This is a genomic window from Microbacterium sp. NPDC077644 (assembly GCF_040702785.1).
GTDB lineage: Bacteria > Actinomycetota > Actinomycetes > Actinomycetales > Microbacteriaceae > Microbacterium.
In genome coordinates this window covers 332,320-375,183 of sequence record NZ_JBFBME010000003.1, presented here as the reverse complement: position 1 = coordinate 375,183, position 42,864 = coordinate 332,320, and the positions used below count along the sequence as shown (strand labels likewise).

General features: G+C 69.4%; 38 protein-coding genes, 1 tRNA gene, 2 rRNA genes and 1 other RNA gene (1 of these 42 only partly in view). 33 read left to right on the top strand and 9 right to left on the bottom strand.

Annotated features, from left to right (window positions below; all coding sequences use genetic code 11):
- The 5 genes from AB0269_RS13965 to AB0269_RS13945 all read left to right on the top strand — a co-directional run.
- Positions 1-203: ribosomal RNA gene (locus AB0269_RS13965) — 23S ribosomal RNA — on the top strand; the annotation flags it as partial.
- A 127-nt stretch (positions 204-330) separates the two neighbouring features.
- Positions 331-447, top strand: a 5S ribosomal RNA gene (gene rrf / locus AB0269_RS13960).
- Between the two features lie 89 nt (positions 448-536).
- Positions 537-1,337, top strand: a complete 801-nt coding sequence (locus AB0269_RS13955; protein WP_366211853.1) for an amino acid ABC transporter substrate-binding protein — start codon at positions 537-539, stop codon at positions 1,335-1,337.
- Between the two features lie 2 nt (positions 1,338-1,339).
- Complete coding sequence (locus tag AB0269_RS13950) at positions 1,340-2,002, top strand: amino acid ABC transporter permease (RefSeq protein WP_366211852.1); 663 nt, start codon at positions 1,340-1,342, stop codon at positions 2,000-2,002.
- The gene (locus AB0269_RS13945) at positions 1,989-2,804 is read left to right on the top strand and encodes an amino acid ABC transporter ATP-binding protein (protein WP_366211851.1); all 816 of its coding nucleotides are present in this window, start codon (positions 1,989-1,991) and stop codon (positions 2,802-2,804) included. Before AB0269_RS13950 ends, AB0269_RS13945 begins: the two co-directional genes overlap by 14 nt.
- On the opposite strand, the gene AB0269_RS13940 is transcribed toward AB0269_RS13945, so the two are convergent.
- Positions 2,794-3,420, bottom strand: a complete 627-nt coding sequence (locus AB0269_RS13940; protein ID WP_366211850.1) for a LysE/ArgO family amino acid transporter — start codon at positions 3,418-3,420, stop codon at positions 2,794-2,796. The genes AB0269_RS13945 and AB0269_RS13940 overlap by 11 nt on opposite strands.
- 69 nt (positions 3,421-3,489) lie before the next feature.
- On the opposite strand from AB0269_RS13940, the gene AB0269_RS13935 reads away from it, so the two are divergent.
- A complete protein-coding gene (locus AB0269_RS13935; protein WP_366211849.1) occupies positions 3,490-4,389 on the top strand; it encodes a LysR family transcriptional regulator ArgP in 900 nt (299 codons plus the stop codon).
- A 25-nt stretch (positions 4,390-4,414) separates the two neighbouring features.
- Here the strand turns inward: AB0269_RS13935 and AB0269_RS13930 are convergent, their stop codons facing one another.
- Both AB0269_RS13930 and AB0269_RS13925 read right to left on the bottom strand, forming a co-directional pair.
- Positions 4,415-5,092, bottom strand: coding sequence for a YqaJ viral recombinase family protein (locus AB0269_RS13930; RefSeq protein WP_366211848.1), 678 nt, complete (start codon positions 5,090-5,092; stop codon positions 4,415-4,417).
- Between the two features lie 100 nt (positions 5,093-5,192).
- A complete protein-coding gene (locus AB0269_RS13925) occupies positions 5,193-6,557 on the bottom strand; it encodes a glucose-6-phosphate dehydrogenase (protein ID WP_366211847.1) in 1,365 nt (454 codons plus the stop codon).
- Positions 6,558-6,614: 57 nt separating this feature from the next.
- Between AB0269_RS13925 and AB0269_RS13920 the strand changes: the two genes are divergently transcribed.
- The 3 genes from AB0269_RS13920 to rplL all read left to right on the top strand — a co-directional run bounded on the left by AB0269_RS13920 (position 6,615) and on the right by rplL (position 9,599).
- Positions 6,615-8,423 (top strand): glycoside hydrolase family 15 protein, encoded by a 1,809-nt coding sequence (locus AB0269_RS13920; protein WP_366211846.1) that lies wholly within the window; start codon positions 6,615-6,617, stop codon positions 8,421-8,423.
- Between the two features lie 254 nt (positions 8,424-8,677).
- Positions 8,678-9,166 (top strand): 50S ribosomal protein L10, encoded by a 489-nt coding sequence (rplJ, locus tag AB0269_RS13915; RefSeq protein WP_175985310.1) that lies wholly within the window; start codon positions 8,678-8,680, stop codon positions 9,164-9,166.
- 49 nt (positions 9,167-9,215) lie between these two features.
- A complete protein-coding gene (gene rplL / locus AB0269_RS13910) occupies positions 9,216-9,599 on the top strand; it encodes a 50S ribosomal protein L7/L12 (RefSeq protein ID WP_175985313.1) in 384 nt (127 codons plus the stop codon).
- 63 nt (positions 9,600-9,662) lie between these two features.
- On the opposite strand, the gene AB0269_RS13905 is transcribed toward rplL, so the two are convergent.
- The gene (locus tag AB0269_RS13905) at positions 9,663-10,664 is read right to left on the bottom strand and encodes a LacI family DNA-binding transcriptional regulator (protein WP_366211845.1); all 1,002 of its coding nucleotides are present in this window, start codon (positions 10,662-10,664) and stop codon (positions 9,663-9,665) included.
- A gap of 267 nt (positions 10,665-10,931) precedes the next feature.
- On the opposite strand from AB0269_RS13905, the gene AB0269_RS13900 reads away from it, so the two are divergent.
- From AB0269_RS13900 to AB0269_RS13870, 7 genes are all read left to right on the top strand, one after another.
- Positions 10,932-12,257, top strand: a complete 1,326-nt coding sequence (locus AB0269_RS13900) for an ABC transporter substrate-binding protein (RefSeq protein ID WP_366211844.1) — start codon at positions 10,932-10,934, stop codon at positions 12,255-12,257.
- 96 nt (positions 12,258-12,353) lie between these two features.
- Positions 12,354-13,493, top strand: coding sequence for a sugar ABC transporter permease (locus AB0269_RS13895; RefSeq protein WP_366211843.1), 1,140 nt, complete (start codon positions 12,354-12,356; stop codon positions 13,491-13,493).
- Positions 13,490-14,446 carry a carbohydrate ABC transporter permease gene (locus AB0269_RS13890; RefSeq protein ID WP_366211842.1) on the top strand — a complete coding sequence of 319 codons (957 nt, stop codon included), beginning with the start codon at positions 13,490-13,492 and terminating at the stop codon, positions 14,444-14,446. Before AB0269_RS13895 ends, AB0269_RS13890 begins: the two co-directional genes overlap by 4 nt.
- 57 nt (positions 14,447-14,503) lie before the next feature.
- On the top strand, positions 14,504-15,895 hold the full coding sequence (locus tag AB0269_RS13885) for a cystathionine beta-synthase (protein ID WP_366211841.1): 1,392 nt from the start codon (positions 14,504-14,506) through the stop codon (positions 15,893-15,895).
- A gap of 52 nt (positions 15,896-15,947) precedes the next feature.
- Complete coding sequence (locus AB0269_RS13880; protein WP_366211840.1) at positions 15,948-17,102, top strand: cystathionine gamma-synthase; 1,155 nt, start codon at positions 15,948-15,950, stop codon at positions 17,100-17,102.
- A 43-nt stretch (positions 17,103-17,145) separates the two neighbouring features.
- Positions 17,146-17,787, top strand: coding sequence for a phosphatase PAP2 family protein (locus AB0269_RS13875; protein WP_366211839.1), 642 nt, complete (start codon positions 17,146-17,148; stop codon positions 17,785-17,787).
- A complete protein-coding gene (locus tag AB0269_RS13870; protein WP_366211838.1) occupies positions 17,784-18,416 on the top strand; it encodes a GNAT family N-acetyltransferase in 633 nt (210 codons plus the stop codon). The genes AB0269_RS13875 and AB0269_RS13870 overlap by 4 nt, the downstream gene beginning before the upstream one ends.
- 41 nt (positions 18,417-18,457) lie before the next feature.
- Here AB0269_RS13870 and AB0269_RS13865 read toward each other — a convergent pair.
- Positions 18,458-18,545: transfer RNA gene (locus AB0269_RS13865), tRNA-Ser, on the bottom strand.
- Between the two features lie 87 nt (positions 18,546-18,632).
- On the opposite strand from AB0269_RS13865, the gene AB0269_RS13860 reads away from it, so the two are divergent.
- Positions 18,633-19,859, top strand: coding sequence for an LCP family protein (locus AB0269_RS13860; protein WP_366211837.1), 1,227 nt, complete (start codon positions 18,633-18,635; stop codon positions 19,857-19,859).
- A 41-nt stretch (positions 19,860-19,900) separates the two neighbouring features.
- Positions 19,901-20,800: a rhodanese-related sulfurtransferase gene (locus AB0269_RS13855; protein ID WP_366211836.1), complete on the top strand. Its 900-nt coding sequence runs from the start codon at positions 19,901-19,903 to the stop codon at positions 20,798-20,800.
- 70 nt (positions 20,801-20,870) lie between these two features.
- On the opposite strand, the gene AB0269_RS13850 is transcribed toward AB0269_RS13855, so the two are convergent.
- From AB0269_RS13850 to AB0269_RS13840, 3 genes are read right to left on the bottom strand one after another with little or no spacing between them, the layout of a single operon-like run.
- Entirely contained in the window at positions 20,871-23,075 is a 2,205-nt protein-coding gene (locus AB0269_RS13850) for a DUF3488 and transglutaminase-like domain-containing protein (protein WP_366211835.1), read from the bottom strand.
- On the bottom strand, positions 23,062-24,258 hold the full coding sequence (locus AB0269_RS13845) for a DUF58 domain-containing protein (protein WP_366211834.1): 1,197 nt from the start codon (positions 24,256-24,258) through the stop codon (positions 23,062-23,064). Before AB0269_RS13845 ends, AB0269_RS13850 begins: the two co-directional genes overlap by 14 nt.
- A gap of 4 nt (positions 24,259-24,262) precedes the next feature.
- The gene (locus AB0269_RS13840; protein WP_366211833.1) at positions 24,263-25,258 is read right to left on the bottom strand and encodes a MoxR family ATPase; all 996 of its coding nucleotides are present in this window, start codon (positions 25,256-25,258) and stop codon (positions 24,263-24,265) included.
- Positions 25,259-25,362: 104 nt separating this feature from the next.
- Here AB0269_RS13840 and ffs point away from each other — a divergent pair.
- The 10 genes from ffs to AB0269_RS13790 all read left to right on the top strand — a co-directional run bounded on the left by ffs (position 25,363) and on the right by AB0269_RS13790 (position 37,219).
- Positions 25,363-25,459: signal recognition particle sRNA small type (gene ffs, locus AB0269_RS13835), an RNA gene on the top strand.
- A gap of 62 nt (positions 25,460-25,521) precedes the next feature.
- Entirely contained in the window at positions 25,522-26,121 is a 600-nt protein-coding gene (locus AB0269_RS13830; protein ID WP_366211832.1) for a rhomboid family intramembrane serine protease, read from the top strand.
- The gene (locus AB0269_RS13825; RefSeq protein ID WP_366211831.1) at positions 26,118-26,711 is read left to right on the top strand and encodes a hypothetical protein; all 594 of its coding nucleotides are present in this window, start codon (positions 26,118-26,120) and stop codon (positions 26,709-26,711) included. The genes AB0269_RS13830 and AB0269_RS13825 overlap by 4 nt, the downstream gene beginning before the upstream one ends.
- 53 nt (positions 26,712-26,764) lie before the next feature.
- Entirely contained in the window at positions 26,765-28,867 is a 2,103-nt protein-coding gene (pta, locus tag AB0269_RS13820; protein WP_366211830.1) for a phosphate acetyltransferase, read from the top strand.
- On the top strand, positions 28,864-30,087 hold the full coding sequence (locus AB0269_RS13815) for an acetate kinase (RefSeq protein WP_366211829.1): 1,224 nt from the start codon (positions 28,864-28,866) through the stop codon (positions 30,085-30,087). Before pta ends, AB0269_RS13815 begins: the two co-directional genes overlap by 4 nt.
- A gap of 39 nt (positions 30,088-30,126) precedes the next feature.
- Positions 30,127-30,882: an HAD-IA family hydrolase gene (locus tag AB0269_RS13810; protein ID WP_366211828.1), complete on the top strand. Its 756-nt coding sequence runs from the start codon at positions 30,127-30,129 to the stop codon at positions 30,880-30,882.
- Positions 30,879-33,362, top strand: a complete 2,484-nt coding sequence (locus AB0269_RS13805; RefSeq protein ID WP_366211827.1) for a glycosyl hydrolase family 65 protein — start codon at positions 30,879-30,881, stop codon at positions 33,360-33,362. Before AB0269_RS13810 ends, AB0269_RS13805 begins: the two co-directional genes overlap by 4 nt.
- Before the next feature lie 77 nt (positions 33,363-33,439).
- Positions 33,440-35,668 carry a DNA polymerase III subunit gamma and tau gene (locus tag AB0269_RS13800; RefSeq protein ID WP_366211826.1) on the top strand — a complete coding sequence of 743 codons (2,229 nt, stop codon included), beginning with the start codon at positions 33,440-33,442 and terminating at the stop codon, positions 35,666-35,668.
- Positions 35,668-36,261: a recombination mediator RecR gene (gene recR / locus AB0269_RS13795; protein WP_366211825.1), complete on the top strand. Its 594-nt coding sequence runs from the start codon at positions 35,668-35,670 to the stop codon at positions 36,259-36,261. Before AB0269_RS13800 ends, recR begins: the two co-directional genes overlap by 1 nt.
- Before the next feature lie 34 nt (positions 36,262-36,295).
- Positions 36,296-37,219 (top strand): EamA family transporter, encoded by a 924-nt coding sequence (locus tag AB0269_RS13790; RefSeq protein WP_366211824.1) that lies wholly within the window; start codon positions 36,296-36,298, stop codon positions 37,217-37,219.
- An 18-nt stretch (positions 37,220-37,237) separates the two neighbouring features.
- Here AB0269_RS13790 and AB0269_RS13785 read toward each other — a convergent pair whose 3' ends face one another.
- On the bottom strand, positions 37,238-37,699 hold the full coding sequence (locus AB0269_RS13785) for a DUF2871 domain-containing protein (RefSeq protein WP_366211823.1): 462 nt from the start codon (positions 37,697-37,699) through the stop codon (positions 37,238-37,240).
- A gap of 95 nt (positions 37,700-37,794) precedes the next feature.
- On the opposite strand from AB0269_RS13785, the gene AB0269_RS13780 reads away from it, so the two are divergent.
- The 5 genes from AB0269_RS13780 to AB0269_RS13760 all read left to right on the top strand — a co-directional run.
- Complete coding sequence (locus AB0269_RS13780) at positions 37,795-39,021, top strand: sensor histidine kinase (protein ID WP_366211822.1); 1,227 nt, start codon at positions 37,795-37,797, stop codon at positions 39,019-39,021.
- Positions 39,018-39,635, top strand: a complete 618-nt coding sequence (locus AB0269_RS13775; protein WP_366211821.1) for a response regulator transcription factor — start codon at positions 39,018-39,020, stop codon at positions 39,633-39,635. The genes AB0269_RS13780 and AB0269_RS13775 overlap by 4 nt, the downstream gene beginning before the upstream one ends.
- Positions 39,636-39,716: 81 nt before the next feature.
- Positions 39,717-41,003, top strand: a complete 1,287-nt coding sequence (locus AB0269_RS13770) for an aspartate kinase (RefSeq protein WP_366211820.1) — start codon at positions 39,717-39,719, stop codon at positions 41,001-41,003.
- A gap of 150 nt (positions 41,004-41,153) precedes the next feature.
- Positions 41,154-42,218 (top strand): aspartate-semialdehyde dehydrogenase, encoded by a 1,065-nt coding sequence (locus AB0269_RS13765; RefSeq protein WP_366211819.1) that lies wholly within the window; start codon positions 41,154-41,156, stop codon positions 42,216-42,218.
- A 30-nt stretch (positions 42,219-42,248) separates the two neighbouring features.
- On the top strand, positions 42,249-42,864 hold the start of the coding sequence (locus AB0269_RS13760; RefSeq protein WP_366211818.1) for a malate:quinone oxidoreductase. Its footprint extends 857 nt past the window's final position; the window shows 616 of its 1,473 coding nt (coding positions 1-616); it begins with the start codon at positions 42,249-42,251; the stop codon falls past the right edge of the window.

Genomic DNA, 42,864 nt, shown 5'->3' with positions numbered 1-42,864 from the left:
GTTCCGCCAGGAGCACCGCTGATTAGCTACGTTCGGGATGGATAACCGCTGAAAGCATCTAAGCGGGAAGCCGGCCTCAAGATGAGACTTCCATGGACTTCGGTCCGAGAGGCTCCCAGTAGACGACTGGGTTGATAGGCCAGATGTGGAAGCACGGCAACGTGTGGAGCTGACTGGTACTAATAAGCCGATGACTTGATAACACCTTATTTTCATCAGTTCGAATTCTTTCTGATGCCGCGTCCACTGAGTGGTTCTCGATGTACGGTCGAGAACCGCAAACGAAAACATACTTTTTTCGTTATGCAACGATTGAAACATCAATAGTGTTTCGGTGGCCATAGCGTGAGGGAAACGCCCGGTCACATTCCGAACCCGGAAGCTAAGCCTCACAGCGCCGATGGTACTGCAGGGGGGACCCTGTGGGAGAGTAGGACACCGCCGGACTCCTTTTAGTCAAAATGGCCACCCAACGCAGGGTGGCCATTTTGCGTTAACAGCCGCAAGGCGAAGAAGGCCAGAAAGGTCCCTCACACATGTCGCGTCGCGTCACCGCAGCATCCGTTCTCGCCATCGCAGCTCTGGCCCTCGCCGGCTGCACGAGCACGGGTGAGACGGCGCCGGAAGGCGGCGACGAGTACGGTCTCGTCACCCCCGGTACGCTGACGGTCGCGACCGAGGGCACTTACCGTCCGTTCAGCTTCCACGAGGGTGACGGCACCGGCGCTCTCGTCGGCTACGACGTCGAGATCATCGAGGCGGTCGCCGAGAAGCTCGACCTCGAGGTCCGTTTCGAAGAGACGCAGTGGGACGCGATCTTCGCCGGCCTCGATGCCGGGCGCTTCGACCTCATCGCCAACCAGGTGACCATCAACGACGAGCGCGAGGCGAACTACCTCTTCAGCGAGCCGTACACGGTCTCGCCGGGCGTCATCGTCGTGAACGCCGACGACGACTCCATCTCGTCCTTCGACGACCTCGACGGCAAGACGACGGCCCAGTCGCTCACGAGCAACTGGAACGAGCTCGCGGTCTCCAGCGGTGCCAAGGTCGAGAACGTCGACGGTTGGGCCCAGGCGATCTCCCTGCTCAAGCAGGGTCGCGTGGATGCCACGATCAACGACAAGCTGACCTTCCTCGACTACGAGCAGACCGAGGGCGACACCTCGGTCAAGATCGCCGCCGAGACGGATGAAGCCGGGCTGTCGGCGTTCGCGTTCACCCAGGACAAGCAGGCTCTCGTCGACGCGATCGGCGGAGCGCTCGACGAACTGCGCGCCGACGGCACGCTCGCCGAGATCAGCGACAAGTACTTCGGCGCCGACGTCACCGAGTAATCATGGACCTGTGGGATGTGTTCCTCAGCTCGTTGGGGCCCATCGCCCTCGCCGGGCTCGTGAGCACGATCCCGCTTGCACTGATCTCGTTCGCGATCGGTCTCGCCCTCGCGCTCTGTGCCGCACTCATGCGGATCTCCGAGCACCGCATCCTCTCGATGATCGCGCGGGTCTACATCTCGATCATCCGCGGCACGCCTCTGCTGGTGCAGTTGTTCGTCATCTTCTACGGGCTCCCGTCCATCGGCGTGGTCGTCGATCCCTGGCCGAGCGCCGTCATCGCCCTGTCGCTGAACGTCGGCGGCTATGCCGCTGAGGTGATCCGCGCGGCGATCCTCTCCGTCCCGAAGGGGCAGTGGGAGGCCGCGTACACGGTCGGGATGGGGCGGAGCCGCGCGCTGACGCGCGTCATCCTGCCGCAGGCGGCTCGGGTGTCCGTGCCTCCGTTGTCGAACACCTTCATCTCGCTCGTGAAGGACACCTCGCTCACCTCGCTCATCCTCGTGACCGAGCTCTTCCGCGTCGCCCAGCAGATCGCCGCGTTCAACTACAAGTTCATGGTCGTGTACCTGACCGCAGCGCTCGTGTACTGGGTGTTCTGCCTGGTCCTCTCGGCCGGGCAGAACCTGCTCGAGAGGAGGCTCGACCGCCATGTCGCCGTCTGAGAGCGCAGCTCTTCCGAGCCGCGCAGGCAGCCCGCTGCTCACAGCCCGTGGCCTGCACAAGAGCTTCGGCTCGAACGAGGTCCTGAAGGGTCTCGACCTGACCGTCCACCGCGGCGAGGTCGTCGTGCTCATCGGCCCGAGCGGATCCGGCAAGACCACGGTGCTCCGCTCGCTCAACGGGCTGGAGACTCCGGATGCCGGCATCCTCACCGTCGACGGGGGACCGGAGATCGACTTCGCCACCCGGCCCGGCAAAGCCACGCGCTTCGCGCTGCGAGACCGCTCGGCGATGGTGTTCCAGCACCACAATCTCTTCCCGCACTTCACCGTCCTGCAGAACGTCATCGAGGGTCCGTGGCGCGTTCAGGGGCGCCCGAAGGACGAGGCGATCGCGGACGCGCGGATGCTCCTGGCCCGTGTCGGCCTCGCCGACAAGGAGACCGCCTACCCGCACGAGCTCTCCGGCGGTCAGCAGCAGCGCGTCGGCATCGTCCGCGCCCTGGCGCTGCGCCCCGACCTGCTGCTGTTCGACGAGCCCACCAGCGCCCTCGATCCCGAGCTCGTCGGTGAGGTGCTCCTCGTCATCAAGGAGCTCGCCGACGAGGGCTGGACCATGGTGGTCGTCACCCATGAGCTCGCGTTCGCCCGTGAGGCCGCGGATCACGTGCTGTTCCTGGACGGCGGCATCGTGCTCGAGGAGGGGCCGCCGGAGCAGCTGTTCACGGCTCCGCGGCACGAGCGCACCCGACGCTTCCTCGCGCGGATCCTGCGCCCGCTCGACGGCGACGACCTCAGCCGCTGACCGCCTGCACGACGAGGCTCACGGCGATCGCTATCATGATCACGGCGATCGCACCGTCGAGGATGCGCCACGCGCGCGGGGTGTCGAGCCACCGGCCGAGATGGCGGGCTCCGTACCCGAGGGCTGTGAACCAGAGGATGCTCGCGCACACGGCTCCCGCGGCGAAGACCCACCGCGCGTCGCCGTGCGTCGCCGCGATCGAACCGAGCATCAGGACGGTGTCCAGATACACGTGCGGATTGAGCCAGGTCAGGGCGAGCACCGTGAGCGCGACCGGTGCGAGGCGGATGCCCGGCTGCGGCCGGGAACCAGGATCCGTGTGCAGCCCCGCATCGGATCCGCGCAGTGCGCGCCGGGCGGCGAGCAGTCCGTAGGCGAGCAGGAAGGCGGCGCCCAGCCACTGCGCGACCACGACGAGCCACGGCATCCGTTCGATGACGAATCCGAGGCCCGCGACGCCCGCGACGATCAGCACCGCGTCGGAGAGTGCGCAGATGATCACGACCGCCAGGACGTGCTCCCGCCGGATGCCCTGGCGAAGCACATAGGCGTTCTGCGCCCCAATGGCGACGATGAGGGAGAGGCCGAGACCGAGACCGGAGAAGAACGCGAGCACCCTTCGACGCTAGAAGACGCTGCGCATAAGCACCAGCGAACGATTCTTATCTTCCATTAGCATGACTTCATGGCGTCGATCGCTCCGGAACTCGCATCCACGGTGGCCGCGATCGTCGACGGCGGCAGCCTCGAAGCGGCGGCGCGGGCGCTCAGCATCACTCCGTCGGCGGTCAGCCAGCGGTTGAAATCCCTCGAGCAGCAGCTCGGCCGGGTGCTCGTCGTCCGAGGGCGCCCGGCGACGGCCACGCCCTCGGGCGAGGCGGTCGTCCGCATGGCCCGGCAGATCGCGCTCCTCGAGCACGAGACGCTCGCCGGACTCGGGCTCGACGCCGCGGACGGGCGGGCGAGCGTGCCGTTGGCCGTGAACGCCGACTCCATGGCGACGTGGTTCCTCGCGCCGCTCGCGCGGCTGAGCGAGACCCACGACATCGACTTCGACCTGCACAGAGACGACCAGAACTTCACCGCTCGACTACTCGAATCCGGCGAGGTCATGGCGGCCGTCACGTCGGAATCGACCCCGGTGACCGGTTGCTCCGTCGCGCCGCTGGGTGTTCTCGTGTACGAGGCGGTCGCGACTGGGGCGTTCGCCCGGCGCTGGTTCGCCGGCGGCGTCACCGATGACGCACTGCGCCGGGCGCCCTTCGTCGACTTCGACCGCCGGGACGCGCTGCAGCAGCAGTGGCTCGCTGCGCGCGGGATCGAGGCCGAGGGCGTGCCGCGGCACTATGTGCCGGCATCGCACGACTTCGCGGCGGCGGTCGCCCTGGGACTGGGGTGGGGGATGCTGCCCGGCCCGCAGCTCGCCGACGCGCTGGCATCGGGGGCCGTCGTTCCGCTCGGGGGCGAACCGATCCGGGTGCCGCTGCACTGGCAGCAGTGGAACCTCCGCTCCGCCCTGCTCGACGCCGTCGCCGCCGAGGTCGCAGTCGAGGCCGGGGCTGTGCTCGAGCCCTACCGGCACTGATCGCGGGCGGTCCGGTCGGGGCGCCTCAGTCGGCCAGGGCGAGGGCGCGGAAGACGTCGCGCTCGCGAAGGGCCTCGCGACGGGACGGCGTCTCGGGATGCGCGGTCGGCGGCCGGTTGCCCGTCGTCCGGTGGTAGAGCTCGTCGATCAGGCGGGTCGCGAGGCCGACGAGCTGATCGATCTCGCGCTCGTCGCGGTCGATCCACACGCAGCGCGGCTCGTCGTCCACGGGGCGGAAGTCGTCGTGCTCCTCCCAGACGAACAGCGTCCGGTCGGCCCCCAGAACGTGCTGCTGCCACCACACCTGGCGCAGGTACGTCCGCGGGATGGTGCGCCAGTTCTTGTTGGTCGTCTTGATCTCGGCGAGCAGGATGCGCCCGCCGGCATCCTGGACGATGCCGTCCGGAGTGGCGAGATGACGGTGCTCGACCTCGGCGCGGAAGAGCGCGGATGACGGGCGGATGCCGTGCGTCGCGGCCACCCATGCGGCGATCTCCGGCTCGCGCCGGCGTCCGTGGTCGGTGTAGGCGTTGCCCCCGAAGCGGGCTCCGCCGCCGAGCTTCGCGTCCGCCGCACGGATGATCGACTTGTCACCGGAGAGCCCGGCGACGTCGGTTGCGGTGATGCCGCGCGCCCGTGCCCGGAGCCAGGCGACGCGATCGCGGGAGTCCGCGACGATTCGAGCCTGAAGTTCCGGGGTCACCTCTCGAGGCTACCTCCCGCCGCGGACCTCCGAGTCTCTGCCGCGCCGGGTGGAGGACATGCCGGCTTCCGAGACGGTGTCGTCGCCCGAGGCGGTCCCATCAGCCCACGTACGGCCAGCGCGCCGGACCGGTCGACCCTGCCGCGTACTCCTCGAGCGGCACCTCGTCGGCGCGCCAGGCATCCAGGATCGGCTGCACGATGTGCCAGCACCGCTCGGCCGCGTCGCCGCGCACCGACAGCATCGGGTCGGCGTCGAGGATGCCGGAGAGCACCTCGGCATAGGCGAGCAGCTGCCCGGCGCCGAGCTCGGCCGACAGTGTCGTCCTCTCCAGCACGAGCGGGTCGTCCGCGCCGTTGAGATTGAGCTCCAGCGACATGCGGTCCGGACCCAACGAGAACCGCAGCACCGCGCCCTCGGCGGAGCCGCGCAACCCCTCCGGCACGTGCCGCACCGCGCGGAAGCGCACGACGATCTCGCGGGCCGGGTCGCCGATCGCCTTGCCGGACCGCAGCGTGAACGGGACGCCGGCCCAGCGGGCGTTGCGCACTTCGAACGTCGCCTGGGCGAGCGTCTCCGTGCCGCGCTGCGGATCGACACCCGGCTCGTCGACGTAGGACGGCTTGTCCGAGCCGTCGACGCTCCCCGACGTGTACCGCGCTCGCCATGATGATGCCGTCGGGTCGTCGTCCCGCACGCGGGTCGCGCGCAGGACGGCGGAGGTCGCTTCGCGGAAGTCGGCTTCGCCGATCGTGGCCGGCTGCTCCATCGCTACGACCGCGAGCACCTGCAGCAGGTGACTCTGGATCATGTCGACGAGCGCGCCGGCTCCGTCGTAGTACCCCGCTCGCCCCTCGAGACCGAGCTTCTCGTCGTACACGATGCTGATCGATTCGATGCTCTCGGCCGACCACAGCGGTTCGAGAAGCCGGTTCGAGAATCGTGCGCCCAGCAGGTTCAGAGTGGTCGACTTGCCCAGGAAGTGGTCGACGCGGAACACCTGCGTCTCGGGGACCAGCGCTTCCAGACGCGCGTTCAGCGCGCGGGCGCCGGCCTCATCCGTGCCGAACGGCTTCTCCAGGGCGAGCATGACGCCCTTCGGCAGCATGTCGGCCGTCATGGCCTCGCAGGCGCGCGCGGCGATCGCCGGCGGAACGGCGAAGTAGAGCGCGACCTGACCGTCCAGCCCCTTCAGCAGCCGCTTGAGATCGGCGGTCTTCGTGATGTCGGCCCGGTGGTACTCGATCTCGACGCGGTCCAGCGCGGACTCGGCATCCACGGTCGCGAACGATGCGCGCACCACCTTGGCGAGCCGATCCGTCGTCGACTCCTCGATGCCGGCGCCGATCACGCGCACCGTCCGATCCTGCTCCGTGACGAGCAGCTGGCCGAGAGCGGGGAGCAGCAGGCGCGAGGCCAGATCGCCCGTGGCTCCGAAGACGACGAGGGTTGTCGCAGCATCCATGCGCCCACGCTAACCCGAGGTCGTGCGCCGCGGCCAGGGGCGTGCGAGAATCGGGCGATGCCGGCCCGAATCGAGGACTACGCGCTTCTCAGCGACTGCCGCACCGCGGCGCTCGTGTCCAGGGACGGGGCGATCGACTGGCTGTGTCTGCCGCGTTTCGACTCGCCGTCGATCTTCGGCGCGCTGCTGGGGGATGCGACGCACGGATGCTGGTCGCTGCGTCCGCTCGACGACACGGCGACCATGCAGCGGCGGTACCAGCCCGACACGTTCATCCTCGTGACGCGGTGGGAGACGCCCAGCGGCACGGCCGAGGTGCACGAGTTCCTGGCGATGACCGACGACCGAACCGACCTCGTGCGACGAGTCGTCGGGGTGCGGGGCACGGTCGAGTTCCGCACCGAACTGCGCATGCACTTCGACTACGCGCGGGCGCTGCCCTGGGTGCGGCAGCTCGGGCAGGAAGGAGCCCCGGCGCTGACCGCCACGGCAGGACCGGACGCGGTGACCGTCCGCGGCGTCGCGCTCGCGGCATCCGACCACGTGCACAGCGCCCACATCGCCGTCGCAGAGGGGGAGAACCGCGATCTCGTCCTCACGTGGCATCCCTCGTACGAGGCCGAACCGCCGCCGCTGGAGGTGGAGGACGCGATCGCACGGACGCGGGCCTGGTGGCAGGGCTGGGCGAGCCCGATCGACCGGGACGGCCCCTATCCGGATGCCGTCGTGCGATCGCTGCTGGTGCTGCGAGCGCTCACCCATCGCGACACCGGAGGCATCGTCGCGGCCGTGACGACATCCCTTCCCGAGCAGTTCGGCGGCTCCCGCAACTGGGACTACCGCTACGTCTGGCTGCGCGATGCCGCGCTCACGCTCGAGTCGCTGATCGCCCACGGATTCCTCGAGGAGGTCCACCACTGGCGCCGCTGGCTGCTGCGGGCTGTGGCGGGAGAACCCGCCGAGGTGCAGATCATGTACGGCATCGCGGGGGAACGCGACCTCGCCGAACGCGAGCTGGCGAGCCTCCCCGGTTATGACGGCGCGGCGCCGGTTCGGATCGGGAACGGGGCGGTCGGCCAGTACCAGGGCGATGTGCTGGGGGAGGTGCTCGTGGCGCTCGAGGCCGCCCGGCTCGCCGGCCTCGAGGAGTCGGCGTTCTCGTGGCCGCTGCAGCGGGCGCTGATCGAACGCGTGATGGCGGACCTCGACCGCAGGGACAACGGGATCTGGGAGATCCGCGGGCCTCTTCGCCTGTTCACGCACTCGCGTGTGATGATGTGGGCCGCTCTCGATCGGGGAGTGCGCGCCGTGCGCGAGCACGGCATGGACGGGGACGCGAACCGCTGGGAGGGTGCGCGCGACCGTCTGCGGGCCGAGATCGACCAGCGGGGCGTGAACGCCGACGGGTATTTCGTGCAGCACTACGAGACCGATGAGGTGGATGCGTCGCTGCTGACGCTGCCGCAGGTGGGCTTCTGCGACGCCGACGATCCCCGGATGCTCCGTACGGTCGAGCGGATGGAGCAGACGCTCCTGCGTGACGGGCTTCTGCTCCGGTACCGCACCTCCTCGGGGGTCGACGGCCTCGATGGTGCGGAGCATCCGTTCCTCGCCTGCAGCTTCTGGCTCGTCGAGCAGTACGCGGCCAGCGGCAGGGTCGTCGACGCCCGTGCGCTGATGGACCGGCTCGTCGCTCTGGTGAACGATGTCGGGATGCTCTCGGAGGAGTACGACGTGGGCGGCGCGCGGCAGGCGGGGAACATGCCGCAGGCGTTCTCGCACCTCGCGCTCGTCCGTGCCGCCGACGCGCTCGCCGGACACTCCGGTCGCGCCGCGCACCGGCGGGGAGGCGTGCGAGCCGGCTGACGACCGCGATTTGGGCGGAGGTCGGCCGGTGAGGTACAGTTGTCGTAACCGAAGACCGCTGGTCATCGTCGTGCGCGCAAGCGCAGGTCGATTGAAGCACTGCACTGCAGGGGCCCGCGCAGGGACATGATCGTTTCTCCAGGAAACTGGATTCCACGCTCCGTCGCTTGCGCCGGAGCGTTTCTGTTTGTATGCGGCGGTCCAGGTCGATGCTTCACGAACGTGAGGCATCCCGTACCCACCAAGGAGTGACCATGGCGCAGAAGGATGCATCGGTTGCCGAGCTCACGAAGTCATTCGAGAACTCGAACGCCGTCCTGCTGACCGAGTACCGCGGTCTGACGGTTGCCCAGCTCAAGGAGCTGCGCAACAGCATCCGTCAGGACGCTGAGTACGCCGTGGTGAAGAACACGCTGACCAAGATCGCGGCCAACAAGGCTGGGATCTCCGCGCTGGACGACGACCTCAAGGGTCCGTCGGCCGTCGCGTTCGTGCACGGCGACTTCGTCGCCACCGCGAAGGCTCTTCGTGATTTCGCCAAGGCCAACCCGCTTCTCGTGATCAAGGGCGGCGTTTTCGAGGGCAATGCCCTCACCGCCGACGAGGTCAACAAGTACGCCTCGCTCGAGAGCCGTGAGGTTCTGCTGGCGAAGGCTGCGGGCATGATGAAGGCGACGATGGGCAAGGCTGCCGCGACCATCGACGCGCTTCGCGAAAAGCTGGAGACCGCACAGGCCGCGTGAGCGACCCGCGATCTCGTTCCACAAACCCCACCAATCTAGGAGATACATCATGGCGAAGCTCACCACTGAGCAGCTGCTCGAGCAGTTTGCAGACCTGACCCTCGTCGAGCTCAGCGAGTTCGTGAAGGCGTTCGAGGAGAAGTTCGACGTCACCGCTGCTGCCCCCGTCGCCGTTGCCGGCGCCGGTGCTGCAGGCGGCGACGCCGCTGCCGAGGAGGAGAAGGACTCGTTCGACGTCATCCTCGAGGCTGCCGGCGACAAGAAGATCCAGGTCATCAAGGCTGTCCGCGAGCTCACCTCGCTCGGCCTCGGCGAGGCCAAGGCCGTCGTCGACGGTGCTCCCAAGGCCGTCCTCGAGGGCGCCAACAAGGAGACCGCTGACAAGGCGAAGGAGGCCCTGGAGGCCGCCGGCGCCACGGTTACCCTCAAGTAATCGCGTCTTCGACGAATGCCCCGGGCTCCGGCTCGGGGCATTCGTGCGTTCCGGCCCGGTGCCTCAGCGGGGTGCGGCGGTCGAGTTGCGCACGACGAGGGCGGATGCCGCGGTGATGTGCTCGTGGGCGGCATCCGGGTCCTCGAGGCCGCGCATGAGCATGCGCACGGCCTCGTGCCCCTGTTCGCGGGGCTGCTGCCGGATGGTCGTCAGCGCGAACATCGCGGCGTGCTGGTGGTCGTCGATGCCGATGACGCTGAGCGCAGTGGGCACGGCGATCCCGAGTCGGCGCGCGGCGATGACCGCGCCGATCGCGACTTCGTCGCACACCCCGACCACCGCGGTCGGGCGGGTCCGCCGATTGCCGAGCAGGTCGACCGCGGCATCGAATCCGCTCGGCATGGTTCCCGACGCAGGGCTCACCCGCACATTCTGCTGCAGGCCCGCGGCATCCATGGCCGCTCGGTATCCCGCCACGCGCCGCGCGTCGCCGAAGCTCGATGCGTCGCCTGCGCCGCCGCCGATGAAGGCGATGTCGGTGTGGCCGAGGTCGATCAGATGCTCGGTGGCGATGGCGGCGGCCGCAGCGTCGTCGATCGAGATGGCGTTCACCTCGTCGACGTAGGGTCCGACGCACACCACGGGTCTGCGGATGCGGAGCAACTGCGCCATCTCATACGCTCGGGGTTCGATCCCTGCGGCGATGATTCCGTCGTACCGGCGGCGGGGGAGGACGTCGTCGAAGATCGGCCGGCGGGAGTCGGAGTGCTCGGGGACGGCGAACAGGGCGAGGTCGTACCCTCGGTCGAGCAGTGCCTCCTGAGCTCCCGCCAGCAGTTCGGAGAAGAACCACCGCCCCAGCGCCGGTACGATGACGCCGACGGTCTGCGTGCGCCCGGTCGCAAGACTCGTCGCCGAGGAGTGCGCCGCGTACGACAGCGCCTGCGCAGCCGACTCGACCTTGTCCCGCGTCGCACGGGACACATATCCGCGTCCACTCAGTGCGCGGCTCGCCGTGGCCTTCGATACGCCGGCACGAGCGGCGACGTCCGCGATCGTGCTCATGCTGCCTCCTGACGAGCCGAGCGCCCCGATGCGCCCGTGCACAGCGTAGCGGTTCGGATCAGCGAAGGGAACCGGTTCCACACTGGATGCCGTGGTAGCGCTCCCATTCCCGACACCGAGCCGGATCCAATGGTTGCCAGCTTGTGATCTGCCCCCATTGTGCCGGGGCGTCGCGGGCCAGTATGTTGGGCCTGGAAGCGGTTCCCGATCCAGCGCCTGCGCGTGGTGGATCGCACAGGGGACGTGAACTCGAAGAGGAGAAATCACATGGCACAGTCACAGCGTTACCGGCGCCTGGCGCCGATCGCCCTGCTGGGGGCCGCGGGCATCGCCCTGGCGGGATGCGGCGCTCCGGGTGCACCGGAAGGCGGCGGAGACGGCGGCAACGAGGACGTCTCGGGCGAGACCGTCACCATCTACGGCACCATCGTCGACGGCGAGGCCGAACTCCTGCAGGAGTCCTGGGCGGACTTCGAAGAGGAGACCGGCATTGAGATCAAGTACGAGGGAAGCCAGGACTTCGAGGCTCAGCTCGGCACGCGCGCGCAGGGTGGCAACCCGCCGGACATCGCCATCTTCCCGCAGCCGGGCCTGCTCGCGGACTTCGCCTCGCGCGACTTCCTCAAGCCCGCTCCCGAGGAGGTTCAGCAGAACGCCAACGAGTACTGGACCGAGGACTGGGTGAACTACGGCACCGTCGGCGACACGTTCTACGGCGCCCCGCTGATGGCCAGCGTCAAGGGCTGGATCTGGTACTCGCCGACGAAGTTCGACGAATGGGGCGTCGAAGTTCCTCAGACGCTCGAGGAGCTCAACACGCTCACCGCCGATATCCAGGCCAAGAGCGGCTCGGCACCGTGGTGCGCCGGCTTCGAATCGGGCGTCGCGACCGGCTGGCCCGGTACCGACTGGATCGAGGACTACGTGCTCCGCCAGGCCGGCACCGACGTGTACGACCAGTGGGCGGCAGGCGAGGTCCCCTTCACCGACCCGCAGATCAAGCAGGCCTTCGACTCCGTCGGCGAGCTGCTGCTGAACCCGGACTACGTCAACGCGGGCTTCGGCGACGTGCGCTCGATCAACTCGACCGCGTTCGGCGACGTCGCACCGGCGATCGCGAGCGGCGAGTGCGCGCTCACCCACCAGGCGTCGTTCCTGTCGGGCTTCTTTCCCGAGGGGACGAACGTCGCCGAGGACGGCGACGTGTGGGCGTTCATCCTCCCCGGTGAGTCGGCGGGCGAGACCACCGTCACCGGCGGCGGCGAGATCGTCGGCGCGTTCAGCGACTCGGCGGCGACCCAGCAGGTGCTCGCGTACCTGTCCAGCCCCGAGTGGGCGAACAGCCGCGTGAGCCTGGGTGGCGTCACCTCGGCCAACAACGGGCTCGACCCGGCGAACGCCCAGGACCCGATCCTCCAGGAGACCATCAAGATCCTGCAGGACGAGGCGACCACGTTCCGCTTCGACGCGAGCGACCTGATGCCCAGCGCCGTCGGGGCCGGCACGTTCTGGAAGGGCATGGTCTCGTGGGTCAACGGCGACTCGACCGACGAGGTGCTCACGCAGATCGAGACCGGCTGGCCCAGCAGCTGATCCATCACCTGTGGAGGGCCGCCGCTGCGGCGGCCCTCCACAGGGAGCGCGCAGCATCGCGCGCGATGATCTGCTCCGCTTCGTGAAGGAGACCCCGTGAACGCGACTGTGTTCTTCGATTGGATCGGGCGGCTGCCGCCGGTCCTGCAGGCCGTGGCGGTGGTGATCGCGTTCGCGATCGTGGTCGCCGTGATCCTGCTGCTCGTGGACATCGCCCCGCGGAAGGGCCGGCTGTACACCGGCATCCGCCTGGCGATGTGCCTGCTCATCCCGCTCGCGGTGATGTGGTTCTTCAACTCCTACTACTGGGCGATGGGAGTCGCCGTCGTCGTCGGAGCCCTGTTCTTCCTGCTGGACTACCGCTCGCGCGACGGTGCCGGGTACCTGATCCAGCTCATCGCCTTCATGGCGCCGGCCATGCTCCTGCTGCTGGTCGGGCTCATCCTCCCGTCGATCCAGACGATCTACGCGTCGTTCTGGAACTCGACCGGCGACCGGTTCGTCGGTCTTACCAACTACGCGTGGATCTTCACCCAGTCCGAGGGGATCACCTCGGTGGTGAACACCGTGGTCTGGGTCCTCCTCGTCCCGACCGTGTCGACCATGGTCGGGCTGGCATACGCCGTGTTCATCGACCGGACCCGTGGGGAGAAGATCTACAAGGTCCTCGTCTTCATGCCGATGGCGATCTCGTTCGTCGGCGCGAGCATCATCTGGCGGTTCATGTACGCCTACCGCGGCCCCGAGTTCGAGCAGATCGGACTGCTCAACCAGATCATCGTCTGGTTCGGCGGGCAGCCGCAGCAGTTCCTGCTCGACGGGCCGTGGAACAACCTGGCCCTGATCGTAGTGCTGATCTGGGTGCAGACCGGATTCGCGATGGTCGTGCTCTCGGCGTCGATCAAGGGCGTTCCGACCGAGCTGCTCGAAGCCGCCGAACTCGACGGCGCCAACGCCTGGCAGCGGTTCCGGTCGGTGACGATCCCATCGATCCGACCCGCCCTCATCGTCGTGCTCACGACGATCTCGATCGCCTCATTGAAGGTCTTCGACATCGTCCGCACGATGACCGGCGGCAACTACGGCACGAGCGTTCTCGCGAACGAGATGTACACGCAGTTCACGAAGTTCGAGATAGGCCGCTCCGCGGCCCTGTCCGTGATCCTGTTCATCCTGGTGCTGCCGATCGTCATCTACAACGCGCGCCAGATCAAGAAGCAGCGGGAGGTGCGATGAGCGACACGATGAAGGCGCCCGCCGCCGAGACCATGACGATCACCACCGGTGGTCGGCTGGATGCATCGGCGGGGCGCGTCCGGAAGAAGCTCTCCCGTCCGTGGGCATCGGCGGCATCGATCGTCATCGCCGTTCTGTGGACGGTTCCGACGCTGGGACTGTTCATCTCGTCGCTGCGACCGCGAGATGCGATCGACTCGACCGGCTGGTGGACGATCTTCACCAACCCCGAGTTCACGCTCGACAACTACGCGGCCGTGCTCGAGTCGGGGACGACCCAGCTGACGATCCTCCAGTCGTTCGTCAACTCGATCGCGATCAGCATCCCCGCCACGGTCATCCCGCTGATGATCGCCGCGATGGCCGCCTACGCGTTCGCGTGGATCGACTTCAAGGGCCGCAACGCGCTGTTCATCTTCGTGTTCGCGCTGCAGATCGTTCCGATCCAGATGGCTCTCGTCCCGCTGCTGACGTCGTTCTCCCGCGGCATCAATCTGTTCGGCCTCCAGGTCACGCTCGGGCTGGACGCATCGCAGGGGTACGCGCAGGTGTGGATCGCGCACTCGATGTTCGCGCTGCCACTGGCCATCTACCTGCTGCACAACTTCATGTCCGAGATCCCGGGCGAGATCATCGAGGCAGCACGCGTGGACGGCGCGTCCCGCGGTCAGATCTTCTTCCGGATCGTGCTGCCGCTGACGATGCCGGCGATCGCATCCGTGGCGATCTTCCAGTTCCTGTGGGTGTGGAACGACCTGCTCGTCGCGCTCGTGTTCGCCGATGGGGCGGCTGCCCCGATCACGAAGGTTCTGGCCGAGATCACCGGCCGCGGTGAAGGCTGGTATCTGCTCACGGCCGGCGCGTTCGTGTCGATCATCGTTCCGCTGATCGTGTTCTTCGCCCTGCAGCGGTACTTCGTGCGGGGCCTGCTGGCGGGGTCGACGAAGGGGTAGCGGACGGGCAGCGGATGCCGACCGTAACGCGGCATCCGCTGCCCGTACCCTTGAGGCATGGACTACGCCGAGCACATCGTCGACCTCGTCGGCAACACGCCCCTCGTGAAGCTGCAGCACGTCACAGAGGGCGTGGAGTGCACCGTGCTCGTCAAGCTCGAGTACCTCAACCCCGGGGGGTCGGCGAAGGATCGCATCGCCCGGCGCATCATCGACGCGGCCGAGGAATCCGGCGACCTGAAGCCCGGCGGCACGATCGTCGAACCCACCAGCGGCAACACCGGCGTCGGCCTGGCCCTGGTGGCCCAGCAACGGGGTTACAAGTGCGTGTTCGTACTGCCGGACAAAGTCGGCGAGGACAAGATCGACGTGCTGCGCGCCTACGGCGCCGAGATCGTCATGACGCCCACGTCGGTCGCCCCCGACAGCCCCGAGTCCTACTACGCCGTCAGCGACCGCCTCGCCAGGGAGATCCCCGGCGCGTTCAAGCCGAACCAGTACGAGAACCCGAACGGACCGCGGAGCCACTACGAGACGACCGGACCCGAGATCTGGCGCGACACCGACGGCCGCATCACCCACTTCGTCGCGGGCGTCGGCACGGGCGGCACGATCACCGGGACGGGCCGCTATCTGCGCGACGTGTCGGACGACCGGGTGCGCATCGTCGGCATCGACCCCGAGGGAAGCGTGTACTCGGGCGGCACCGGGCGCCCGTACCTCGTCGAGGGCGTGGGCGAGGACATCTGGCCCGGAGCCTACGACCCGGCCGTTCCGCACGAGATCGTCGCGGTCGACGACGCCGAGTCGTTCGCGATGACGCGCCGGCTCGCCCGCGAGGAGGGGATCCTCGTCGGCGGGTCCAGCGGCATGGCCGTCGCCGGCGCGCTGCGCGTCGCCAAGGGCCTGCCTGCGGATGCTGTCATGGTCGTGCTGCTGCCGGACGGCGGTCGCGGGTACCTCGGCAAGATCTTCAACGACGCGTGGATGCGCTCCTACGGCTTCAGCGATGTCGAGCCCGGAGAAACCGTCGCCGACGTGCTCAGCACCCGGCGTGCGACCCTTCGACAGGCTCAGGGATCGACGGCGATCCCCGATCTCGTGCACGTCCACCCGAGTGAGACCGTGCACGACGCGATCGCCGTGATGACCGAGTACGGCGTCTCGCAGCTCGTCGTGCTCAGTGCGGAGCCGCCGGTGATGATGGGTGAGGTCGTCGGCACCGTGGACGAACGCGGTCTTCTCGACCTGCTCTTCCGCGGCGGAGCGAAGCCGACCGACGCGCTCGCGGATCACGTCGGCGAGCCGCTTCCGCTCATCGGCATCCATGCCTCCGTCGAGCAGGCGAGAGCGGCGCTCGCCGACGCCGATGCGCTGCTCGTCACCGTCGACGGACGCCCGCACACGGTGCTCACGCGGCAGGACCTCGTCGCTTATCTCGCACGCTGACTCCGGTCGTAACGCGGGAGCACAAGTTTCTCGCCGGACGTAGGCTGAAGGCATGTCCGATCACGCCTTCGCCACTCGCGCCATCCACGCCGGTCAAGAACCCGACCCGGTCACCGGAGCGATCATCCCGCCGATCTACCAGGCCTCCACGCACGTGCAGGACGGCATCGGCGGCTTCCGCGACGGCTACGAGTACAACCGCGCCGGCAACCCGACGCGCACCTCGCTCGAGACGCAGCTCGCAGCGCTCGAGGGCGGCATCAGGGCCCTGTCGTTCTCCTCGGGCCTCGCGGCCGAGGACGCGCTGCTGCGCGGCATCCTGAAGCCCGGTGATCATGTCGTGCTCGGCAACGACGTCTACGGCGGAACGTACCGGCTGCTGACCAAGGTGCACGCGGCATGGGGCATCGAGTCGACGATCGTCGAGCTCAGCGACGCCGATGCCCTGCGCGGAGCGCTGCGCCCCGAGACGAAGATTGTCTGGATCGAGACGCCCAGCAACCCGCTGCTGAAGGTCGTCGACATCGCGAAGACGGTCGAGATCGCCCACGCCGCCGGCGTCCTCGTCGTCGTCGACAACACGTTCGCGTCCCCGGCACTGCAGAACCCGCTCGCCCTCGGCGCCGACTTCGTCGTGCACTCGACCACGAAGTACCTCGGCGGGCATTCCGACGTGCTCGGCGGAGCGGTGATCTTCGGCGACGACCGATTCGTCGAGCCGGTGAAGTTCCAGCAGTTCGCCGTGGGCGCCGTCTCCGCTCCGCTCGACGGGTGGCTGACGACCCGCGGCATCAAGACCCTGGCGGTGCGGATGCGGCAGCACAGCGCCAACGCGCAGGCCATCGCCGAATGGGCGGCGGCTCGGCCGGAGTTCGAGACCGTGTACTACCCGGGGCTCGCCTCCCACCCCGGTCACGAGATCGCAGCGTCGCAGATGAGCGGTTTCGGCGGGATGCTGTCACTGGGCCTCGCCGGTGGTGCGGATGCGGCGCGCGCCTTCGCCGAGTCCACCGAGCTGTTCCAGCTCGCGGAGTCGCTCGGCGGCGTCGAGTCGCTGATCGGCTACCCGCCGGACATGACGCACGCATCCGTGCGCGGCACGGAGCTCGCCGTCCCCGAGAATGTCGTGCGTCTGTCGGTGGGGATCGAGGACATCGCGGATCTGATCGCCGACCTCGAGCAGGGTGTCGCTCGCTCCACACGCTGAGCGACATACCCCGCGTGCGCCCGGGATCGGGCACAATGGCCGGATGATGCGTCCGGTTCTGCTGTGGTGGGGGAGCGGTGCGCTCGTCGTCGCCGTCGTGCTCGGCGTCTTCGTGACCTGGGGCGGCGTCGGAGCCACGGCCGCGGACGTGGCGTGGAACACGCTGATGGGCGACATCCGCACCCCGGTCCTCCTCGACGTCGCGCACGTGCTCGACCGCCTCGGCGGTGGATGGGTCGCGAAGTACCTGATCCCGCTCGTGGTCATCGCGGCTCTGCTTCTGGCCCGGCGATGGCGGGCCGCCGTGTTCGCCGCCGCGACGATGCTGATCAGCGTGGCGGTCGTGCAACTGCTCAAGAGCGTGTTCGGGCGCGCCCGGCCGGAGGACATGCTGGTCCTGTCGGACTACGGTTCATTCCCGAGCGGGCATACGGCGAACGCGGCGACGCTCGCGACGCTCGCCGTCGTGCTGTTCCCGCGGTTGTGGGTGCTTATCGTCGCCGTCGCGTGGACGCTCGCTATGGCCCTGTCGCGAACTCTCGTCTCCGTGCACTGGCTCAGTGATACGGTCGGCGGGATGCTGGTGGGTGTCGGAGTCACGCTGGTGCTGGCGGGATTCGCGCTGACGTGGGCGCGCTCGCGCGGACGCGAGCCCAACCTGCCGGGGCGGGAGCCGCCTCGGTGATCGGCATCCGCCCCTATCGTTTCGAGGACCGCGAGGCTCTTGTCGAGGTCTGCGTCCGCACCGCGGATGCTGGGCAGGACGCCACCGGTCTGTTCGACGACGACGAGCTGTGGGGGCTGATCTTCGCCGTGCCGTACGTGGAGCGGCATCCCGATCTCGCCTGGGTCGTCGAATCGGGCGACGGGACCGTGGTCGGCTACATCGTGGCGACGGACGACACGGACGGCTTCGAGCGGTGGTTCCGCGATGAGTGGTGGCCGCGCTTCGCCGACCGGTTCCCCCGTCCGGCGGCGCCGCGCTCGCTCGAGGAGCGGATCATCGAACTCGCTTACGTGCGCGGCGTCGGGCTGGAACCGTACGCCGCCAAGTATCCCGCGCACCTGCACATCGATCTGCTGCCCGAGGCACAGGGGCAGGGGACGGGGCGCCGGCTCATCCAGACGCTGTTCGCCGAACTGCGTCGCCGCGGCGTGCCGGGTCTGCACCTGGGCATGGACCCGGCGAACACGGCAGCGGCGGCGTTCTACGAGCGGATCGGGATGCAGCGGCTCCCCGCCGAGCAGGGCACGCTGGTCTACGGCATCCGACTCGCTGCGCTCGTGCCTCCCGAATCCCCAGCACTGGATTAACGAATGAAGGACCCCCGCTGCGCGGAGGCCCTTCATTCGTCTGGCGGTGACGGCGGGATTCGAACCCGCGGTTGCTTGCACAACACACGCTTTCCAAGCGTGCTCCTTCGGCCGCTCGGACACGTCACCAGGGAACAACCTGAACAGTCTAGCCGATCGTGTCGGGCACCCGTGACGCTCCCAGGCTCGCTCTGGCCGCCCGGATAGGCTGACCGCATGAATCGGCAGTCGCCTCGACGCACGACCGCGCGCCACGGACAGCAGAAGCCATCCCGGGGGCGTCGGCTGCTCAAGGCGCTCGGGATCGGTCTCGCCGTCGTGCTCGTCGCGGCGATCGGCGTGACCGCATGGCTGTACATCGACCTCAGCGGCACCTTCGGCGAGGACGCCGTCGAGCTGCAGGGCGAGCAGCCGCCGGCCTTCTCGGAATTCGAGGGCAGCGCGAACATCCTCATCGCCGGCACCGACAACTGCGAACCCGAGTACGCGGCCCAGTTCGGCGACCGCTGCACCGACGCCGAAGACGGCGTCCGCAGCGACGTGCTCATGGTCGTCCACATCTCCGAGCCCCCGCGCAGGGTCACGGTCGTGAGCTTCCCGCGCGACCTGCTCGTGGACATCCCCTCCTGCACGGACGCGAACGGCAACCAGACGTACGAGGCGTACGGGCAGATGATCAACTCGGCGTTCGGCACCGGAGGCCTGGCCTGCTCGGTGGCGACGGTCGAGAACCTCACCGGGCTCGACATCGGGTACGCGGCATCCATCAACTGGGGTGGTGTGATCGACGTCACCAACGCGATCGGCGGCGTCGAGGTGTGCCTGGCGACGCCCATGAAGGATGCCGATTCCGGCATCGACCTGCCCGCGGGCACCCACGAGCTCAAGGGTGCCGAGGCGCTCGCGTTCCTGCGCGCCCGCAAATCGACGACCGACGGCAGCGACACCGCGCGCATCGGCAACCAGCAGCTGTACATGTCGAGCCTCGTTCGGAAGATCACCAGCGAGCAGGTGCTCAGCGACCCGGCGCTGCTGCTGCGACTCGCCAGGACGATCCTCTCGGCCGTCGACCCGAGTACGAGCCTGACCAACCCGGTCACGCTGGCGCAGATGGGGCTCGCGCTGAAGGACATCCCGATCAGCGACTACGTCTTCGTGCAGTACCCCGCGACGACCTCCGTCGTCGACGCCAACCGGCTCGACCCGCTGCCCGACGCGGCCGCAGCCCTCTTCGACGCGCTCGAGAAGAACGAGCCGCTGGCGCTCGCCGACGAGGGCGGCGAGACTCCGGATCCCGAGACGCCCGCCCCGGAGACCCCCGAGACGGGCACGCCGGCGCCCACGGCATCCGCGACGCCCGACCAGGAGCCCGTCACCTTGCCGGGCGAGGTGACCGGCACCACCGGCGACACCGAGGGATGCGCGGCCGGCCGCGTGTACTGAGCTCGAAGCGGGCCCGGAGCCGCGCCGCCTACAATCTCCAGGTGAGCACACCCAAGATCGTCCTGTTCTACGTCTTCGCGCCCCTCGCCGACCCCGACGCGATCCGGGTGTGGCAGCGCGACCTCGGCGAGGCGCTCGGACTCCGCGGTCGTGTGCTCATCTCGCAGCACGGCATCAACGGCACGCTCGGCGGCGACCTCCGTGCGTTGAAGAAATGGGCGCGCTCGTTCCGCTCCTACGACCCGTTCAAGACCGTGGATCTCAAGTGGAGCGAGGGGACCGGGCTCGACGCCGACGGCCTCAGCATCGACTTCCCGAAGCTCAGCGTGAAGGTGCGCCATGAGATCGTCTCGTTCGGCGCGCCCGACGAGCTCCGTGTCGACGAGAACGGTGTCGTCGGAGGCGGCATTCGCCTCTCGCCCGAGAGCCTCCACGACCTCGTCGAGTCGCGCGACGACGTCGTCTTCTTCGACGGCCGCAACGCGCTCGAGGCCGAGATCGGCCGGTTCCGCGGCGCGGTCGTCCCCGACGTCGAGACGACCCGCGACTTCGTGCGGCTTCTCGACTCCGGCGCGTACGACGATCTCAAGGGCAAGCCGGTGGTCACGTACTGCACGGGCGGTATCCGTTGCGAGGTGCTCTCGAGTCTCATGGTCTCGCGCGGGTTCGGCGAGGTGTACCAGCTCGACGGCGGGATCGTCCGCTACGGCGAGGAGTACGGGGACGACGGGCTGTGGGAGGGGTCGCTGTACGTGTTCGACAAGCGCGGCTCGGTCGACTTCAGCGATCACGCGGCCGTCGTCGGGGTGTGCGCCGGATGCGGAGACGCGACCAAGCGCACCGCGAACTGCCCGGATGCATCGTGCCGGAGGCAGTTCGTCGTCTGCGAGCAGTGCGATGCGGTGCCGTGCGAAGAGCACGGTGCCGTTTCGACTCGCTGACGCTCGCTCAACGCGTTTCGTCTTCGGCGGCTGCGCCGCCTGCGCTCAACGACCCGCAGAGGATGACACCTCAGCGATCCCGCGTGGCGACGAGCGAGCGGGGGAGCAGGCGCGCGGTGACGCGGTCGCGCACGTCGACGCTCCGCCGGAGCTGCGCCGTCACCCGGCGAACAGACCGTGAGAGATCCCCGGTCGCGGTCGCGACCCTGGCGTAGCTCGATCGCTCCACGGCATCCACGAGCGCGTCGACCGCCGCCGGATCGGCGCCGCGCTCGACGAGCGCCGCGCCGCGCGTGCGCGGAGTGTCGGCATCCGACACCGAGACGCCCAGGTCGACGAGCGTCGCGCGCACCTCCTGCCAGGCCGCCGCCGCGTCGCCGCGTCGAGCGCGTCCGGCGCGCGCGGCGCCGACGCCGAGGCGCACGAGCATGGGCACGAGCAGCACGAACAGGATGCCGGCGCCGACGAGGACGACCGGACCCGGGTCCACGCGCCGGAGCGAGTCACCACCCGGCGTCTGCGACGCCCCCGGGTCCTGCTCGGCGCGCGGATCGGTCGACGGTCCGCTCGAGGGCGTCGCCGACGGCTCCGGCAGCGTCGGGTCCGACACCGAACCGCCCCCCGTGTTCGCGGGGAGGAAGCCGGTCGGGTTGCCGAGCGACGCGGTCGGCTCGAACGGGACCCAGCCGATGCCGGCGAAGTGCACCTCGGGCCAGGCGTGCAGCTGATCGCTGCTGACCGTGTAGATCGTCTCGTCGCCGCGCTTCTCGTCGGTCATCGATCCGGGCAGGTAGCCGACGACGATCCGCACCTGCATGTCGAGGGCTTCGGCCATGAGCGCGAATGCCCCGGAGAAGTGGATGCAGTACCCCGAGCGGACCTGCAGGAACTCCTCGACGGCATCCGTTCCCGTCCCGTCGAAGTCGCCGTCGACGGGGGCGTCGAGCGAGTAGGTGAACTCGGAGCGGAACCAGCTCTGCATCGCGATGAGCCGGTCGTAGTCGTTGGTGGCGCCGGAGGTCACCTCGCGGGCCGTCTCGGCGATGAAGTCAGGAACCTCGACGTCCGCCGGTGTGGCCCGGGTGGCCTGGATCTGCTCGAGCGTCGGGGCGACGACCTCGGAGGTGACGGTGTAGTCCTCGTCGGCGGCATCCCTGATGGCCGAGGTCACGGTGCGGTTGTCGGGCATGATCTGCCACCCGGATGCCATGCCGACGATCTTCGTGGCCGCGTACGGAACGGGCAGCCATGATCCGGAGATCCCCGTGATCCGGATCGACGTGCGGCTCTGCACCGTCTCGATCTGCTCGGTCCAGTCGGGGTCGCCGAAACCGTCGGTCACCGCTTGCACGTCGCCGTCGTCCGGCGACCAGGTCGAGCCGTCGAACTCGGACAGGCTGGCGATCCGCAGATAGGGGGCGGATGCCGCGCTCGTGGCCAGTGTCATCACCGTGAAGGGAGTTGGGCGGCGCAGGTCCTCGCCGAGACGCAACGACGGATCGAGCTGGGTGCTCGTGCCGACACCCACCCAGGTCGACGAGATCGGGAGCACCGGGGTGACGACGAGTGCGGCGGCGATCGCCGCGGCGCCCGTGGTGACGGCGAGACCCACGGATGCGCGTCGCGGATGCCGCTCGTCGTGGCGGACGCTGTGCCGCAGCAGGAACAGCGAGATGACCGCGAGCATGACGAACCACGGCACGTTCGCATCGCCGAGCGTGACGATCATCGGGATCGCGCCGATCGCGGTGATCAGGATGATCGCGGGCAGCGCGTAGCGCGCCGAGATGAGCTGATCGAGCAGGATCGTGGCGAGCGCGAAGCCGACGGCGAGCACGGCGCGCAGCGCTGGGGTGTCGGCGAGCGGAGCGGTGCCGAACCGGACCTCGTCGAGGGCCTGGACGGCGAGACGCCCGAATGCGGAGACGGTCGTGCCTGTGGGGATGATGCCGAGCAGTGCGCCCTGCGGCACCAGCAGCAGCGTGAGCGCACCTGCACCGACGACCAGCTGCGCGAGGATCGGCAGTGCTCCGTCGGCGAATCGGCCGCCGCGGATCAGCCGGACGAGCATGCCCGTCGCCACGATGACGACGATCACCGTCACGCTCAGGATCGACCAGGGCCCGGCGACGACGACGGAGGTGTACGGCCACAGCAGCACGATCGCGGCGCAGGCGGACAGGAGGGCGGCGGCGAGCGTGCGGTCGCGGCGCAGCATCCGTCGCTCATAGTCGACCGCCGTGCGACCGGCCGCGCGGGGCTCAGCGCGGAACATGCCCACCCCCGGGTGCCACGTGGCCGGCGATGGCGTCATCCCACGCGGCCGAGACGTCGTCGAGCTCGCCGGTGTACCAGCCCGTGGCCGCAGCGGCTTCCAGTGCGCCGGGCAGGGGCTCGGCGGCGAGGAGGATCGGGGTCCCCGCGCCGCCGTGGCGGAGCAGGGCGGCATCCTCTTCGTCGATCCGGCCGGTGATCATCACGAGCGGGCCGGGGGGCGTCCCGTCGAAGAGCGAGACGAGGTCGCGCGTCTCGCCCTGCGGCGTCACCATCGCGAGGGCGACGAGAAGGGAGTCCCGGTCGTCCTCCTGGCCGCGCAGTGTTCCCAGGGTGCTCCCCGCGGAGTCCCGCACGTCGACGCTGTACCCCTCCTGCACCAGGTGCAGGGCGGTCGAGGCGCAGGCGGAGACGGCCGCCTCGAAACCGGGGTCGACCTGGTCCGAGTGCGGGGCCCAGCGCCGGCTGGCGCGGTCGAGGACGACGACCGCGCCGGGGCTGGACTCCTCCTCTTCCTGGCGCACCATGAGGTCGCCGCGATGGGCGGTGGCGCGCCAGTGGATGCGCCGCATGGAGTCGCCGGAGACATAGAGCCGCGGAGACAGGTTGTCGCTGCCCTGGCCGAGCCGTGCGGATGCCGTGTGTGCGGTGCCGCCTGCAGCGCCGGTGTCTCCGCTCAGCGGCGCCAGCGGCACGACCTCGGGGACGACCGTCACCGTTCGGGTGTCGCCGAAGTCCTGCAGGCGCTGTGCGAAGCCGAACGGGTCGATCGTGCGCAGCGACAGCGGGCCGACGGCCCAGACGCCGCGTCGCACTCCAGTCATCGTGTAGCGGATGCTCGTGCCGTTGTCGGTGGGGAAGTCGCCCTCCGCGTCACCGGTGACGGCGTCCGGCAGCTCGTCGCGCCAGGTGCCGAAGGGCACCCGCAGCGCGCGAAGATCGAACCGCACGGCGACCTGCGACGTCTCGCCGACAGTGAGGAGGTCGGTCGAGATGCGCCGGGTGACCGAGCCACCTCGTCGCGGCACGTGCACGACGAGGATGCCGAGCACGAGGAGCGCGAACAGCAGCACGGCGACGTACAGCAGGACGGGCGCCGCCAGCAGGTTCGCGGCGATCGCCAGCAGGATGCCCGTCAGCAGCGCGGCGAGGCCGCGCGCGGTCAGGGGTCTGCGCGATCGCATGTCGTCAGGCTCGGGCGGTCAGCGGCACGCGCACGCGGTCCACGATCTGGCGCAGCGCCGCCTCGACCGGTTGCGCACCCGCCCTGTGCACGCCGCGGGCCGGGAGCAGACGGTGGGCGAAGACCGGGATGATGAGGGCGGTGAGGTCGTCGGGGATGACGAACTCGCGTCCGTCCAGCGCCGCCCACACCTTCGCCGCGCGCACGAGCTGCAGCGTCGCCCGCGGACTCGCACCGAGGTGCAGGCTCGGGTCGTTGCGGGTCGCCTGGGCGAGGGCGACGGCGTACTCCTCGACGGCCGGGGAGACGTGCACGGAGCGCGCCCATCCGATCATGCGGGTGATGGTGTCGGCATCCGCCACGGGTCGGATCGAGGAGAGCGGGTTCACGCTGTCGCGCTGACGGAGCATGAGGGCTTCGGCGGCGGCATCCGGGTATCCCATCGAGATGCGCATCATGAACCGGTCGCGCTGCGCCTCGGGCAGCGCGTAGGTGCCCTCCATCTCGAGGGGGTTCTGGGTGGCGACGACGAGGAACGGGTCGGGGAGCAGGTGCGTGCGTCCGTCGACGGTGACCTGACCCTCCTCCATCGCCTCCAGGAGCGCCGACTGCGTCTTGGGCGAGGACCTGTTGATCTCGTCGGCCAGCACGATCTGGGCGAACACGGCGCCCGGCTTGAACTCGAACTCGCGGTCGACGGGGTTGTAGACGCTCACGCCCGTCACGTCGCCCGGCAGGAGGTCGGGGGTGAACTGGATGCGGCGGACCGTGGCGTCCACGCTCGCGGCCAGCGCGCGCGCCAGCATCGTCTTGCCGACGCCGGGCACGTCTTCGATGAGCAGGTGCCCTTCGGCGAGCAGGCACACCAGCGCGCTGCGCACGGCGTCTTCCTTGCCGTCGATCACCTCGCTGATGGATGCCAGGATCGCCGAGGTGTGCGTCGCGAACTGCTCGGCGGTGATCGGGCGCTCTGCGCCGTCGAACGGGTCGGGATCGTCCATGCGCTGCCTTTCGCCCGCCGTCGGGTGTCCCTCCGATCGTATCCCGGCGCGCGGCCCGAGGGGCCGACGGTTTTTCGGGCCGCGCCTGAGCAGGTAGACTGGCCTGCGGCTCTCCGCGTGGCGGCATCCAGGCCAATTCCCCCAGGACGGAAACGTAGCAAGGGTAACCGGGCTCTGCTGGGTGCGCGGAGGGTCCTTTCTCTTTTCCGGACGCCTTTCGCGGACTCCGCGCGGGCCACAGGTTCGCCTGCGAGGATCGACGTGTGACCACTTCTGCTCGCCCGCAGCGCTCTGCCGCCTCCCGGTTCGCCTCGCCCGTGCTGCTGGTCGCGCTGATGTGGGCGATCCAGTTCGCCGACGCGGTCCTGCCCGGTTCGTTCACCGGCTTCGGTCTGCGCTCGTGGGATCTCGGGAGTCTGCCCGGTCTCGTGCTCGGGCCGCTGCTGCACGCGAGCTGGGCGCACCTGATCGGCAACACGCTGCCGCTGCTCGTGCTCGGCTGCCTGGTCGCCGTCGAGGGAGCGGGGCGGTTCTGGCTCGTCACGGCGGTGGCAGCCCTTGTCGGTGGGGCCGGCACCTGGCTCGTCAACGCTCCGGGAACGCTGACGGTCGGCGCCAGCGTGCTCGTGTTCGGCTACTTCGCGTACGTCGTCGTCCGCGTGTTCTCGCCGCGGCCGATCGCGCACCGGCTCGTCTACGCGCTCATCGCGCTGGTGGTCATCGTCCTGTACGGCGGATCGATGCTCGCCGGAATCATCGGCGCAGGACCCGGGGTGTCGTGGCAGGCGCACCTGTTCGGGGCGGTCGGGGGCGGCGCCGCGGCTCTCGCGGGAGCACGCGGGGGCGGGGCCCGGTCCGCGTGAGTGGGCGGACGAAGCGCCGGCGCGCAAAGCGTCTGCTGCCCGGCATCCTCATCGGCGTGCTCGCGTTCGCAGCGCTGCTGGCCGTGCTCATCCCGATGGCGTCCTCGCGCGACCCGCTGTCGCTGTGCGCTGCTCAGCCGTCGACCTTCCCGGAATCGGGCGGGGGCGGATGGGACCGGGAGCAGCTCGAGAACGCGGCAATCATCGTCACGACCGCACGCGATCGCGGGTTCGAACGCGACGGTCAGATCCTCGGAATCATGGCCGCGATCGGCGAGAGCAGCCTGCACAACATCGACTACGGCGACTGGGAGACCTCGGGCGTCACGAACCCGGACGGCAGCCGCACCAGCAGCATCGGCCTGTTCCAGCAGCAGGACTGGTGGGGGAGCATCGAGGAGCGCATGGACCCGGCCACATCCGCCGGGCTCTTCTACGCGCGCCTCGGCCGTCTCGCCGGATGGAAGGACCTCGAGCCGACCATCGCGATCCACCGCGTGCAGATCAACGCCGACCCGCAGCACTACGCCCGTTTCGAGGGGCGCGCCGCCGAACTCGTCGATGCGCTGTCCGGGCCGTGTCCGGGGTAGCGCACAGGGCGGCACTCTGTCGGGCCACAGCATCCGCGTCCTAAGCTGGATGCGTGGCGCGGAGCATCTACATCACCTCGGCCGAAGGCCATTCCGGCAAATCCACCATCGCTCTGGGAGTCCTCGACGCCCTGATGCGTGTGTCACCCCGCGTCGGCGTGTTCCGGCCGATCGCCCGATCCGTCGACGAACGCGACGAAGTGCTCGAACTCATGCTCGCCCACGACGGTGTGAATCTCGACTACGACGACTGCGTCGGCGTCACCTATGACGACGTGCGCGCGAATCCGGATGCGGCGCTCGCCACGATCGTCGATCGCTTCAAGTCGGTCGAATCCCGCTGTGACGCGGTCGTCATCCTCGGCAGCGACTACACGGATGTCGCCAGCCCCGCAGAGCTCGGCTACAACGCGCGCATCGCGGCGAACCTCGCCGCCCCCGTGCTGCTGGTGCTGTCCGGCCGCGACCAGCAGAACCGGGCCGAGCAGCTCGGCACGACGACCCCGCGCACGCCGGCGCAGATCGCGCAGATCGCCGCGCTCGCGGTCGCCGAACTCACGGCGGAGCGCGCCGAGCTGTTCGCGGTGATCGTCAACCGCGCTGACCCCGACGCTCTGCAGCAGACGATCGAGGCCGTGCACACGGAGCGGACACCCGTGTGGGCAGTGCCTGAGGATCGCGCCCTGGTCGCCCCGTCGATGCGCGACATCGTCGACGCTGTGGACGGACGCCTCATCAAAGGCGACAACGACCTGCTCGATCGCGAGGCGTACGACGTCGTCATCTCGGGCATGTCCATGGTCAACGTGCTGCCGCGCATCACCGAACGCGCGGTGCTCGTGATCGCCGCCGACCGCACCGAGGTGCTTCTCGCCGCCCTGCTGGCATCGGCATCCGGGACGTTCCCTGAGGTCGCGGGCATCGTGCTCAACGGCCCGTTCGAGCTGCCGGAGCCGATCGTGACGCTCCTGGACGGATTCGATGTGAACCTCCCGATCATCGCGACCGACCTCGGCACCTTCGACACCGCAGCCCGCATCATGGGCACGCGCGGGAAGATCGCAGCATCCGACCGCCGCTACGACGCGGCGCTCGGTCTGTTCCAGACCCACGTCGACATCACCGAGCTGACGATCGAGATGGGGCTCGCCGAGTCGTCCGTAGTCACGCCGCTCATGTTCCAGTACGGGCTCATCGAGCGCGCCCGCGCCGACCGCAAGCGCATCGTGCTGCCCGAGGGCGACGACGACCGCATCCTGCGCGCCGCCGCGATCCTGCTCGCGCGCGACGTCGCCGACCTGACCGTTCTCGGCGACGAGGCTGAGATCAGGGCGCGCGGAACATCGCTCGGCATCGACTTGTCGGCGGCTCAGATCATCAGCCCGACCGATCCGGAGCACGTCGAGCGGTTCGCGCAGGAGTACGCGCGGCTGCGCGCCCACAAGGGCGTCACGATCGGCCAGGCCGCCGACACCGTCACCGACGTGTCCTACTTCGGCACGATGATGGTGCACCTCGGCCTCGCCGACGGCATGGTCTCGGGCGCCGCGCACACCACGGCGCACACGATCCGGCCCTCGTTCGAGATCATCAAGACGAAGCCGGGGGTGGATGTCGTCTCCAGCGTCTTCCTCATGGCGCTCGCCGACCGCGTTCTCGTCTACGGCGACTGCGCCGTCATCCCCGACCCGACCAGCGCCCAGCTCGCCGACATCGCCGTCTCGTCGGCGCAGACGGCCCAGCAGTTCGGCATCGACCCGCGCATCGCGATGCTCTCGTACTCGACGGGGGAGTCCGGCTCCGGCGCCGACGTCGACAAGGTCCGCGCAGCCACCGCGCTCGTGCGCGAGCGCGCCCCCGAACTGCTGGTGGAGGGACCGATCCAGTACGACGCGGCCGCCGATGCCGCCGTCGCGAAGGCGAAGCTGCCCGATTCGGCCGTCGCCGGGCGCGCGACCGTGTTCATCTTCCCCGACCTCAACACCGGCAACAACACCTACAAGGCCGTACAGCGATCGGCCGGCGCCGTCGCGATCGGACCGGTGCTGCAGGGCCTGAACAAGCCCATCAACGACCTGTCCCGCGGGGCCCTGGTCGACGACATCGTCAACACCGTGGCGATCACCGCGATCCAGGCCCAGGGAGGTGCCGCGTGAGCATCGTCCTCGTCATCAACAGCGGCTCGTCGTCGCTGAAGTACAGCCTCATGGACATGGCGCGCGAAGTGCCGCTCGCCGAGGGCCTCATCGAGCGCATCGGCCAGGAGACCGGCGAGATCTCCCACACCGTGCGTCGGGTGGCGGATGCCGGCGAGCCGGCTCCCGCGATGCTGGATGCCACGCACCGGACCCAGCGGCCCGTTGCCGACCACGACGAAGCCGTTCAGGTGATGCTCCACCAGTTCTCGGAGCACGGACCGCAGCTCGGCGAGCATCCGCCGGTCGCCGTCGGCCACCGCGTCGTCCACGGCGGGGCGCGCTTCTTCGCACCAACGCTCATCGACGACCTCGTCGAGATCAACATCGAGGACCTCTCGGTGCTCGCGCCCCTGCACAACCCCGGTGCCGTCGCCGGCATCCGTGCCGGCAGGCGGGCGTTCCCGAGCGTCCCGCATGTCGCGGTCTTCGACACAGCCTTCCACCAGACGCTGCCGCCGGCCGCGTACACCTATGCGATCGACCGGAAGATCGCCGAGCGGCACCGCATCCGCCGGTACGGGTTCCACGGGACCAGCCATAAGTACGTCTCGGAGCAGGCGGCGGCGTTCGTCGACCGGCCGCTGGACGAGCTCAAGCAGATCGTCTTCCACCTCGGCAACGGCGCATCCGTCACCGCCGTCGACGGCGGGCGATCGGTCGAGACGTCGATGGGCATGACGCCGCTCGAAGGCCTCGTCATGGGCACCCGATCGGGAGACATCGACCCGGCCGTCGTGCTGCACCTCGGCCGCGTCGCGGAGCTCGCAGGCAGTGAGATCGACACGCTGCTGAACAAGCAGAGCGGGATGCTGGGACTCGCCGGCCGCATCGACATGCGCGACATCCTCGCCGGTGTCGAGGCGGGCGAAGAGGCAGCGACCCTCGCCTTCGACGTGTACATCCACCGTCTCCGCGCCTACGCCGGGGCGTACATCGCCCAGCTCGGCGGCGTCGATGTGATCTCCTTCACCGCAGGCGTCGGCGAGAACGCGGCACGGGTCAGGGCCGAAGCGCTCGCGACCCTCGGATTCCTCGGCATCCGGATCGACCACGATCGCAACGAGCGACGGGAGCCCGGCATCCGCCGCATCTCCACGGATGCCTCGACGGTCGACGTCCTCGTCGTGCCGACCGACGAAGAGCTCGAGATCGCCCGTCAGGCGCTCAGTCTGACATGATCGCTGTGCATCCGACCGACCATCAGATGGGAGAACCGAGTGCCTGAGAGCCTGCCAGACCTGCGCCGTGCGGACGGCGTCCTGTTCGATCTCGACGGGGTGCTCACGCCCACCGCCGAGCTGCACATGCGCGCCTGGAAGGCCGTGTTCGACGGCGTCTTCGCCCAGTGGGGCATCACCCCCGAATACACGGATGCCGACTACTTCGCATACCTCGACGGCAAGAAGCGCTACGACGGGGTCGCGAGCCTGCTCCGCAGCCGCAACATCGAGATCCCCTGGGGAGACGTGAGCGACGCGCCCGAGGTCGACTCGATCTGCGGGATCGGCAATCGCAAGAACGCGGCCTTCGCAACGGCTCTGCGCCGTGACGGCATCGCCCCCTACCCTGGGTCCCTCGCCCTGATCCGCCAGCTGAGGGACGCCGGCATCCCGCAGGGCGTGGTGTCCAGCTCGAAGAACGCCGAGGAGGTGCTCGAGAGCGCCGGCATCCGCGACTTCTTCACCGTCGTCGTCGACGGGAAGGTGGCCGAGCGGGACGCACTGTCGTCCAAGCCGGCGCCTGACATGTTCCGCGCGGGTGCCGTCGCGCTGAGCGTGAACCCCGGCGACAGTGTCGCGGTCGAGGACGCCTTGTCCGGCGTCGCGTCCGCGTCCGCCGCCGGATTCTCGACCGTCGTCGGCGTCGACCGCGGCGCCGGTGCCGCAGCCCTCCGAGCCGCCGGCGCCACCCACGTGGTCGACGACCTCGACCGCCTGCTCCTCGACCCGCACACCGACCAGGAGAACGCATGATCGATCGCGACCGCTTCCCCGTCGACCCGTGGCGGCTGACCGAGACCCGGTACAGCGAGGACGGCGTCTCCGAGACCCTCTTCGCCGTCGGAAACGGCTACCTCGGCCTCCGCGGCAACCACATCGAGGGGCGCGGCGCTCACGAGCACGGCACCTTCATCAACGGCCTGCACGAGACCTGGCCCATCCGGCACGCCGAGCAGGCGTACGGCTTCGCCGAGGTCGGACAGACGATCGTCAACGCCCCGGATGCCAAGATCATGCGCGTCTACGTCGACGACGAGCCCATCTCGTTCGACGAGGCAGAGGTGCGCGAGTACGCCCGCACGCTCGACATGCGCCGGGGCGTGCTCGAGCGCAGCTTCGTGTGGGAGACGCCGTCCGGCAAGCGCATCCGCATCCGCGACGAGCGGCTCGTCAGCTTCGAGGAGCGCCACCTCGCGATCCTGCGGCTCGAGGTCACCGTCGAGAACGCCGACGCCCCGGTGACGGTGAGCTGCCAGCTGCTGAACCGCCAGGACGGCGGCGATGTGTACGCGGGAACGCCGACCGAGGCCAAGTCGTCCGGGTTCGACCCGCGCAAGACCGAGAAGATCACCGCGCGCGTGCTCGAACCCGTCGAGTACTGGCAGGACGGGCTGCGCTCCGCGCTGTCGTATCAGGTGGCGGACTCGGGGATGACGGTCGCGCTGGTCGCCGACCACGTCATCGCCACCGACAACGAGTACAGCGCGAGGACGCTCATCGAGCCGGACATCGCCAAGAACGTGTTCCGCGTGCAGGCCAAAGCCGGGATCCCCGTCACGATCACCAAGCTCGTCAGCTACCACACCTCCCGCGGCGTTCCGGCGCGCGAGCTCGTCGACCGCTGCCGTCGGTCACTCGACCGCGCGGCCGTCGAGGGCGTGGATGCGCAGTTCGATCGTCAGAGCGCGTGGCTCGCGGCGTTCTGGGAGCGCTCGGATGTCGTGATCGAGGGGCACGACGACCTGCAGCAGGCCGTGCGCTGGTGCATGTTCCAGCTGGCGCAGGCGGCGGCGCGGGCCGACGGGACCGGCGTACCCGCCAAGGGCGTCTCGGGCTCGGGGTACAGCGGCCACTACTTCTGGGACACCGAGATCTACGTGCTCCCGTTCCTCACGTACACGAGCCCGCAATGGGCGCGCAACGCGCTGCGTGCGCGCGTGCTCATGCTGCCCGCGGCCCGCCGTCGCGCGGCTCAGCTCAACGAGGCGGGGGCGCTGTTCCCGTGGCGCACGATCAACGGGGAAGAGGCATCCGCGTACTACGCGGCGGGCACGGCGCAGTACCACATCAACGCCGACGTCAGCTTCGCGCTGGGCAAGTACGTCCGCGCCACGGGCGATGAGGAGTTCCTGCGCCGCGAGGGCGTCGACATCGCCGTCGAGACGGCGAGGCTCTGGGCGACGCTCGGATTCTGGCGCGGCGCGGACGGCGACGCCACCTTCCACATCCACGGGGTGACCGGGCCCGACGAGTACACAACGGTCGTCAACGACAACCTCTTCACCAACGTCATGGCACGGTTCAATCTGCGCTTCGCAGCTCGTGTGGTGCGGGAGATCCAGCAGGAGGATCCGCAGGCCTACGCCGGGATCGTCGAGCGCACGGGATTGGATGCCGGCGAGCCGGACGCCTGGGATCGGGCGGCCGAGGCGATGTTCATCCCGTTCAGCGAGGGGCTCAGCATCCACCCGCAGGATTCGCTGTTCCTCGAGCGCGAGGTCTGGGACCTCGAGAACACGCCGAACGACCAGCGTCCGCTGCTGCTGCACTTCCACCCGCTGGTGATCTATCGGTTCCAGGTGCTCAAGCAGGCCGACGTCGTGCTCGCGCTGTTCCTGCAGGGCAACCACTTCACGCCCGAGGAGAAGCGGGCCGACTTCGACTACTACGACCCGCTGACCACGGGCGACTCGACGCTGTCGGCCGTCGTCCAATCCGTGCTCGCCGCCGAGGTCGGCTACCAGGACCTCGCGCTGGAGTACTTCACGCAGTCGCTCTTCGTGGACCTCGGCGATCTGCACCACAACGCCTCGGACGGGGTGCACGTCGCATCGGCGGGCGGCGTGTGGACGGCGCTCGTGTCGGGCTTCGGCGGCATGCGGGATCACGGCGGAGAGCTGAGCTTCGACCCCCGGCTGCCTGCAGACTGGCCGTCGCTGTCGTTCCCGCTCCAGTGGCAGGGCTCGGCGCTGCAGATCACCGTGACCCGCGACGAGCTGCGCGTGCACGTGCGCACCGGGGAGCCGGTGACGTTCACGGTGCGCGGGGCGGAGTACTGGGCCGCAGCCGGCACCGACGCGGTCGTCGCGCTCGAGGATCAGGGCCCCGTGCTGCCCGACCGCCCGCGTCTCGGACAGTTCGAGGACGCGCGTCGGGAGGACGGCACGCGGATCTCGGCATCCGTTCCTGTCGTCACCAACGCGATCCCGCTGATCGGCGCCTTCGAGGACTGAGCACCGCGACCGGTCCGCGTCCACAGCGATCTCCGTCGAGAAGGGCACGTGTCGGTGGCACGCCGTAGGCTGGGACGGTGACCACAGCCCTGTATCGCCGCTACCGGCCCGAGAACTTCGCGGAGATGATCGGGCAGTCGCAGGTGACCGATCCGCTCATGACGGCTCTACGCAGCGACCGGGTCGGGCACGCCTACCTGTTCTCCGGCCCGCGCGGGTGCGGAAAGACCACATCAGCGCGCATTCTCGCCCGGTGCCTGAACTGCGCCGAGGGCCCGACGGACACGCCCTGCGGCACCTGCCCGAGCTGCGTCGAGCTGTCGCGATCCGGCGGGGGCTCGCTCGACGTCGTCGAGATCGACGCCGCCAGCCACAACGGCGTCGACGATGCCAGAGACCTGCGCGAGCGCGCCACATTCGCCCCGAGCCGCGACCGGTTCAAGATCTTCATCCTCGACGAGGCGCACATGGTCACCCCGCAGGGCTTCAACGCTCTGCTCAAGCTCGTCGAAGAGCCCCCGGCGCACGTCAAGTTCATCTTCGCGACGACCGAGCCCGACAAGGTGCTCGGCACCATCCGCTCGCGCACCCACCACTACCCGTTCCGTCTCGTCCCGCCCGCCGCGATGCTCGAATACGTCGAGAAGCTCTGCGGCGAAGAGGGCGTGAAGGTCGCGCAGGGCGTGCTGCCGCTCGTCGTGCGCGCCGGCGGCGGATCGCCCCGTGACACGCTGTCGCTGCTCGACCAGCTCATCGCCGGCTCCGACGGCGATTCGGTGTCGTACGAGCGCGCCGTGTCGCTGCTCGGATACACGCACGGTGCGCTCCTCGACGAGATCGTCGACGCGCTCGCCGCGGGGGATGCCGCAGCCGCCTTCCCCGCGATCGACCGGGTCGTGCAGACCGGCCAGGATCCGCGCCGCTTCGTCGACGACCTGCTGGAGCGCCTGCGCGACCTCATCGTCATCGCCGCCGTCGGCGACGGCGCGTCCGCCGTACTGCGCGGTCTCGCCGAGGACGAGCTGGCGCGCATGCGCGCGCAGGCGAACGCCTTCGGCGCCGCGCGCCTGTCACGGACGGCGGATGTCGTCAGCGCTGCCCTCGACGACATGACCGGGGCCACCTCGCCCCGCCTGCACCTCGAGCTCATGATCGCCCGCGTGCTCAGCGCCGCCGGGCAGGTGTCTGCGGATGCCGGCTTCGACTCGCCGAGGCTCGCTCAGCCGGTCCCTGAGCCCGTCGAAGGGTCGTCTTCGGTGCCTGCGGCGCCTTCGCTCAATGCCCTGCGTGCGGCTGTTCCTTCGCGGGTCGTTGAGCGAGAGAGCGAAGCGAACGAGACGAAACGGGCTGAGCGAGCGGAGCGAGTCGAAACCCCCACTCCCGCTCCAGAAGCTCCCGCCCCCGAAACCTCGACTCCCGCCGAAACCCCGGCAGCCCCGGCCCCGTCCGGCCCGGTCGATATCGACCGCATCCGTGCCGTCTGGCCGGCGGTGCTCGGCAGGCTCGAGAGCGTCAGCCGCACGTCCTGGCTGCTCGTGACGGCCGTGCAGCCGCTCGACTACGAGGCAGGCACCGAGGTGCTCACCGTCGGGTTCGCGAGCCAGCAGGACCTCGCCAAGTTCAAGGGCCAGACACCGGGCAACGGCGCGTCCGACCACCTCCGGGCTGCCATCGAGCAGGAGGTCGGCGTCAAGGTGAAGTACCGGCCGGCTCCGTTGCCGCCGACGGCGTTATCCGAGGCGGCTGCAACCGCACCCGTCCGCACCGCCCCTGCTCAACCCGCCCCTGCTCAATCCGCTCCGTCTCGGCCCGCGCCGTCTCAGGCCGAGCCGTCGACGCCGAAGGCCGAGAGCGTGCCGCCGACTCCGGTCACCGAATGGGCGGTCGCCGCGATTCCGACGGATGCTCCGGCATCCGCCCCGCAGCCGCAGTTCCCCGTCGACGACGAGCCGGCCGATGTGGAGGCATCCGGACCGCCCTCGCCGCAGGACGGGCTGGTCGACCGGGACGAGCCGCCGCTCCCCGATGACGATGAGGCGCCGCCGCCCGACGACGAGCCGCCGTATGAGCCTCCGCACGAGGCTCCCGCCGCCACGGCTCCTGCCGCTCCGGCCGCGCAGGCTCCGGCCGCGCAGGCTCCGGCCGCCCAGGTTCCGTCCCCGCAGGCGCCGCCTCGCCAGGCGCCCGCCGTCACCGAGCGTTCGCCCGGCGGCGTGCAGCGGTACGGCGAGGCCGTGATCCGCCAGGTGCTCGGCGCGACCTTCGTGCGCGAAGAGCCCTATGAGCCCCCGACGAGGTTCGCCTGATGTACGACGGCATCGTTCAGGAGCTCATCGACGAGTTCGGTCGACTCCCCGGCATCGGGCCGAAGTCCGCCCAGCGCATCACGTTCCACATCCTGCAGACGCCGTCGTTCGACGTCGCCCGTCTCGCCGAACTCCTCACCGAGGTGCGCGCGCGTGTGCGGTTCTGCGAGATCTGCGGCAACGTCTCCGAGCAGGAGCGGTGCGCGATCTGCCGCGATCCGCGTCGCAACCCGGCCCTCATCTGCGTCGTCGAGGACGCCAAGGACGTCTCCGCGATCGAGCGCACGCGCGAGTTCCGCGGTCTCTACCACGTGCTCGGCGGTGCGATCAGCCCGATCGCCGGCGTCGGACCCGACGACCTGCGCATCGCCCAGCTGATGTCGCGGCTCGCCGACGGAACCGTGCAAGAGGTGATCATCGCCACGAACCCGAACCTCGAGGGCGAGGCGACGGCCAGTTACCTGAGCCGCCTGCTGCTCACGATGCAGGTCACCGTGTCGCGCCTGGCGTCCGGCCTGCCCGTCGGCGGCGACTTGGAGTACGCCGACGAGGTCACCCTCGGGCGCGCATTCGAGGGCCGGCGCACCCTGTGAGCGCACGAGGCGCCCGGCGCCCGGTCGTGACCGCGTGAACGCTCAGGGCGGGTTCACCCGCAAGGGATGGATCCTGTTCGCCGTCATGGCGTTCGTGTGGGGGATCACGTACCTCTTCATCAAAGAGGCCGTGCACTCGATCACGCCGCCGGCCGTCGTCGCCGGGCGCACTCTTCTCGGCGGGCTCGTGCTGCTGCCGTTCGCGCTCCGCAGCGGCGCGCTGAAAGCCGCGTGGAAGCACTGGCCGTGGGTGTTCGCCTTCGGCCTCGTCGAGATGGCGGGTCCCTTCCTGCTGCTCAGCCATGCCGAGACGCAACTGCCCTCGGGCCTGACCGGGCTGCTCGTCGCGACGGTCCCGCTGTTCGCCGTCATCATCGCACTGCTCCGGGGCGATCGCACGGCGCTCGCCCCCGTGCGCCTGGGCGGGCTGCTGCTCGGGTTCGTCGGTGTCGCGGTCGTCGTCGCGGGCCCCGGACTCTTCCCGAGCGAGTCGGCCAGCGTCGTCGCGATCGGCGAGATCCTGCTCACGGCGGTGCTGTATGCGATCGCGCCGTTCATCATCGCCCACAAGCTGTCGGATGTGCCCTCGATCGGCACGATCACCCTCGCCCTGTTCGCGATCGGCCTGGGCTATCTGCCCGCGGCGCTGCTGACCCAGCACGAGATGCCGACGCTCCGATCGGGCATCTCGCTGGTTCTGCTCGGCGTCATCTGCACCGCTGTTGCGTTCGTGGCGTTCTTCGCCCTGATCCGCGAGGTGGGTCCGGTGCGCGCCCCGCTGTTCACCTACGTGAACCCGATCGTCGCGATCGTCCTCGGCACGATCTTCCTGGCGGAGCCCATCACGCCAGGGCTCCTGATCGGCTTCCCGCTGGTCATCGTCGGATGCTGGTTCGCGGGCACCGGCGGAAGGCTGCGCCCCCGCAAGGAGACGCTGCCTCCGCCGCAGATGCCCTGACCGCGCCCGATCAGGCCGTCACTTCTCGCTGCGGATGCGCGAGAACAGCGAGATCAGCAGCAGCACGAAGCCCGCGCCGACGAGCATGTGGCCGAGACCGGCGATCCCGGCGATCATCTTCGACGATTCCAGGCCCTGCACCTGCAGCATCCCGTGCCAGATCAGCATCGACGAGGTGAGCACGACGCCGGCGTTGTAGATCCAGAAGAACCAGCGGAACAGCCGGCTCGACGACACGGCGAAGGTCTTCTCCAGCACGAGCACGATCAGGAGCACGATCATGCCGAGCGTGAGGATGTGCGTGTGGGCGAGGCCGAGCTGGCCCGCCATGCCCTCCTCGAAGCCGTTCAGCTTCGTGAACTCGCGGTAGAAGAGGCCTGCGGCAAGGCCCAGCACGGTGTACACCGCCACAGCGGTGAGGAGCTGGAGCTGTGCGGAGCGCGAAACGGCGCGCGATGTGGTCGTGGTGTCTGTGGTCATGGATCCAGCCTCCGCGAGCGCCGGCCCCGCCGGATCCATCGAAAGATCGATATCGGCTCCGGGCGTTCCGGCATCCGCTGGGGGAGAATCGGAGCATGTCCTCGTCCCCCGCATCCGCAGACCAGGGCGCCGATCCGGCACGCCAGCGGATGCTCACGGTCGCGCGGTTCGCCCTGCACCTGATCACGGCCATCCTGTCGGCGGTCACCGCGTTCCGTGCGATCGCGACGGGTGTGCCGCTGCTGCCGGCCATGCTCGCGGCCGGCGCCTTCCTGGCCTGGTACGCCACCGGTGCGGCGTTCGCTCGCGGTCGATTCAGTACGTGGTGGCTGGTGGGGCTCGGCGTCCTGTGGGGCGGGATGCTGCTGATCTCCGCCGAGTTCGTCTGGCTCTCGTTCCCGCTGCTGCTGCTCGCGGGGCACGTGCTGCGGCGCTGGAGGTCTGTGGCGTTCGCGCTGCCGGTGCTCGTCGCGGCGATCGCGGCGCCCATCCTGCATCAGGTGCCGATCACCTTCGCGCACATCGCCGGTCCGCTGCTCGGCGGCGGCTTCGCCCTGGCCATCTCGCTCGGCTACGACGCGCTGCTGCGGGATGCGGCCGAGCGCGAGCGCCTGATCGCCTCGCTCGTGCGGACGCAGGACGAGATGGCCGCCGTGCAGGAGGAGCTCGCCCGCACCCAGCGCGACGCCGGGGCGGCGCAGGAGCGCACGCGCCTGGCGCGTGACCTCCACGACACGATCGCGCAGGAGCTCAGCTCGATGGTGCTCATGGCACGGAGCGGCGACGCGGAACGCCTGCCGGAGATCGAGTCGCTCGCGCAGCACTCGCTCACCGACCTCCGCCGCATCGTCGCCGCTCTCGCGCCGGCCGAGCTGGAGGGCGCGGCTCTCGCCTCAGCGATCGAGCGGATGCTGGATGCCCTGCGCCGGGACACCGGCATCGAGACGTCGCTGCATGCCGACGCCGACCTGCCGCCGCTGTCGACCGCGCACGAGGTCGCGTTCCTCCGGGTCGCGCAATCCGCGCTGGCCAACGTCCGCCAGCACTCCGGGGCCGGCACCGTGAGCGTCGCGTTCGCGGCGGATGCCGGGACGGTCACCATGACCGTGACGGACGACGGCGACGGCTTCACCGTGGGCAAGGCGGCCGGGTCGACGACGTCCTACGGACTGTCGGCGATGCGGTCGCGGCTGCGGGAGTTCGGCGGGGCACTGGAGGTGCGCTCAGCACCGGGCGAGGGAACGACCCTCTTGGCGGCGCTGCCCGCGTTGCCTTCTCCCCCAGGAGCGTTGCCTTCTCCCCGGGGAGGAGACGGGCGATGAGCGCGAGCATCCTGCTGGTCGACGATCACCCCATCGTGCGTGCGGGTCTGCGCTCCGTCATCGAGGCGCGCGGCTTCACGGTCGTCGGCGAGGCGTCGACGGGGGAGGAGGCCGTGGCGCTGGCATCCTCTCTGCACCCCGACGTCGTGCTCTGCGACCTGCGCCTGGGGGCCGGCATGGACGGTGTCGACACGACCGCGCAGCTGCGCCGGATGCCGACCCCGCCGGCCGTCGTGATCCTCACGACCTTCGACCACGACGCACAGATCATCCGGGCGATCGAGGCGGGGGCGGCCGGCTACCTGCTCAAGGACGTCGACAACGACACGATCGTCGCAGCCATCAGCGACGCCGCCGCGGGCGCCCTGGTGCTCACCCCCGGCGGCGACAGCCGGATCATCGCCGCTCTCCGCGCCCCGCGCGTGACCCTCACGGACCGCGAGCGCGACGTGCTGATGCTCGTCGACGAGGGCGCGGCGAACAAGGAGATCGCATCGCGGCTGTTCATCTCGGAGTCCACGGTGAAGACCCATGTCGTGCACTTGCTCGAGAAGCTCGGCGTCGCGAGCAGGGCGGCGGCGGCCAGCGAGGCGAGGCGGCTGGGGCTGCTCTAGCCGTCACATGCGTTCGGGCGCATACGCGTCGAACGTAGAATGACGCGTGGGCGGATCTGCCCGACATCCCTGGGAGTGAACGTGGCCCTCATTGTGCAGAAGTACGGCGGCTCGTCCGTCGCCGACGCCGAGAGCATCAAGCGCGTCGCGAAGCGCATCGTCGACACCCGGCGCGCCGGTCACGACGTCGTCGTCGCGGTCAGCGCCATGGGCGACACCACCGACGAGCTGCTCGACCTCGCGAACGAGGTCGCCCCCATTCCCGCGCCGCGCGAGATGGACATGCTGCTCTCGAGTGGCGAACGCATCTCGATGGCGCTGCTGGCCATGGCGATCCACTCGATGGGCTTCGACGCCCGCTCCTTCACCGGCAGCCAGGCCGGCATGATCACCGACGACCACCACGGTTCGGCCCGCATCGTCGACGTGACGCCCGTGCGTCTGCGCGAGGCGCTCGACGAGGGCGCGATCGTCATCGTCGCCGGATTCCAGGGGTTCAACCGCGACACCCGCGACATCACGACGCTCGGACGCGGCGGCTCCGACACGACCGCTGTCGCGCTCGCCGCGGCACTCGACGCCGATGTCTGCGAGATCTACAGCGACGTCGACGGCATCTACACCGCAGACCCGCGTGTCATCCCGCGGGCGCACAAGCTCGACCACGTCTCCAGCGAGGAGATGCTCGAGCTAGCGGCCAACGGCGCGAAGGTGCTGTACATCCGCGCCGTCGAGTTCGCACGCCGGCACGGCGTGCTCATCCACGCGCGCTCGACCTTCTCGTCGAGCGAGGGCACCTATGTTCTGGGCGAGGGCATGAAGAACCCCCGCGAAAATCAGGGAGAAGTCATGGAAGAACCGATCGTCGCGGGCGTGGCCACCGACAAGGGCCAGGCCAAGATCACCGTGACCGGTGTGCCGGACGTGCCGGGCAAGGCCGCCGAGATCTTCAAGATCGTCGCGAAGTCCGGCGCGAACGTCGACATGATCGTGCAGAACGTCTCGGCCGCCGCCACCGGTCGCGCCGACATCTCGTTCACGCTCCCCAAGGCGGATGCTGCCCCGGCGCTGAAGGCCCTCGCGGCAGAGCAGGCCGAGGTCGGATTCGACAGCCTCATCCACGACGACCAGATCGGCAAGCTGTCCGTCGTCGGCGCGGGGATGCGCGTGCACTCGGGCGTCTCGGCGACCTTGTTCGAGGCGCTGTCGACCGCCGGCATCAACATCGAGATGATCTCGACGTCCGAGATCCGCATCTCGGTCGTCCTGCGCGACACCGACCTCGCCGACGCCGCCCGCATCGTGCACACGGCCTACGGCCTGGATGCCGAGGACGAGGCCGTCGTGCACGCCGGCACCGGCCGCTAGCATCCACCGCTTCGACATCCGGGAGCAGGAGGATGCCCCGGAATCAGGACGTTCTGCCCCGAATCCTCCGGATCTCGGTCGCTGTTCCTGATTTCGGGCCGCATCGACGACCTCAGTAGACTCGCCCAAACACCATCAGCAAGGACGATCATGACCCGCATCGCAGATTCAGGACACTCCGTCGCCATCGTCGGCGCCACCGGCCAGGTGGGCACCGTGATGCGCGAGATCCTCGCGGAGCGCTCCTTCCCGATCCGTGAGCTGCGCCTGTTCTCGTCCTCGCGCTCTGCCGGCACGGCGATCGACTTCGGCGGCACCTCGGTCATCGTCGAGGACGTCGAGACCGCTGATCCTGCCGGCATCGAGATCGCCCTGTTCTCAGCCGGCGCGACCGCGAGCCGCGCGTACGCCGACCGCTTCGCCGCCGGCGGCGCCGTCGTGATCGACAACTCCAGCGCGTGGCGCAACGACCCCGAGGTGCCTCTCGTGGTCAGCGAGGTCAACCCTCACGCCATCGACGAGCGTCCGCGCGGCATCATCGCGAACCCGAACTGCACGACGATGGCCGCGATGCCGGTGCTGAAGCCCTTGGCCGAGGCAGCCGGCCTCGAGCGGCTCATCGTCTCCACCTACCAGGCCGTGTCGGGCTCGGGTCTCGCCGGCGCGCAGGAGCTGCTCGGCCAGGTCGAGGGCGTCCTCGCCCAGGGCGAGACGCTGCGCCTCGTGCACGACGGCTCTGCCGTCGACTTCCCGCAGCCCGAGAAGTACGTCGCCCCGATCGCCTTCGACGTCATCCCGTTCGCGGGGAGCCTCGTCGATGACGGCGACAATGAGACCGACGAGGAGAAGAAGCTCCGCAACGAGAGCCGCAAAATCCTCGAACTGCCCGACCTCCGCGTCGCAGGCACCTGCGTGCGCGTACCGGTCTTCACCGGGCACTCGCTGTCGATCCACGCCGAGTTCCGCGACGACATCACCCCCGACCGCGCTCGGGAGATCCTGGCCTCCGCCCCGGGCGTCGTCCTCGAGGAGGTGCCGACCCCGCTGCAGGCCGCAGGCAAGGACCCGAGCTACGTCGGCCGCATCCGCGCCGACCAGTCCGCGCCCGAGAACAAGGGGCTCGTGCTGTTCATCAGCAACGACAACCTGCGCAAGGGAGCGGCGCTGAACGCCGTGCAGATCGCCGAGCTCGTCGCCGAGCGCCTCGCGTCCTGACCCCCGCCGCGGGCGAACTAGGATGGACGGGTGACTGAATCCGTCGACGTCGTCCTCATCGGTGGTGGCATCATGAGCGCCACCCTCGGCACTCTGCTCCACGAACTCCAGCCGGACTGGAAGATCGTCGCCTTCGAGCGACTGAGCGATGTGGCGCAGGAGAGCTCGAACCCGTGGAACAACGCGGGCACCGGCCACGCGGCCCTCTGCGAGCTGAACTACATGCCGCAGAACGGCGACGGGCCGCTCGACCCGGCCAAGGCGATCTCGATCAACGAGCAGTTCCAGCAGAGCCGGCAGTTCTGGTCGTCACTGGTCGAGAAGGGCGTGCTCGACGCGCCGTCGACCTTCATCAACGCCACCCCGCACATGACCTTCGTGCGCGGTGAGAAGGACGTCGCCTACCTCAAGGACCGCTACGAGGTCCTCAAGGAGCAGCCGCTCTTCGAGGGCATCGAGTTCAGCGAGGACTCCCGCGTCATCAACCAGTGGGCGCCGCTGCTCATGCAGAAGCGCCGCAAGGGCGAGCCGTTCGCCGCGACCCGCGTGCCGGCCGGCACCGACGTCGACTTCGGCGCGCTCACGAACCAGCTCTTCGACCACCTGTCGGACTCCGGCGTCGACGTGCGCACGAACCACGAGGTCC

Coding starts and splice junctions, on each gene's coding strand:
- AB0269_RS13955 (WP_366211853.1), top strand. CDS start 537: ATGTCGCGTCGCGTCACCGCAGCATCCGTTCTCGCCATCGCAGCTCTG.
- AB0269_RS13950 (WP_366211852.1), top strand. CDS start 1,340: ATGGACCTGTGGGATGTGTTCCTCAGCTCGTTGGGGCCCATCGCCCTC.
- AB0269_RS13945 (WP_366211851.1), top strand. CDS start 1,989: ATGTCGCCGTCTGAGAGCGCAGCTCTTCCGAGCCGCGCAGGCAGCCCG.
- AB0269_RS13935 (WP_366211849.1), top strand. CDS start 3,490: ATGGCGTCGATCGCTCCGGAACTCGCATCCACGGTGGCCGCGATCGTC.
- AB0269_RS13925 (WP_366211847.1), bottom strand. CDS start 6,557: ATGGATGCTGCGACAACCCTCGTCGTCTTCGGAGCCACGGGCGATCTG.
- AB0269_RS13920 (WP_366211846.1), top strand. CDS start 6,615: ATGCCGGCCCGAATCGAGGACTACGCGCTTCTCAGCGACTGCCGCACC.
- rplJ (WP_175985310.1), top strand. CDS start 8,678: ATGGCGCAGAAGGATGCATCGGTTGCCGAGCTCACGAAGTCATTCGAG.
- rplL (WP_175985313.1), top strand. CDS start 9,216: ATGGCGAAGCTCACCACTGAGCAGCTGCTCGAGCAGTTTGCAGACCTG.
- AB0269_RS13905 (WP_366211845.1), bottom strand. CDS start 10,664: ATGAGCACGATCGCGGACGTCGCCGCTCGTGCCGGCGTATCGAAGGCC.
- AB0269_RS13900 (WP_366211844.1), top strand. CDS start 10,932: ATGGCACAGTCACAGCGTTACCGGCGCCTGGCGCCGATCGCCCTGCTG.
- AB0269_RS13890 (WP_366211842.1), top strand. CDS start 13,490: ATGAGCGACACGATGAAGGCGCCCGCCGCCGAGACCATGACGATCACC.
- AB0269_RS13885 (WP_366211841.1), top strand. CDS start 14,504: ATGGACTACGCCGAGCACATCGTCGACCTCGTCGGCAACACGCCCCTC.
- AB0269_RS13880 (WP_366211840.1), top strand. CDS start 15,948: ATGTCCGATCACGCCTTCGCCACTCGCGCCATCCACGCCGGTCAAGAA.
- AB0269_RS13875 (WP_366211839.1), top strand. CDS start 17,146: ATGATGCGTCCGGTTCTGCTGTGGTGGGGGAGCGGTGCGCTCGTCGTC.
- AB0269_RS13860 (WP_366211837.1), top strand. CDS start 18,633: ATGAATCGGCAGTCGCCTCGACGCACGACCGCGCGCCACGGACAGCAG.
- AB0269_RS13850 (WP_366211835.1), bottom strand. CDS start 23,075: ATGTTCCGCGCTGAGCCCCGCGCGGCCGGTCGCACGGCGGTCGACTAT.
- AB0269_RS13845 (WP_366211834.1), bottom strand. CDS start 24,258: ATGCGATCGCGCAGACCCCTGACCGCGCGCGGCCTCGCCGCGCTGCTG.
- AB0269_RS13840 (WP_366211833.1), bottom strand. CDS start 25,258: ATGGACGATCCCGACCCGTTCGACGGCGCAGAGCGCCCGATCACCGCC.
- AB0269_RS13805 (WP_366211827.1), top strand. CDS start 30,879: ATGATCGATCGCGACCGCTTCCCCGTCGACCCGTGGCGGCTGACCGAG.
- recR (WP_366211825.1), top strand. CDS start 35,668: ATGTACGACGGCATCGTTCAGGAGCTCATCGACGAGTTCGGTCGACTC.
- AB0269_RS13785 (WP_366211823.1), bottom strand. CDS start 37,699: ATGACCACAGACACCACGACCACATCGCGCGCCGTTTCGCGCTCCGCA.
- AB0269_RS13780 (WP_366211822.1), top strand. CDS start 37,795: ATGTCCTCGTCCCCCGCATCCGCAGACCAGGGCGCCGATCCGGCACGC.
- AB0269_RS13775 (WP_366211821.1), top strand. CDS start 39,018: ATGAGCGCGAGCATCCTGCTGGTCGACGATCACCCCATCGTGCGTGCG.
- AB0269_RS13765 (WP_366211819.1), top strand. CDS start 41,154: ATGACCCGCATCGCAGATTCAGGACACTCCGTCGCCATCGTCGGCGCC.